Below are 57,671 nucleotides of genomic sequence, written 5' to 3' on the forward strand. Positions count from 1 at the left end.
GAGTGCCCACACAGATTGTCTGATAAATTGTTAAAGAGCAGTGCCGCTTCGTTTTCGCTGCGGCGCGGGGTGTGCATGTTACGCTTTCCCGCTTCAGAGTCAAGCATTTATTTTCGCTTATCTCTGCTAACCCGGCGGCGTGTATGCCGTTGTTCCGTGTCAGTGGAGGCGCATTATAGGGGGTAATTCTGAAGCTGCAAGGATAAAGTGAAAATTATTTACTGACTGCTCACTTTCCAGGCAATTTGCATCCCAGACCTCAATTCTGGCCTGGTTTTTAAACAAAAACGAGCCGCAAGCGGCCCGTTTTTGCGTTTTGTGACTTACTGCACTGCCACAATTTTGTCGTCGTTGGCTTCCAGACGGATAACTTTGCCCGGAATCAGCTCCCCGGAGAGTATCTGCTGCGCCAGTGGGTTTTCGATCTGTTGCTGGATTGCGCGTTTCAGCGGACGCGCCCCATAAACCGGATCGTACCCATTTGCACTCAAGAGCTTCAGCGCATCATCGGAGATGTGAATTTCATATCCACGCTCTTCCAGACGTTTATACAGACGCTGCAGCTGAATCTGCGCAATCGACGCAATATGTTTCTCACCCAGAGGATGGAACACTACCACTTCATCAATACGGTTAATGAACTCTGGACGGAAGCTATGGCTTACCACGCCCATCACCAGATCCTTCATATGGCCGTAGTCCAGTTCACCGAAACGTTCCTGAATCAAATCGGAACCCAGGTTCGAGGTCATGATCACTACCGTGTTACGGAAGTCGACCGTTCTCCCCTGGCCGTCAGTCAGCCGTCCATCGTCAAGAACCTGCAGCAGAATGTTGAACACATCCGGATGCGCTTTTTCCACTTCATCCAGCAGGATGACGGAATAAGGACGACGGCGCACCGCTTCTGTCAGGTAGCCACCTTCTTCATAACCCACATATCCTGGAGGCGCACCGACCAGTCGCGAAACGGAGTGTTTCTCCATAAACTCGGACATATCGATACGGACCATCGCGTCATCGCTGTCAAACATGAAGTTAGCCAGCGCCTTACACAGTTCGGTTTTACCGACACCCGTAGGCCCCAGGAACAGGAACGAACCGATCGGACGATTAGGGTCAGACAACCCTGCACGGCTACGGCGAATCGCATTAGAGACCGCTTCAACCGCCTCGTTCTGACCAATCACGCGCTGATGCAGATCCTGCTCCATGCGCAGCAGTTTGTCGCGTTCGCTTTCCATCATGCGCGCAACCGGAATACCGGTCCAGCGAGCCAGCACTTCAGCGATCTCCTCATCCGTTACTTTGTTTCGTAACAGACGCATCGTTTTGCCTTCCGACTGTGTGGCGATCTCAAGCTGTTTCTCAAGCTCAGGAATTTTGCCGTACTGCAGTTCAGACATTCGCGCCAGGTCACCCACACGACGCGCTTGCTCGATGGCAATTTTCGCCTGTTCCAGTTCAGCTTTAATTGTCTGAGTACCCGAGAGTGAAGCTTTCTCCGCTTTCCACTCTTCTTCCAGCTCAGAGTACTGACGCTCTTTATCGTCCAGTTCTTCGTTGAGCATATCCAGCCGTTTCTTACTGGCTTCATCAGACTCTTTCTTCAGTGCCTGCTGTTCCAGTTTGAGCTGGATGATGCGACGGTCGAGCCTGTCCAGCTCTTCCGGTTTCGAGTCAATCTGCATACGAATGCTCGAGGCCGCTTCATCAATAAGGTCGATTGCTTTATCGGGCAACTGACGGTCAGCGATATAACGATGCGAAAGCGTGGCCGCTGCAACAATCGCCGGGTCAGTAATCTGCACATGGTGGTGCAGTTCATAACGTTCTTTCAGCCCACGCAAGATCGCGATGGTATCTTCAACGCTTGGCTCAGCAACAAACACTTTCTGGAAACGACGTTCCAGCGCAGCATCTTTTTCGATGTACTGACGATACTCATCCAGTGTGGTAGCCCCTACGCAGTGAAGCTCCCCACGAGCCAGGGCTGGTTTCAGCATGTTACCGGCATCCATCGCGCCGTCCGCTTTACCCGCGCCGACCATGGTGTGCAGTTCGTCAATAAACAGAATGACGTTGCCTTCCTGTTTCGCCAGGTCGTTAAGCACGCCTTTCAGACGCTCTTCGAACTCACCGCGGTATTTCGCCCCGGCCACCAGCGCACCCATGTCGAGCGCCAGTACACGACGACCTTTCAGCCCTTCCGGCACTTCACCGTTCACAATGCGCTGCGCCAGACCTTCGACGATGGCGGTTTTACCGACCCCCGGCTCACCAATCAGCACCGGGTTGTTTTTGGTACGACGCTGCAGTACCTGGATAGTACGGCGAATCTCTTCATCACGGCCGATCACCGGGTCAAGCTTGCCCTGCTCGGCACGCTCGGTCAGGTCGACCGTAAATTTTTTCAAAGCCTGACGTTGGTCTTCGGCTCCCTGATCGTTCACGCTTTCACCTCCGCGCATTTTCTCAATCGCCTGAGTCACATTGGCGGTGGTTGCGCCGGCAGATTTCAGCAGGTCGGTCAAGGTACCGCGTGATTCAAGCGCCGCCAGAACGAAAAGTTCTGACGAAATAAAGTTGTCCCCACGTTTTTGCGCCAGCTTGTCGCAAAGATTCAGCACACGCACCAGATCCTGAGACGGCTGAACGTCGCCACCGGTACCTTCTACCTGGGGTAAACGGCTCAGAGCCTGATCGATGGCGGTGCGTAACTGGCCAGCATTAATGCCGGCAGACGTTAATAACGGACGTACCGATCCCCCTTCCTGATTCAACAAGGCGCTCATTAAATGAAGAGGTTCGATGAATTGGTTGTCGTGCCCCAGTGCAAGGGACTGGGCATCGGCGAGAGCAAGCTGGAATTTATTAGTAAGACGATCCAGACGCATAACTCCTCCCATAACAGGTCAAATTTGCTACTGGAGATTAAATGAGGTCATCCCTCAATTATTCAAGGTTAATGACCTGAATTATGTGAAAAGAAAACGGCACGTTCCGGATCGTCTTGATTCTTTAGGTTATATCAGCCAAATAAAACTTGCCATACGACCTGTCGTCTTGTCGCGGCGATAAGAGAAAAAATCACCCTTTTCGGTGAAGGTACAGCGATCGCCGCCGAAGATCTGCGTCACGCCGACATTATTCAGGCGCTGGCGGGCCAACAGGTAAATATCGGCCAAATATTTTTCACCGGCAGGAAGGAAAGCATCCGCGGCCTGCAGATCTTTCTCCATAAAGGCTTCTCGGACCTCGGGTCCCACTTCAAACGCACGAGGACCAATGGCCGGGCCGAGCCAGGCCATGATATTCGTAGGGTCATCTTTAAAGCAGGCGACGGTCTCTTCGAGCACACCTTCACACAGACCACGCCAGCCCGCATGCGCTGCTGCCACCTCGGTACCGGCACGGTTACAGAACAGAACCGGCAGGCAATCGGCAGTCATTACCGCACATACCGTTCCCGGGGTATCACTGTAAGACGCATCGGCCCGTTTAGACGCATAGGGTTCGCCCGTTAACGGCAGTACCGTTTTACCGTGAACCTGTTCCAGCCAGACCGGTTTCGACGGTAAATTCCCGGCAGCAAACAGGCGTTTGCGGTTTTCTTCAACGTGCTCCAGGTTGTCACCACAGTGTGCGCCGAGATTCAAAGATTCCCACGCGCCCTGGCTCACACCCCCGATACGGGTTGAACTGCAGGCAGCCACGCCCTCAGGCAGTGGCCACTCCGGGACAATCAGTTTGGTCATAACCAGTCCACTTGATCTTTATGTTCTTCAAAATCAACGCGCATGGCGTCAATAAGGTCGACCATATCCTGTGGGATCGGCGCGTGCCATTCCATCTGAATACCGGTGATAGGATGGTAAAGACGCAGCATCGTTGCGTGCAGCGCCTGGCGATCAAACTTACGCAGTACGCTAATGAACTCATCCGATGCACCTTTTGGCGGACGCGGACGACCACCGTAGACCTGATCGCCCACCAGCGGATGGGTAATGTGCGCCATATGAACACGGATCTGGTGAGTACGACCGGTTTCCAGACGCAGACGCAGACGCGTATGAATGCGGAAATGTTCCATAATGCGGTAGTGCGTCACCGCTGGCTTACCCATCGGATGCACCGACATATGGGTACGTTTGGTTGGGTGACGGCTGATAGGTTCTTCCACCGTACCGCCAGCGGTCATATGACCAATGGCCACCGCTTCATATTCGCGGGTGATTTCACGCAGCTGCAGAGATTCCACCAGACGTGTCTGAGCTGGAACGGTCTTTGCCACCACCATCAGACCCGTGGTGTCTTTATCCAGACGGTGAACGATGCCGGCGCGCGGAACATCCACGATAGGCGGGTAATAATGGAGAAGTGCGTTAAGCACTGTGCCATCAGGGTTCCCCGCGCCCGGATGAACAACCAGGTCACGTGGCTTGTTGATCACCAGGATGTCATCATCTTCATAGACGATGTTCAGCGGGATATCCTGCGGCTCGAAGCGGATATCCTCTTCGATTTCAGCATTGATGGCGACGGCTTCCCCACCTAACACTTTCTCTTTTGGTTTGTCCCAGATCTTGCCGTTTACCAGCACGCGCTGGTCAAGGATCCATTCTTTTATGCGTGAACGCGAATAATCAGGGAACAATTCGGCCAAAGCCTGATCTAAGCGTTGACCGAGCTGATTTTCGGAGACTGTTGCGGTGAGTTCTACTCGTTGTGCCATAAACTGCTTCTTCGTTTAACGTTGGGTTTTACGGCTTTGCCGTTTAATATAGTGTGCTATTGTAGCTGGTCTTAATCGGGAGCAGGAACAGAGTTTCTCCCGGACAAACATTTGAGGAAAGTCAAAACGTCATGACGCGCATGAAATATCTGGTGGCAGCGGCCACGTTGAGCCTGGCTTTGGTGGGCTGCTCCGGTTCAAATGAACAGGTCCCTGACAATCCGCCGAATGAAATCTATGCGACTGCACAACAAAAGTTGCAGGACGGTAACTGGAAACAGGCGATAACGCAACTGGAAGCGTTGGATAATCGCTATCCATTTGGTCCGTATTCGCAGCAGGTACAGTTAGATCTCATCTATGCCTACTATAAAAATGCCGATCTGCCGCTGGCTCAGGCAACCATCGATCGTTTCATGCGTCTGAACCCGACTCATCCTAACATCGATTACGTCATGTACATGCGCGGTCTTACCAACATGGCGCTGGACGACAGTGCCCTGCAAGGTTTCTTCGGTGTGGATCGTTCTGACCGTGACCCGCAGCATGCGCGTGATGCTTTCAACGACTTCTCCAAACTGGTGCGCGGCTACCCGAACAGCCAGTACGTCACTGACGCGACCAAACGTCTGGTGTTCCTGAAAGATCGTCTGGCGAAATACGAATACTCCGTTGCGGAATACTATACCCGCCGTGGCGCATGGGTTGCCGTGGTTAATCGTGTAGAAGGTATGCTGCGTGATTATCCGGATACACAGGCAACGCGTGATGGCCTGAAGCTGATGGAAAATGCTTACCGTCAGATGCAGATGACCGCACAGGCTGACAAAGTGGCAAAAATCATCGCCGCGAACAGCAGCAACACCTGATATTGCCTCAATGCGAAACGGCAGCCTTCGGGCTGCCGTTTTTTTATGCGTTCAGAGATCAGCTGAAGCGGTTTAGCCTCAACACATCCTATCAACTATGACCGCAAATTGGGCCTTCCACAAGGTAAATATCACCTCTTCCTGCCCTGCCTCACAAAAAACATTCCCTGACAAAAACCGACAAAATAACGTGATCTAAATCACACATTTTGACATTAGGACAGGTATGCTGGAATCACCAAGACGGAAAGACAAGAGGTAAAATTTATGACAATGAACATTACCAGTAAACAAATGGAAATTACTCCGGCAATCCGCCAACACGTCGCAGACCGTCTCGCCAAACTGGATAAATGGCAAACACATTTGATTAACCCACATATCATCCTGTCCAAGGAGCCGCAAGGTTTCATCGCTGACGCAACTATCAATACTCCAAACGGCCATCTGGTCGCCAGCGCAAAACATGAGGATATGTACACCGCTATTAACGATTTGATCAACAAGCTGGAACGGCAGCTCAATAAAGTGCAACACAAAGGTGAAGCCCGTCGCGCCGCAACGTCGGTGAAAGACGCCAGCTTCGCGGAAGAAGTTGAAGAAGAGTAATCCTTTAAATTGAGTTTACCGCCAACGCGCCTTCGGGCGCGTTTTTTATTGACAGCGTGAAAACAGTACGGGTACTTTAACGGTATCAACGACAGGATGATTTCATGAAACACACACCGTTTTTCTTCGCATTCTTTTTTACCTTCCCCTGATTGGGAGGCGTTTCGTCGTGTGATAAAGAATGCGAAGACGAACAACAAGGCCTCCCACACCGGGAGGCCTTTTTTATTAATAACGATAAACGAGACAGGCAACACTATGACACCGGAAAACCCGTTACTGGATCTGCGAGTGAAAATCAGCGCACTGGACGAAAAATTACTGGCCCTGCTGGCAGAACGTCGCACACTCGCCATCGAAGTGGGAAAAGCCAAGCTGGACTCCCATCGGCCGGTGCGTGATATTGACCGTGAACGCGACCTGCTGGAACGCCTGATTCAGCTTGGCAAAGCGCACCACCTCGACGCCCATTACATCACCCGTTTGTTCCAGCTCATCATCGAAGACTCCGTTCTGACCCAGCAAGCGCTACTCCAGCAGCATCTGAATAAAACGAACCCGCACTCTGCACGTGTCGCCTTCCTCGGCCCTAAAGGCTCTTACTCTCACCTTGCCGCGCGCCAGTACGCAGCACGTCATTTCGAAGAGTTTATTGAAAGCGGCTGCGCAAAATTTGCTGATATTTTCAATCAGGTCGAAACCGGACAGGCGGATTACGCCGTCGTACCGATTGAAAACACCAGCTCTGGTGCCATTAACGACGTGTACGATCTTCTGCAGCACACTACGCTGTCGCTGGTTGGCGAGATGACCATCCCTATCGATCACTGCGTACTGGTCTCTGGCTCAACCGACCTGAGCCAAATCGAGACGGTGTACAGTCACCCACAACCGTTCCAGCAGTGCAGTCAATTCCTCAACCGTTATCCGAACTGGAAAATTGAGTACACCGAAAGCACTTCTGCGGCGATGGAAAAAGTGATGCAGGCCAATTCCCCGGCGGTGGCCGCGCTTGGCAGCGAGGCGGGCGGAGCGCTGTATGGCCTGCAGGTACTGGAACGCAACCTGGCGAACCAGACGCAAAATATCACCCGCTTCGTGGTACTGGCCCGTAAAGCCATCAATGTCTCTGAGCAGGTTCCGGCTAAAACGACGCTGCTGATGGCGACCGGGCAGCAGGCGGGTGCGCTGGTTGAGGCCCTGCTGGTACTGCGTAACCACAACCTGATCATGACGAAGCTGGAATCTCGCCCGATTCATGGTAATCCGTGGGAAGAGATGTTTTATCTGGATATCCAGGCCAACCTGGAATCTGCATCCATGCAGAAAGCCCTGCGTGAACTGGGAGAAATCACCCGCTCAATGAAAGTGCTGGGCTGCTATCCGAGCGAAAACGTCGTGCCGGTTGACCCGGCTTAACGTTCGATAAAGCGGCTTTTCTTCATCCCTGCCACGCTGACGGGCAGGGTGAAGATGGCGCCGGAGAGCGGATACTGTGCCACTTCATCCGCATCCATATTTTCCCGCGTGGTCGTGATAAACAGGGTTTTCATATCCTCGCCGCCAAAGCAGACCATCGTCGGACAACGAACCGGCATGCGATGCTCTTCCAGTTGTTCCCCCTGCGGTGAAAAGCGCGCGATACGCCAGCCATCAAACATTGCGCTCCAGTAGCAGCCTTCTTCATCCATCGCAGCACCGTCGGGTATGCCCTCCCCCTCTTTAAAGCGGCGGAATATCTCGCGTTTCCCCGGCTCACCTTGCTCATCAAGCGGCGTGCGGTAGATAACGCCATTTGGCGTGTCAGAGGTGAACATCCACTGTTTGTCCGGGCTGAATGCCAGACCGTTGTGCCCGTGAATATCACACTGGATCACTTTCGGCGTCAGGTCATTATCGATACGCATCAGCATGGCGCCGTTGTAATCCCCCGGCCCCCAGAAGGTTCCCGCATAGAACCGTCCATGATGATCGGTACCGCCATCATTAAAACGCGCCAGTTGCGGGTTAGAGGGGTTATCACACACCTTGCGCTGAAGCAGGCCGTGCTTGTCAGCAAGCCAGATGCCATTGCGCATCGCGACGATAAAGCCGCCACGCTCACGCAGAGCGAAACAGCCTACTTCTTCATGGAAAGAGAGTACCGTGTGTTCCGCGGTAGGCAGATGATAACGGTGGATCTCCCCCTCCAGAATATCTGCCCAGTAGAGCGCATGCTCTTCGGCACTCCATGTCGGACATTCGGGCAGATGCCCGGTGTAATTCAACAGCGGCTGCGGTTCGGCCATAACAGTTCCCCAAAATGAAAAAAGCCAGCATTGCTGGCTTTTAGTATATACATCATCGCATTACTGGCGACTGTCATTTGCCTGACGCAAAAGCGTGCGGCTCTCACTCTGAAAACGTTGCGCATAATCGCCAAACCAGTGCTCGACTTTACGGAAGCTGTCGATAAACGCCTGTTTATCGCCATGCTCCAGCAAGGTGATCGCTTCACCAAACCGCTGGTAATAACGTTTGATAAGCGCCAGGTTGTTCTCAGAGGACATAATAATGTCGGCGTAAAGCTGTGGATCCTGAGCGAACAAACGCCCGACCATCGCCAGCTCCAGGCGATAGATCGGTGAAGAGAGCGCCAGCAGCTGTTCAAGCTGCACATTCTCTTCCGCCAGATGCAAACCGTAGGCAAAGGTCGCAAAGTGGCGCAGCGCCTGAATGAACGCCATGTTCTGATCGTGCTCTACCGCGCTGATCCGGTGCAACCTGGCACCCCATACCTGAATCTGTTCCAGGAACCACTGATAGGCCTCCGGCTGACGACCATCGCAGTACACCACAACCTGCTTCGCCAGGCTGCCACTGTCCGGACCAAACATCGGGTGCAGGCCAAGCACCGGGCCAGTATGCGCCGCCAGCATCGCCTGCAGGGGGCCATTTTTGACCGATGCAAGGTCAACCAGGATGCAATCTTTCGGCAACGGTGGAAGCTTGCCGATGATCTGCTCCGTCACGTGGATAGGCACGCTGACGATAACCATCCCCGCATCGGCCATCAGCGCTGGCGCGTGTTCCCAGTCCTCTTTTTCCAGAATGCGAACCTGATAACCAGAAAGCGTCAGCATTTTTTCAAACAGACGCCCCATCTGGCCCGCACCACCCACAATAACCACCGGGCGCAGGGACGGACAGAGGGTTTTGAAGCCCTTATCGTTTTCGCTGGAATAGGATTCCCGCATTACGCGACGCAAGACATCTTCAATCAGATCCGGCGAGACGCCCAGCGCCTGGGCCTCTTTGCGCCGCGAGGCCAGCATGGATGCCTCACGCTCCGGGACGTAAATCGGCAGGCCGTATTTGCTTTTTACCTCACCCACTTCGGCAACCAGAGCCATACGGCGCGCCAGCAGGTCCAGCAACGCCTTATCCACTTCATCAATTTGATCGCGTAACGCGGTCAATTCAGCAACCATAACTACCCTCTTAAGCCAGACGCGTCGCCAGCTGGCCGCTTAAATCTTTATGGATCTCACGCAGCAGCGCGTCGGTGGTTTCCCAGCTGATGCAGGCATCCGTGACGGATACGCCGTGCTTCATTGCGCTGCGCGGTTGTTCAGATGACTGATTGCCTTCATGAATATTGCTCTCAATCATCAGACCGATAATAGAACGGTTGCCATCTTTTATCTGTGCCACCACAGATTCCGCAACCGCAGGCTGACGACGGTAATCTTTATTCGAATTACCATGACTGCAATCTACCATCAGTGCCGGGCGCAGTCCCGCCTGCTCCATCTCTTTTTCACACTGTGCCACATCTGCCGGGCTGTAGTTCGGTGCTTTACCACCGCGCAGGATCACGTGACCATCCGGGTTACCCTGCGTTTGCAGAAGGCAAACCTGCCCCGCCTGGTTAATGCCAACAAAACGGTGCGGCATTGCCGCGGCACGCATGGCGTTAATTGCGGTGGCCAGGCTGCCATCGGTACCGTTTTTAAAACCAACCGGCATCGACAGACCAGACGCCATCTCGCGGTGGGTTTGTGATTCTGTGGTGCGTGCCCCAATGGCAGACCAGCTAAACAGGTCGCCCAGGTACTGCGGGCTGTTCGGATCCAGCGCTTCAGTGGCCAGCGGCAGCCCCATGCTGACCAGCTCCACCAGCAGACGACGCGCAATTTTCAGCCCTGCTTCCACATCAAACGAGCCATCCATGTGCGGATCGTTAATCAACCCTTTCCAGCCAACGGTGGTACGTGGCTTCTCAAAATAGACGCGCATTACCAGATAGAGGCTATCGCTGACCTCCTCCGCTAATGTTTTAAATCGACGAGCGTACTCAATGGCGGCTTCAGGATCGTGAATAGAACAAGGACCACATACCACCAGCAGGCGCGGATCGCGGCCAGCGATAATGTCTGAAATGGTCTGACGCGAGTGCTCAATTTGAGCCTCCTGCGCGACGCTCAGTGGGAATTCCGCTTTCAGTTGATCCGGAGTAATCAAAATCTGTTCGTCAGTGATGTGTACGTTGTTCAGCGCGTCTTTTTGCATGATTGCGATCCTGTAAAGCTCGTTTGCGATAGTTGTTTTCCTCGAAGAGGTGAAACAACGATACCATAACAAGTAAAGATTTCAATCCAAAATACGTACACTTTTCTTTACGAATGCCAATTTATTGCAAAAATCAGCAGCCAGAGCCGTAAACTTTAAATTACACCACTTACTTTCCGTTACCAGGCTATGCTGAAGAAAAAAGGAGAATGGCTATGCGTTCAATTGCTCTGGTGCTGTTGTCGCTCATTTTATCGGGTTGCCAAATCAATCCTTATACCTTCCACCCGGACTGGACCAGCCCCAGCTGGTTTGATGCAGGTAAAGAAGACGCCATGAATGGTCTGCCGGTTAAAGATAACCAGACGCTGGCCGATAATTTTAATGATCCGCATGTTGATCGTAGTGAATATCTCCGGGGATATGCAGACGGACAGAAGAAAGTGTGTGAAGAAGGTTTTCTCCACGCCTGGGGATTAGCGGGCAAATCTTTTCCTGCCAGCTGCGATACTGCTGAAAATGCAGCAAAACTGCACGAGTCATGGCAAAAAGGCATGGATGAAAGCATGCGCTCCAGCAGACTTAATTAAGCCTCTTTTTATTCACCGGAATATAACAAAGTGTAGGATTTAGCTTAGGTCGAGGCAGGGAAAATTCTGACATAATGACGGCTTTGGTAAACAATGGTATTCTGCCCACAACTCTTAAGGACATCTATTTCCGGAGCGAAGTGGCGGATTCTGGTGAGAAATTTATTCTTGATCTCTTTTTTCCGACTCACTCTGGTGCTAATGCTGTTCCTTATGGTGGGCCCAGCAGCGGCAGGCACGTTCACCGAAACCGATAAATCGGTACGTTCGATCGTTTCAGGTATTGTGAGCTACACCCGATGGCCGTCACTTTCCGGCCAGCCAAAACTCTGTGTTTATGCTTCTTCTCACTACACGCATGCACTCACCAGCAAGGACGGGCAAAGCGAATTACCTTATACCCCCGTTATTGTGCGTAACGATCAGGAAGCCCTGTCCGCGACGTGTGATGCTATTTATTTCGGGGCGGAATCCCCCGTAAAACAACGTGAATTAATAAGTCAGTATCAGGGCAGAGCATTGCTATTAATCTCAGAGCAAAATCCGGAATGTATTATTGGCAGCGCCTTTTGCCTGATAATTGATCGCAACCATGTCCGGTTTTCCGTCAATCTGGATGCGCTGACTCGCAGTGGCGTGAGAGTCAATCCGGATGTATTAATGCTCGCACGGAATAAGCAGCATGGATAAAGATTTCACTTCAGCGCCACGTCCGACGTTTAAAAGAACACTCAGACGAATCAGCATGATAAGCGTCATCATCACGATGACATTAATATGGCTGCTCCTCTGTTTTGCCTCCGTCGTGACATTAAAGCAATACGCACAAAAGAATCTCGAATTAACCGGCGCCACCATGAGCCACAGCCTTGAAGCCTCCCTGGTGTTCAACGATTCAGTGGCAGCCAATGAAACGCTTGCCGCCCTTGGCAAACAGGGCCAGTTTGCCGTGGCTGAAGTCCTCAACGTGCACAAAAAACGCTTTGCGTACTGGTCGTGGAACCCGGCGGATAACAACGACACTCTGGGCGCACTGGTCAGCCGCTGGCTTTTCCCCGAGCCGATTTCCCAGCCCGTATTCCATAACGGCTCAACGATTGGCGAAATACGCCTTACCGCGCGTGACAGCCTGATAAGCCACTTCATCTGGATGTCGTTTGCCGTTCTCACCGGCTGTATTCTGTTTGCGACGGTGGTCGCACTGACCATTACGCAATCCTTGCATCACGGCATGGTTACAGCGCTGAAAAACATTACTGACGTCGTTCATGACGTACGCACTAACCGTAACTTCTCCCGACGGGTGAAAGACGGGCGCATTGAAGAATTTCACCAGTTTGGCGAGGACTTCAACAGCCTTCTGGATGAAATGGAGGAGTGGCAGCTTAAACTGCAGGCGAAAAACGCCCAGCTATTACGCACCGCCATGCACGACCCGCTGACGGGTCTTGCCAACCGTGCGGCGTTTCGTAACAGCATCGCGGCATTAATGAATGACCCCTCAGCAAAAACAAACTCGGCCCTGCTCTTCCTCGACGGTGATAATTTTAAGTTTATTAATGACACCTGGGGACACGCGGCAGGAGACTGTGTGCTGATTGAAGTCGCCAGAAGAATGGTCGAGTTCGGTGATAAGCGCCATCAGTCATACCGCCTTGGCGGCGACGAGTTTGCCATGGTGCTGTACGGCGTCCATTCAGAGCCTGAGGTTCAACATCTTTGTGCTGCCTTATCGCAGCAGTTTATCCGCCCGTTCGAATTGCATAACGGGCAAAAAGCATCAATGTCACTCAGTATTGGCTTTGCTCTGGCGTGGGAAAATGGTTCTGTGGAAGCATTACTGGAGAAAGCCGACCGCAATATGTACCTGGTTAAAAACCAGCGTACAAAAACGATAAATTAGAAGGGAAACGATATGTTAAAGCGATACTTCGCGCCGTTGTTATTAGCCTCAGTCGTGCTGGCAGGTTGCCAGTCACCGCCGCAAGGCAAGTTCACTCCTGAGCAAATTGCGGCGATGAAGTCTTACGGTTTTAACGAACTGAACGGCGACTGGTCTCTTGGCCTGTCAGATACCATCCTGTTTGATAAAAATGACGCCAGGCTGCGTGCGGAAAGTGAAACGCAGATCAAGACCATGGCCTCTCGCCTCGCGGCAACCGGCCTGAACCACGCGCGTATGGACGGTCACACGGACAACTACGGCGAAGAGCGCTACAACGAAGCGCTGTCATTGAAACGTGCAAATGCGGTAGCCGACGCCTGGGCGAAGGGAGCCAATATCCCGCGCAGCAACCTCACCACGCAGGGGTTAGGCAAAAAATACCCTGTTGCGAGCAACAGTACTGCAAAAGGGCGCGCTGAAAACCGCCGGGTTGCGGTGGTGATCAGCACGCCATAAGGTTATTTAACCGATGATTCTGCGAGCGACACGCCTCTTGCCGCTCGCCAGCGCAGCCAGTCGACCAGCACAAACAGGGCCAGACTCACACCCATCACCGGCATCGCCAGCCCCAGCAGGACACTCACTATCGCCGTGACGGCTCTTCCCCATCCCGATAGCGCCAGCCAGCTCTGACAGAGCGTCTGAACCGGGTTCACGGCCGATTGCGCCGGACGACGCATCCACCACATCCGGTATCCCCAGACGATCAGCACGCACAGGGCAATACCGAACGCGATCAGCAACAGCTGATTGGCCAGCCCAAACAAGATCCCCATGTGGAAATCCACGCCCCAGCGGGTCAGTTTTGCCATTAAGGGGAAATCTTCAAACCGGGTTCTGTCCAGAATGTGCATGGCGTGCGGATCGACCGACACCGCGTCGACCTGAGTCGGCCAGCTGCGATCGATTTCCGTCACGGTCCAGGCCTGTTCAGCCGTTTTCGCCGGGCGGATTTCGAGCTTGCTGGCATCTATACCCGCCGTGCGGGCGGCATGCAGGACGTCATCAAAAAGCGTCGGATCCATCACCATCGCGGGCATCATCATCCCGCTATGATGCCCCCGGTGCTCAGCGTGCTCGTCCATGATGGCAGGCACACCGGAGAGCGTAGTATTGACCTGCGGCGTAAGCCAGTTCATCCGGGCACGCAGTGTATCCACGTTACCGCCCGCCCACTGAGACCACGTCAGGCCTGTCGCTGAGAACAATAACATTCCCCCCAGCAACACCCAGCCCAGTGCCACATGCACACGACGGCGGTTCTGGAAACGGTTGTTCATCCGACGTTTTGGTCGGGTGTAAAACCACAGGGCGATTCCCCCCAGCGCGGCAACCCACATCCAGGAGGCGGCCAGCTCGCTATAGAGCCGCCCGACATCGCCAAGCATCAACGAGGTGTGCAGATAATCGATGGTCTGGCGCAACGGCAGAATGCCACTCGTGCCGTACACCGTCATATCGCCCCGCACCTCAAGGCTCACGGGATCCACAAAGATAGCGCGGTTCTCCGACGGGCCAAGCGCCGGGTCAGCGAACATCACGCGGGTAGTATCACCGTCAACCAGCCCCGGACGAACGGCATGCAGGCGCAGATCTGAACCCACGGCGTTTTCCGCCACGGCAATCTGCTCGGCCAGAGGCCGTGCCTCTCCCACCGAATCCGTGTGCAACGCGTGCCGGTAGAGCGTGTTTTCCAGCTGCGGCGTCGCCACATACAGCGTACCGGTCAGCGCGGCGAAGAAGATAAACGGGCCAACAAACAGCCCGACATAGAAATGGAGTCGACGCAGCAGGTTTCCCCATGCCGCGCGCGGAGTGCAGGTAGTCATACTTTTCCTTTTTAAGGCAAAAAGTTATCGATTTTTTTTAAAGGGAAAAAGCAGACTGCCGCGGCGGCGCGCGGGTATCAGGAAAGAGCCAGTGGAAAAAGTGCCAGTGGCTGACCGGCGGTTGCGGCGGTGTAACGCGACTCCTTTGCAGTACCACACTGAGCAGTACAATCAGCGCCAGCATCACGCCCGGTACATGCGCTAACAGTACACAGTAGCCACACGCTTCCGCATGGTCTACGGGCATCGAGTGCGGCATATCGCCATGGTGTTCATCCATCGACATCATGCTCATGTCATGATGCATTCCCGGCATGGCGCTCATGGGATCTTTTTGCAGCGAGATGGAGATAAGCGGCGCAACCACGATCAGCAGGATCGCAAACAGCGCGGTCAAAGCCGCTGCGCGTTTCCAGTTATGCCGATGCAGTACGTTATCCACTTTCCCTCCCGTTAAGAGGCCAGCATTGTAAATGATTTATGACGAAAGGGTTAATGCGAGAGGTGCGATGGAATAAAAAAGGGCCAGCCTTTCGGCCAGCCCTTTTTAACAGGATGTCGCTTAAGCGAATCTTAGTTCAGACGCTCTTTAATACGAGCAGACTTACCAGTACGCTCACGCAGGTAGTACAGTTTAGCTTTACGTACAGCACCACGACGTTTAACAGCAATGCTGTCAACTACCGGAGAGTGAGTCTGGAAGACACGCTCAACGCCTTCGCCGTTGGAAATTTTACGAACAGTGAATGCAGAGTGCAGACCGCGGTTACGAATAGCGATAACCACGCCCTCGAATGCCTGCAGACGTTTTTTGGAACCTTCAACAACCCATACTTTCACTTCCACGGTGTCACCTGGACGGAAGGAAGGTACGTCCTGCTTCATCTGCTCTTGTTCAAGTTGCTTAATAATGTTGCTCATAATTTAATCTCTTATCCTGGGTAAACTGATATTCGGGAGCGTATTACGCATTCCCATCATGTTCATGCTGCTGTTGCGCGTGTTCTTTTTTGAACTCGGCCAGCAACTTTGCTTGCTCTTCAGTCAGAGCCAGGTTTTCCAGAAGTTCAGGTCTTCTAAGCCAGGTTCGGCCCAGCGACTGCTTCAAACGCCAGCGACGTATCTCAGCATGGTTTCCTGACAGTAACACCGCCGGTACTTCCATCCCTTCTAACACTTCAGGACGAGTATAGTGTGGACAGTCCAGCAACCCATCAGCAAAGGAATCTTCCGTTGCCGAAGCTTCATGGCCCAGTACACCCGGAATGAACCGGGCAACGGAGTCAATCAGCGTCATCGCTGGTAACTCACCACCGCTGAGTACGTAATCGCCGATAGACCATTCTTCGTCAATCTCGGTTTGAATTACGCGCTCATCTATTCCTTCGTAGCGACCACAGACCAGAATCAATTTTTGATTCGTCGCCAGTTCGCTGACGCCCGCTTGATCAAGCTTGCGTCCCTGAGGTGACAGATAAATCACCTTCGCGCCTTCACCTGCCGCGGCTTTTGCTGTATGAATGGCGTCCCGTAAGGGTTGCACCATCATTAACATCCCCGGTCCGCCGCCGTAAGGACGATCGTCCACGGTACGGTGCCGGTCATGCGTAAAGTCACGAGGACTCCAGCTCTGGATGTTCAGCAGGCCATTCTTTACTGCCCGGCCAGTTACCCCGTAATCGGTAATCGCGCGGAACATTTCAGGAAACAGGCTAATTATGCCAATCCACATAGCGCCGTCTTTTACCGTTTATCCGGAGAATTTAAAAACCAGGATCCCAATCTACTTCAATCGTTTGAGTAGCGAGATCGACTTTCTTGATAACCTGTCCATCGAGGAACGGAACCAACCGCTCCTTGATGCCAAATGCATCTTTCAGGTTTGCCCTAATGACGAGAACGTCATTTGACCCGGTTTCCATCATGTCGATGACTTTCCCCAGGCTATAACCTTCAGTGGTGACCACCTGGCAACCCATAAGGTCTTTCCAGTAGTAGTCGCCCTCTTCCAGCTGCGGCAACTGCGACGAATCCACGATAATTTCACAATTAGTCAGTGCATTCGCGGCATCACGATCGTCAATGCCTTTCAGCTTGATGATGATGTCCTGATTGTGGTGACGCCAGCTTTCCAGCTCGACCTCTTCCCACTTACCGGCTTTCTGGATAAACCAGGGCTGGTAATTAAAAATGCTATCAGCGTCTTCAGTGGAGGAAAACACTCTGAGCCAACCACGAATACCGTAGCAAGAACCCATTTTGCCCAATACAATCGGTTCAACAGGTGCTTTATTGCTCATCATGACCACCGTGACAGATTAAGCTGCTTTGTTTGCTGCTTTGATCAGCGTAGCAACGCGATCGGAAACAGTAGCGCCCTGGCCAACCCAGTGAGCGATACGATCCAGATCCAGACGGGTTTCTTCTTCAGAACCAGAAGCGATCGGGTTGAAGAAACCAACGCGCTCAATGAAGCGACCGTTGCGTGCATTACGGCTGTCAGTAACAACAACCTGGTAGAACGGACGCTTTTTAGCGCCGTGACGTGCTAAACGAATAGTTACCATAACATCCTCTTGTGTGAATAAAACAACCGGGCCCCATCGAGGAACGGAGCCCGGGTGTCATATTAAAAGCCCGAAAATTTTACTGATTTCTGGGGAAAATGCAATCAGCAGTTAAAACTCTGCTGCAAAACACGGCCAGGGTGTGCTTTTCGGGCACACCCCGGCATTAAAATGGCCAACAGCCAGGCGATTAACGGCCAGGGAATCCTGGCGGCATCATGCCCTTCATGCCACGCATCATCTTCGCCATGCCGCCTTTCTTCATTTTCTTCATCATGCGCTGCATGTCGTCGAACTGTTTCAGAAGGCGGTTTACGTCCTGCACCTGCATGCCGCAACCGGCTGCGATACGGCGTTTGCGGGACCCTTTGATGATGTCCGGGTTAGCACGTTCCTTGAGGGTCATCGAGTTGATGATCGCCTCCATACGCACCAGCACCTTGTCATCCATCTGCGCTTTTACGTTGTCAGGGATCTGGCCCATGCCCGGCAGTTTGCCCATCAGGCTTGCCATGCCGCCCATGTTTTTCATCTGACGCAGCTGCTCAAGGAAATCGGTCAGGTCAAAGCCGTCGCCTTTTTTCAGCTTGCTGGCCAGCTTCTCAGCCTGGGCGCGGTCAACCTTGCTCTCGATATCTTCGATAAGCGACAGCACGTCGCCCATGCCGAGGATACGGGAGGCGATACGGTCTGGGTGGAATGGCTCCAGCGCTTCGGTTTTCTCACCCACACCGAGGAATTTAATCGGCTTGCCGGTGATATGACGAATCGAAAGCGCCGCACCGCCGCGGGCGTCACCGTCCACTTTGGTCAGCACTACGCCGGTTAACGGCAGCGCTTCGTTAAACGCTTTCGCGGTGTTCGCCGCATCCTGACCGGTCATGGCGTCAACAACAAACAGGGTCTCTACCGGATTGATAGCGGCATGCACCTGTTTGATCTCATCCATCATCGCTTCGTCAACGTGCAGACGACCGGCGGTATCCACCAGCAGCACGTCGTAGAATTTCAGCTTCGCCTCTTTCAGCGCCGCGTTAACGATGTCGACAGGCTTCTGGGCAACGTCAGACGGGAAGAAATCCACGCTGACCTGCTGCGCCAGGGTTTCCAGCTGTTTAATCGCCGCCGGGCGATAGACGTCCGCAGAAACGACCAGCACTTTTTTCTTGTGCTTTTCACGCAGGAATTTACCCAGCTTACCCACACTGGTGGTTTTACCCGCACCCTGCAGGCCCGCCATCAGCACGACGGCCGGTGGCTGTGCCGCCAGGTTAAGCACCTGGTTCTCTTCGCCCATCGCCGAAACCAGTTCGTTACGGACGATTTTGACGAACTCCTGACCCGGGGTCAGGCTCTTGTTAACTTCATGACCAACCGCCTTCTCTTTAACGCGGTTGATAAAATCACGAACAACCGGCAACGCGACGTCTGCTTCCAGCAGCGCCATGCGCACTTCGCGCAGCGTTTCCTTGATGTTGTCTTCGGTAAGGCGTCCGCGGCCGCTGATGTTGCGCAGCGTGCGCGACAAACGATCGGTTAAATTATCAAACATTGTCTCTCGCCTGAGTAGAAACGTTGGGTCGCTGGCAGCGACACATACACAGAATTTTGCCGGAGTATAACATGAAGGCGGCTTTGTTGTTATGCAACGGTTGGAGCAGGCGTCACGTAACGTTATACTGCTTCTCTTTCTTATTAAGACAACTGTCGATGCCTATATGCCTGTTTTCGCACTGATCGCCCTTGTTGCCTACTCCGTCAGCCTCGCGCTGATCATTCCTGGACTGCTGCAAAAAAACAGCGGCTGGCGACGCATGGCTATTCTTTCGGCGGTGATCGCACTGATAAGCCATGCGTTCGCGCTGGAATCGCGCATTATCCCCGGCGATGGCAGCGTACAGAACCTGAGCGTGCTCAACGTCGGCTCGCTGGTCAGCCTGATGATTTGTACGGTGATGACCATTGTCGCCTCTAAAAACCGTGGCTGGCTGCTACTGCCGATTGTGTATGCCTTCGCGCTAATCAACCTGGCCCTGGCCACGTTTATGCCCAATGAGTTTATTACGCATCTGGAAGCGACGCCGGGAATGCTGGTGCATATCGGCCTGTCACTCTTCGCTTATGCAACGCTCATTATCGCCGCGCTCTATGCCATGCAGCTCGCCTGGATTGACTACCAGCTGAAAAACAAAAAGCTGGCCTTTAACCATGAGATGCCGCCGCTGATGGTGATTGAGCGTAAGATGTTCCACATCACGCAGGTCGGTGTCGTGCTGCTGACGTTAACGCTGTGCACGGGCCTGTTTTATATGAAAAACCTGTTCAGCGTGGAGAATATCGATAAAGCGGTCCTCTCCATCATCGCGTGGTTTGTCTATATTGTCCTGTTATGGGGCCATTATCATGAAGGCTGGCGCGGTCGTCGCGTGGTCTGGTTCAACGTCGCGGGCGCGGGCATTCTCACCCTTGCCTATTTTGGCAGCCGCTTCATACAGCAATTTGCTGGCTAAGTAACAAAGGAGTTCCCCCTGGAACACATCTCTACCACCACGCTGATCATTACGCTGATCGTCATGGTGGTCATCTCCGCCTATTTCTCCGGCTCGGAAACCGGCATGATGACCTTAAACCGCTACCGGTTACGTCATCGTGCTAAGCAGGGTAACCGTGCCGCCCGTCGCGTCGAAAAACTGCTGCGTCAACCGGATCGTCTGATCAGTCTGGTACTCATCGGTAACAACCTCGTCAACATTCTTGCCTCTGCACTCGGTACCATCGTCGGGATGCGCCTGTACGGCAACGCCGGCGTCGCCATTGCCACCGGCGTGCTGACCTTTGTGGTGCTGGTGTTTGCAGAAGTGCTGCCTAAAACCATCGCCGCGCTCTACCCGGAAAAAGTGGCCTACCCCAGCAGCTTCCTGCTGGCACCGCTGCTGATCCTGATGATGCCGCTGGTCTGGTTACTGAACATGGTGACGCGTGTTCTGATGCGGATGATCGGTATCAAAGCAGACGTCACCATCAGCAGCGCGCTCAGCAAAGAAGAGCTGCGCACCATCGTGCATGAATCGCGCTCGCAGATCTCCCGGCGTAATCAGGACATGCTGCTGTCGGTACTGGATCTGGAAAAGGTCAGCGTTAACGACATCATGGTGCCGCGTAACGAGATCGTCGGCATTGATATCAATGACGACTGGAAAGCCATCGTCCGCCAGCTGACCCACTCCCCGCACGGTCGTATCGTGCTGTACCGCGACTCTCTGGACGATGCCATCAGCATGCTGCGCGTGCGCGAAGCTTATCGTCTGATGACCGAGAAAAAAGAGTTCACCAAAGAGGTGATGCTCCGCGCCGCCGACGAAATTTATTACGTGCCGGAAGGAACGCCGCTCAGCACCCAACTGGTGAAGTTCCAGCGTAACAAGAAGAAGGTCGGCCTGGTGGTCAATGAGTACGGCGATATTCAGGGCCTGGTGACGGTTGAAGATATTCTGGAAGAGATTGTCGGGGACTTTACCACCTCAATGTCCCCTTCCCTTGCGGAAGAAGTCACCCCGCAAAACGACGGCTCGGTGCTGATCGACGGTAGCGCGAACATTCGCGAGCTCAATAAAGCCTTTAACTGGCATTTACCGGAAGATGAAGCGCGCACCATAAACGGGATGATTCTGGAAGCACTGGAAGAGATCCCGGCGGCGGGCACGCGGGTGCGCATTGAGCAATACGATATTGATATCCTGGACGTGCAGGACAATATGATTAAGCAGGTGAAAGTCCTGCCGGTAAAACCGATTCGGGAAAGTATTGCTGAGTAGAGAGTAGGCCGGGTACGGCGCAAGCCGCCACCCGGCACTACAGATGGCAAATTACGCTTTCGCTTTCGCCACGGTAACCATTGCAGCACGAATGGTACGACCGTTCAGGGTATAACCTTTCTGCATCACGCCAAGCACTTTACCGGCTTCAACGTCTTCTGATTCCACCATCGCAATCGCCTGGTGCACGTTTGGATCCAGCGGAACGTTGGTATCGCCAACCACTTCCACGCCAAACTTACGTACCACATCCAGCATGGATTTCAGCGTCAGTTCGATACCTTCGATCATCGCGGTGTTGTCCGGGTTAGCTTTATCAGCCACTTCCAGTGCGCGATCCAGGCTATCAATCACCGGCAGCAGTTCGTTGATGAATTTCTCCAGCGCAAATTTATGCGCCTTCTCAACGTCCTGCTCGGTACGACGGCGCAGGTTTTCCATTTCCGCCTTGATGCGCAGAACACTGTCGCGTTCGCGATTCTGTGCTTCTACCAGCTGAGCTTCCAGATTCGCAATTTTTTCATCGCGCGGGTCCACCTGCTCAGCAGATGCGTCCGGCTCTACAGCCTCAACATCATCGTGCTGTTCCGTGATAATTTCTTCAGGGGCTTGCCCCTCAGGCGTTTTCTGTTCTTTACTACTCATGAATTTCTCCGCGTTTTTCTGCATTCATATCGCTAACTTCGCTTATTATGGGGATCAGTTTCCGGGATTCAAGGGAACAAGACAGATTGTCATCATTCATCAGGCACAAGGACCTCCAGAAAATGAATAATCATTTCAGGTGTATTGGGATCGTCGGGCATCCGCGTCACCCTACCGCATTGACGACACATGAAATGTTGTATCGCTGGCTGTGTAGCAAAGGCTATGAAGTGATGGTCGAGCAGCAGATTGCTCAGGAGCTGCAGCTGAAGAGCGTCAAAACCGGCACGCTGGCGGAAATTGGCCAGCAGGCGGATCTCGCCGTGGTGGTCGGTGGCGACGGCAATATGCTCGGCGCGGCCCGAACGCTCGCACGTTATGACATCAAGGTCATTGGTATCAACCGCGGCAATCTCGGCTTTCTGACCGACCTCGATCCGGACAACGCCCAGCAGCAGCTGGCCGACGTGCTGGAAGGTCATTATATCAGCGAAAAACGCTTTTTGCTGGAAGCGCAGGTGTGTCAGCAGGACTGCCAGAAGCGCATCAGCACCGCGATTAATGAAGTGGTGCTCCACCCCGGCAAAGTGGCGCACATGATTGAGTTCGAAGTCTATATCGACGAAATCTTCGCCTTCTCGCAGCGTTCTGACGGGCTGATTATCTCCACGCCGACAGGGTCGACTGCCTACTCGCTCTCTGCGGGTGGCCCGATCCTCACCCCTTCACTGGATGCCATCACCCTGGTACCGATGTTCCCGCACACGCTCTCGGCGCGTCCGCTGGTGATCAACAGCAGCAGCACCATTCGTCTGCGTTTCTCGCACCGCCGTAACGATCTGGAGATCAGCTGCGACAGCCAGATTGCGCTGCCTATTCAGGAAGGTGAAGATGTTCTCATTCGTCGGTGTGATTACCACCTGAATCTTATTCATCCGAAAGATTACAGCTATTTCAATACATTAAGCTCGAAGCTTGGCTGGTCAAAAAAATTGTTCTGATTTTGCATCCAGTACTTTACTGTATATAAAACCAGTTTATACTGTATGAAAACACAGTCATGGTTTTTCATACAGGAAAACAATTATGCTGGCACAACTGACCATCAGCAACTTTGCCATAGTTCGTGAGCTTGAGATCGATTTCCACAGCGGCATGACGGCGATCACCGGGGAAACCGGTGCGGGTAAATCCATTGCCATAGATGCCCTCGGCTTGTGCCTCGGCGGCCGTGCAGAAGGTGACATGGTGCGCATGGGCGCAAACCGTGCCGATCTCTGCGCTCGCTTCTCCCTGAAAGATACCCCTGCCGCCCTGCGCTGGCTCGAAGAGAACCAGCTGGAAGACGGACGTGAGTGTTTACTTCGTCGCGTTATCAGCAGCGATGGTCGTTCCCGCGGCTTTATCAACGGCACTGCAGTCCCGCTTTCCCAGCTTCGCGAGCTCGGCCAGTTACTCATTCAGATCCACGGCCAGCACGCGCACCAGCAACTCATTAAACCGGAGCAGCAGAAAGCGCTGCTTGATGGCTATACTGGTGAGTACGCACTTACTCAGCGCATGGCGGAGCACTATCGCCAGTGGCATCAAAGCTGCCGTGAGCTTGCCCAGCACCAGCAGCAAAGCCAGGAGCGTGCCGCCCGCGCTGAGCTTCTGGAATACCAGCTTAAAGAACTCAACGAATTTAGCCCGCAGGCGGGTGAATTTGAGCTTATCGACGAAGAGTACAAGCGCCTGGCTAACAGCGGTCACCTGCTCTCAACCAGCCAGAATGCCCTTAACATGCTGGCTGACGGTGAAGACGTGAACCTGCAGAGCCAGCTGTATAATGTTCGTCAGCTCATCACCGAGCTGGCCGGCATGGACAGCAAACTCTCTGGCGTACTGGATATGCTGGAAGAGGCCGCGATTCAGATTTCAGAAGCCAGTGACGAACTGCGCCACTACTGTGAACGTCTGGATCTCGACCCGAACCGTCTGTTTGAACTGGAGCAACGCATCTCCCGTCAGATCTCGCTGGCGCGTAAGCACCACGTTACGCCAGAGGAGCTGCCTGGCTACTATCAGTCTCTGGTTGATGAACAACAGCAGCTTGACGATCAGGCTGACTCGCTGGAAACCCTGTCACTGGCGGTGAACCTGCACCATGAACAGGCGCTGACGACGGCGAAACAGCTGCATGAGATCCGTCAACATTACGCCCAGGAACTGAGCCAGCACATCACCGACAGCATGCACACGCTGGCGATGCCGCACGGCGTATTCACCATCGATGTCCGTTTCGAAGAGAACCATCTGACGGCGGAAGGTGCGGACCGTATCGAATTCCGCGTCACCACCAACCCGGGGCAGCCGTTGCAGCCCATCTCTAAAGTGGCTTCCGGCGGTGAACTGTCGCGTATCGCGCTGGCGATTCAGGTGATTACCGCACGTAAAATGGAAACCCCGGCGCTGATTTTCGATGAAGTGGATGTGGGGATCAGCGGCCCAACAGCGGCAGTCGTCGGCAAACTGTTGCGCCAGTTGGGTGAATCAACGCAGGTCATGTGTGTTACCCACCTGCCGCAGGTGGCCGGGTGTGGCCATCATCACTTTATCGTCAGCAAAGAAACTGACGGTGAAATGACGGAAACGCACATGAAGCCACTGGATAAACGCGCACGTCTGCAGGAGCTGGCACGCCTGCTGGGCGGCAGTGAAGTCACGCGAAATACGCTCGCGAACGCGAAAGAACTGCTGGCGGCATAAACTTTTTCGGGATCTCAGGGTCATAGAGAACAACAAAAACGCCGCCAGACCGGTTTCAAAGTGGGGCAAGGTCTATTATCATCGGCATATAACATATGAGCCGCGTTCTGCTCGGGCCCGAAAAGGAATCAAATCACTATGCGTTGTAAAATGCTGACCGCTGCCGCAGCGGTTCTTCTGATGTTGACCGCAGGCTGTTCCACTCTGGAGAAAGTGGTTTACCGTCCTGATATCAACCAGGGGAACTACCTTACCCCTAACGATGTGTCCAAAATCCGTGTGGGGATGACACAACAGCAGGTCGCTTATGCACTTGGAACCCCAATGATGTCCGATCCGTTCGGCACAAACACCTGGTTCTATGTATTCCGTCAGCAGCCGGGCCATGAAGACGCGTCCCAGCAGACCCTGACGCTGACCTTCAGCAGCGCCGGTGTGTTGACCAACATCGACAACAAGCCTGCCCTGACCAAATAATCAGGTGTCAGAGATGCAAAAAGGTGCTCAATGAGCACCTTTTTTGTTTTCCTTCATCCCCCTCGCCCCTTTGAGATCAGGCTTAAGGTGAAGAGCGAACTACTTACCCGATTTCTCCGCACGCTGACGACGCAGCTCTTTCGGGTCGGCAATCAGCGGGCGATAAATTTCGACCCTGTCACCCTCATTCACCACATCAGCCAGTTTGACCGGACGGCTGTAAATGCCGACTTTATTTTTCGCCAGGTCGATGTCACGACGAAGCTCAAGGATGCCAGAAGCGCGAATAGCCGCCTCAACGGTCGCACCTTCGTCCAGCATCACACGCTGCAGATATTGCTTCTCCGGCAGCGCATACACCACCTCGACAGCTATCTTATGCGACACTGTAAACCTCTTTGGCGCGGGTCGTGAACGCCTGAACCATATTCGAGGCCAGCTCTTTAAAGATGCGGCCAAACGCCAGCTCAATCAGTTTATTGGTAAACTCAAAGTCCAGCTGGAACTCGATGCGACAGGCATCAGCGCTGAGGGGGGTAAACTTCCAGCCACCCATCAGGGTTTTAAACGGACCATCTACCAGATGCATCAAAATACTCTGATTGCTCGTCAGCGTATTGCGGGTGGTGAACGTCTTGCTGATCCCCGCTTTGGAGACATCGACCGCCGCCGTCATCTGCGTCGGGCCAGACTCCAGCACGCGGCTCCCGGTACATCCCGGAATAAATTCTGGATAAGACTGAACGTCGTTCACTAACTGATACATTTGTTCCGCGCTGTATGGAACAAGCGCAGTACGGCTAATCTGAGGCATAGCATTTCCCATGGTCACACAACCGACAAATAATAACATTTATCACCTGTTAAAAAAACGCTAAGCCTCATCTCGTGCTAATATAGCGCGTTAGACCTCACAGGACGCAATGAGGTGACTTTTTGAAATCAGATTACCGATGGCTTTACGATACTTATGACGAAGAAAAAAGCACATAAACCAGGCTCGGCGACCATTGCGCTCAACAAGCGTGCTCGCCACGAGTATTTTATTGAAGAAGAATTCGAAGCTGGCCTTGCATTGCAGGGCTGGGAAGTAAAATCGCTGCGTGCCGGGAAAGCCAACATCGGTGATAGCTATGTGATCCTGAAAGATGGCGAAGCCTTCCTGTTCGGTGCCAACTTCACGCCGCTGACCGTCGCCTCGTCACACTACGTGTGTGACCCAACGCGTACCCGTAAGCTGCTGTTGAACAAGCGCGAACTGGAGTCCCTTTATGGGCGCATTAACCGTGAAGGCTTCACCGTGGTTGCCCTGTCGCTGTACTGGAAAAATGCCTGGTGCAAAGTGAAAGTTGGCGTCGCGAAGGGTAAAAAACAGCACGACAAACGTACCGATCTGAAAGAGCGCGAATGGCAGCTCGACAAAGCACGTATTATGAAAAACGCAGGACGTTGATTCTGCGCACTTATTGTACTATTCAATAAGTTAGCGTTCCGGGCTGGTATCCAGGATCTAAAATCTGGTATACTCAGTTCAACACTATTGGGGCTGATTCTGGATTCGACGGGATTTGCGAAACCCAAGGTGCATGCCGAGGGGCGGTTTGCCTCGTAAAAAGCCGCAAAAAAATAGTCGCAAACGACGAAAACTACGCTTTAGCAGCTTAATAACCTGCTCTGAGCCCTCTCTCCCTAGCTTCCGCTCTTAAGACGGGGATTCAAGAGAGGTCAAACCCAAAAGAGATCGCGTGGAAGCCCTGCCTGGGGTTGAAGCGTTAAAACTAATCAGGCTAGTACGTTAGTAGCGTGTTTGTTCGCAGCTGGCGTGCGAATGTAAAGACAAACTAAGCATGTAGTACCGAGGATGTAGAAATTTCGGACGCGGGTTCAACTCCCGCCAGCTCCACCAATATTCTCCATCGGTGATTACCAGAGTCATCCGATGAAGTCTTAAGAGCCCGCACGGTGCAAGCCCTGCGGGCTTTTTTGTGCCCTCAATTTGTCCCGCGAAGTCTGATGCCAACTAATTAAATCCGAACCTTTTAGGCACCTTGTTAGGCACCTCATAAAGCTTTATTGTTTTTGAGGTGCCTAAAACTATGGAAACCCGGCAATGGCAAGACAAACCAAACCTCTATCCGTTAAAGAAATCGAATCAGCCAAACCCAAAGAAGCGGACTACGTTCTCTATGATGGTGATGGCCTTGAGCTACTCATCAAATCCAGCGGGAGTAAAATCTGGCAGTTTCGCTATATTCGCCCTGTCACCAAGAAGCGCGCGAAGAAGAGCATCGGCCCCTACCCATCAATTACCCTTGCCGATGCCAGAAACTACCGGGCAGAGTCTCGCTCACTCCTCGCGAAACAAATCGATCCACAGGAGCATCGGCAAGAACAACTTCGCAGTTCGCTGGAAGCCAAAACCAATACTTTCCAGCTCGTGGCTGAACGTTGGTGGAATGTGAAGAAGGCCAGTGTGACCGAGGACTACGCAGAAGATATCTGGCGCTCTCTTGAAAGAGATGTTTTTCCTGCAATTGGCGACGTCAGCATTACAGATATTAAAGCTCATACACTGGTTCAGGCCGTCCAACCGGTTCAGGCCAGAGGGGCATTGGAAACCGTTCGTCGCCTGTGCCAACGCATTAATGAGGTCATGATCTATGCCCAAAACACAGGGCTAATTGATGCTGTTCCCAGCGTTAATATCGGTAAAGCATTCGAGAAACCGCAGAAGAAAAATATGCCCAGCATTCGACCGGATCAGCTACCACAACTAATGCAGACAATGCGAACAGCCAGCATTAGCCTTTCCACACGCTGCCTGTTCATGTGGCAACTTCTTACTATTACCCGCCCTGCCGAAGCGGCTGAAGCTCTCTGGGAAGAGGTAGACATAGAAGCACGAGAATGGAAGATTCCTGCAGCACGCATGAAAATGAACCGCGACCATACTGTTCCATTGTCAGATGGAGCAATTGCGATACTGGAGGTGATGAAGCCGTTAAGTGGAAATCGAGAATTTATCTTTCCCAGTCGCATTAAGCCTACCCAGCCGATGAACAGCCAGACAGTGAATGCTGCACTCAAGCGTGCTGGCTTAGGAGGCGTGCTCGTATCACACGGTTTACGTTCTATCGCTAGTACGGCACTCAATGAGGAAGGATTTCTGCCTGATGTCATTGAAGCAGCACTGGCTCATGTAGACAAAAATGAGGTACGTCGCGCTTATAACCGCAGTGATTACCTTGAGCAACGGCGACCGATGATGCAATGGTGGGCTGATTTTGTTATGGCTGCTGATCGCGGAAGTATGATTGAGGGAGGTATGAGGGGAGAGCGTTTAGCGGGATGACGGATAATTAATGACAGTTCCCACTTTAGTAGTGGGCCAGATGAAAATTTATATTTCAAGCGAAAGCTAATAGTTTTAGAAATCAAGCTAATTAGCATAATATCTCTTAACTGAAGGGATATGGAGCCGCAGAAATAAATGAAGACACGGCAGTATGCGCAAAAATCTATCTTCGATCTGGAAGCAATCTTCGAACAGTCCCGCAACAATGTTAGTGAACTTGAACAGCTATTGAGCGAGCTGACCTTTCGCAACACTGCCAGGGCGCGGACGCTGACGTCTAAAATCGAGCAATCTCTAACTGCACTTAGCGACCGCAGCGAGGTCGCCATGTCGGCTTCCAACCCATCAACATGTAATCCCGATTCGGCGTCCATACAATTTTCTCAAGCTGTGCCCCACAGTGCACCTGCAGCTGTAGAGCAACTGCAACCGAAGGCTATCCCAGACACTGTCATGCGAGAGCAATTCGACAAAGGCCAATTTGATCTAGGTCCACTCCCGTCTTTCTTTCCGTCAGATAAGGCGAATGATGCGCGAGCAATACTGGCAGCATGGACAGCCCTCGAAGCACTGTCGCCTCAATGTTATAAACGCCCAGAGGATATGGCAACCGGCGACCGCTCCAGGGTTGCTCTATTGGAGCGAGGTGTTCCATGGGGACCAAATGCCCGCAGCAAGCCCAGTTATAAGCTTTATTTCGAGGTCGTCCTCGGCTCCATCGCTCTCGACAAGGCGACGGACGAGCTGGTCAAGGTTTTTGGCGAGGATGAGGAGCGTTCACGCCCGGACGGTAAGAAAGCGGCCATCGGCTCGATCCTGATCGACAAAGAAGGCTATGTGCTTGAGGAAAAAGGCGTTGCCGTTTCCAGTTTTGCCTGGGCACTCAAGCCGGCTCTCGATCTGAAGCTTGGAAGCTTAGGGAATTGGCCAAATGTTGAGCCGCGCATTATCGAGCATCTGGATCGAATAGTTCGCCGCCACAACGAGGATGGAGAACCCATACCGATCGATCTGAATGTTGTTCATAACGCTTATAAATGGCTTGTATCGCAGTTCAGTGTACCTGAGCATTTGGTTGAGCCGCCCACATTCGCGATTAAGGTGTTTCATCATTTCAAGGCCAAGGCGCTGCCTGAACCTTCGTTACTGAATTCCTTCTATCTTGAAGATCTCGGTGAAGCAACCAAATTGCTCGAGACGGGCAAAGCCGGAGCCGGTTTGCGCCGCTACATGGGAATTGGCAGGCCTGAACAGAAAATCGACGTGCTATCGCCCATTTCCGCAGTTGAGCCATTCGTCGCACCCTCGCTCATGCCGCAGGCTCGTTGGCCTTCGAAAGGCGGCCATCCACTGGTGCTGCTTCAACAGGCTGCCGTGAATGCGGCGCGTGCTGAGCTGAATGATGCTCCAGGTATCATCGGCGTCAATGGGCCTCCGGGAACCGGAAAGACCACTCTTCTGCGAGATATTGTCGTTGGGTGCATTCTTGATCGGGCCACGGCGATGTGCGGCTTCAATAAACCGCAGGATGCCTTTTCCACAACAGGCGAGAAGCTGGCATTCGGCTCCAATGCATTCCTGCACTTCTACAAGTTACATGCATCCTTAAAGGGCCATGAGATCGTTGTAGCGTCCTCCAATAACAAAGCGGTCGAGAACGTCAGTAAAGAGCTTCCTCTCAAGGAAGCCAATGGTCGTCATGAACAAATCGCCTATTTCCGGTCCATCAGCGACCTGATTGCGAACCCCAAACGCGTCGGCTATTTCGAAGCCGAGGCCGAGGCCGAGGGGGACGTCCCCTCCGCCCCAGTCGAAACCTGGGGGCTGATCGCCGCTGCTCTAGGCAAGAGCAGCAACCGAGGCGCGTTCCAGCAAGGTTTCTGGTGGAATGAAGACGGTGGTTTCCTTACCTACCTGAAAGCAGCTCGCGGCATAAATGTCATGCGTGAGATCAAGGACGAACGAACAGGCGAAATCATCGATCGCTTAATGCCCAGCGTGGTTGTCAATGAGCGGCCCAGCACCAACGAAGCGGATGCTGCTGCGGCCTGGCTGAAAGCGCGAACCGCATTTCTTAAACTCAAGGAAACGGTAGACGCCGAAATCGCCAGCATCGAAGAGATGCGACGGGATATCCAGGCGCTCAAGGGAGCGATCACCGAACTTCAAAGGGCTGAACAGCGTCGACCGAGTCTGAATGAAGCCGTCGAAGTGGCACACCAGATTGCTGAATCCTGCCAACGGGAGCATGAGAAGGCAAAATCGCAGATCGAGCAGGATAAGATCATGCTCGACAGCCATCTTGCTGGCCGTCCAGGTTTCTTCTCCCGTTTGTTCGCGACTGCGGCCTGGAAGTCGTGGAGATCGACACTGCAGATGCTCTCGGCGACCTTGCAGCAATCAGTCTTACGGGCGCTGGAGACAGACGGTGCCCTGGAGCTTGCAAGGGCTGAGTGGAGCAATACTGAGTCCCAGTTACAGCAACTCGACCAGGAAATTTCCAGCAAGTGTCAGGCTGTCTCGAAATTGAAAGCAACCGAGGCAGAGGCACGAAACCGCATGGGAGACAGGGTCGTTGATGAGAGATTCTTCGAGCGCGAGCACGAGGCTATCCACCTGACTGCGCCATGGCTTCCCGATGAGGTTCATCGCCTGCGGGAGGATCTATTCGCCGCTGCCCTGACTGTGCATAAAACGTTCATCGATGCTTCGGCCAGCCGCTTGCAACACAACCTTGGGCTATTGATGTCGGGCATGGTGGCTGGTGCCTTCCTGTCTTCCGCTCACCGTGAACTTCTCCCCGATCTTTGGTCGAGCCTTTTCATGGTTGTGCCTACCGTGTCCACGACATTCGCCTCTGTTCGGACGATGTTCGGGGATCTGCCACCAGAGAGCATTGGCTGGCTTCTTGTAGATGAAGCGGGCCAGGCCGTTCCTCAGGCAGCAGTTGGAGCTATCATGCGGGCAAAGCGCTCCATCGTGGTAGGTGACCCGTTGCAAATCCCACCTGTAGTTTCACTTCCTGAAAAGCTGAACGCCGAAATCTGCAAGTTCTTTGACATTGACCAAGTCGAATGGTCTGCCCCCGCAGCATCTACGCAGACCCTTGCTGATCAGGCATCACGCTTCAAATCCACCTTCGTCATGGACGTAGGTGATCGAGAAGTCGGGCTGCCACTCCTCGTTCACAGGCGTTGTCAGAACCCAATGTTCGATGTTTCTAACTCCATCGCCTATGCCGGGCAGATGGTCCATGCTGTCGGGCCTAAAAGACCTGGATCTATCGGCTCGGCATTGGGGAGATCTCGCTGGGTGGATATCAATGGCGATGCTGAGACGAAGTGGTGTCCCGATGAGGGCGAAGCGGTTGTACGAATGCTAAAAGAGCTGGCAGCATCGGGCATTACAAATCCAGACGTATTTATCATTACACCATTCAAGATCGTAGAGCAGAACATGCGTCGGCGTCTCGACAGAGAAACCGACCTGCTGCGAACGTTCGGCGTAAAGTTGGATGAGTGGTGCCGTGATCGTGTAGGCACGATCCACACGTTCCAGGGCCGAGAGGCGGACACGGTCATCCTGTTGCTGGGTGCGCCGAAAGCGAGTCAGCAAAAGGCGCGTCAGTGGGCGGCAAGCCCGCCAAACATAATCAATGTAGCCGTCTCACGCGCCAAGCAAAACCTGTATGTGGTCGGCTCGGTTGCTGCATGGGCAGGGGCGGGAACTAGTCTGCAGGTCCTGCATCGGCAATTGGCGCAATCAGGATGACAATCTCCGAGGTGGCCCTCATTGTTGAGGGCTCATCGCGAACAATCTGCAACCTACGTCAGTATCGGACCGGTCGCTACATGTCAAACACTGACATTGCTCACATAATAGTCTAGTAGTCATTACCCACCGCCCATCCTAGCTTGATAATTCTTACAGCTTCCCTTATATCCATACTGAGGAATAACCTCTGACAAGGCCAAGGAGCACGATTGTGGGACTTAAACCTGGTCCAAAACCAATTGCAAAATCAACAGGAAAACCCGATCAACGCAGACGTGATAATAAGGATACACCCGGTAATACCCCAGGACTGAAACCAAGCAAATCAACTGGGAAGTAATCCTTCAAGGGTATGGAGAATTCATCTATACCCTTATCTCATCAAATCTGTCTGCTTTAGCCCGTTTAGTGCCAGATACAGTCATTCGAACTTTGGGGGTTACACTTTTAAGTGATTTAGGGTATGTGCTTATTGATGAATCCCTAAACTGAGGTTATTCAAAATCATAGTGTTCGAAAACGACTTGGTTGCAAAATTTGACGGCATTTCCACAGTAGTTCCAATAAACTTATCACATACATAAAGCAGGCATAAAAACGGCCATAATCAGCTAATTCTATAGGTTTTTGGTCGGTTCGGGATGGTTTGAACATCTGCCTCGCTGGATTACTAATAGTTGTATGCACTGTAAGTGTTTACTTAATATAATTTACTTGAAAACAGTGACATTACACCTTAATATGTGAGTGAGATTACAATGAGAACATTCATGTAATTATTTAAAGTGACTTTAAATAATACGTTTACTGATATTCCATTCCTAGTGAGAAACTTAAACTTGTAACCAGTGGTAATGAAAATGGCGAAGGAAAAAGAGAGTGGGTTGGGTAAGGGATGTAATAATGAGTTTGATGACAAAGACAAGTGGAATTTGTTTTTCTATGGCGCTGGCTTTGTTATATTCCTTTCGTTAGTTTTATATTTATGGGAATTTAACTCTGGGCTATCTAATAACCATACGAAATGGGGTGAGTTTGGTTCGTATTTTGGTGGCATTACCGGCCCTTTAATTAGTGTTATGGCTTTTATCGGGTTATTAAAATCCATTAGTTTAACAAAAAGTCAGTTTGAAATTCAAAGTCAGGAGAGCACTTTTTTCAACCTTCTTAATTTCCATACAAACAAAGTTGATAAAATATATTCAGAGCGCTCCGATAAAGCTGATGCATTTAAATATTTATGCGAGGAATATGGAGGAAAATATAATCATTACTGCATTAGCGTAGCATTAAATAGCATAGTAGACAAGCCGGATGAATTACCAGATTTCACGTATTTTAATTTTCTAAAAAAATTATTCGGACTACATGACACCATTACCAACGAAGAAGTAAAAATAACGCTTTTACAATATTTAAGTAGATTTGAAAGTAAACAGCTAGTTTTGAATGACATAACATTAAAACGCCAAGTTATATCTGAGGATTTAAATCCCGTATTGGTTGAAACTGGACGCACTATAATAAGAAAAATGAGTTGCAAGGAAAGGGTTGAGATTTTAAGAAAAGCATTTGATATATTTTATGATGAGTATGGGCATATATCTGGATCATATATCAGAAACATTTATTATATTCTCTCTCACTCAAATGAATCTAATAATGGAAGTAAGTATGCAAAGATTTTTAGGGCTCAACTATCTCGCCATGAACTCGCTTTAATTTACTTTAATATATCAAGTTCTTATTGTAACCCTGATTTTATTAATTTGATTGAAAAATTTGATATATTAAATGGATTGTACATAAGTGACTTATGTTACAACCCATCGACTGAAATGTATAAAGATGATTTGGGGTATATATTTTCAAGTGCAAAAAAAATAATGCAGAATTCATAGTTTAAAGATGTGAAGAACATGAACACTCTCCCTAAAACTGAAATCATTTTTATGATAATCAATGAGTTGCACTAGGAAGTTAATGGGAATTTTTGATAGTTTTAAACATGATAATTTCTCGTTTATCATAATGTTATTCGATTTTTTACCATGTAATGCTCCGCAACATGGGTTGGGTTGAAACGGCTGGCATGATCATTAAAGGTATGGAAGGCGCGACCATCGAAAATATGTAATCCACATTCTGGATTGTGTGAGAACAGGAACGAGAGTTTCCCGTTTTTTATTATAAGACTTCGAACTGCTATAAAAATCCTGTGGTCGTTTTTGGGGTATAGGGAGTGGCATGCCAGGTTTGCATAATTTCGCCCATAGCTTGCTGGTAAACGCTCGTCAATGGTTAGGTCCGTCCCGTGCCAGAAGCGGACAAAACTTGCTCAATGCAGTATTAATGAGTTAATATATGAACAATTTGCGAATAGGAAGTATGGACTTTGTCAGATTATTTTCTCAATTTGAGTAAAACCTATTAAGAGCCAGTAATGGACCGCAAAATCTGTCACTCAAATCAATAGCGCAATTCCGGGCTAGTTTCTGCTGCAACTGTGGCCAGCATTAGAAAATCGAGGAAAATATGAGCTTCCCTAAATATAACCAGACTAATTCTCAAGAAAGATTGGGTGTAAATGCTGTTGCTGAAGCCATAGCAAAAATTGGCCAGATTTGGCGTGAAACTCCAATGGCTGACGTTGGAGTTGATGGCCAGATTGAGTATGTTAATCCCGAGGGCTTTGCTACAGGAAGGATGATAGCTGTTCAGATAAAGTCAGGGCCATCCTTTTTTAAGGAAAGCTACGGAGATTGGGTCTTCTATCCAGAAGAGAAACACCGTTTTTACTGGGAAAGATTTCCGCTACCTGTACTGATAATTATTCACAACCCTGATACAAATTTAAGTTATTGGCAAGATGTTCGCCGCGCATTAAGAGCTGCCAAACCAACTGATGCAAAGGGTATTACTATACCTAAATCAAATATCTTGCAATCTTCCAGTGCTAAAACCCTCTTTGAAGGGTTTGCGGTCGGAGATCAAGACATTATGTCGGTCGAAGATGTTCTTGACTATTTGATTAAAACTGAGAGTAACAATGCTTCATTTCCTGTCTCATATTTCAATCTTTTCTGCACAGGCCTAACTAATGTCTGCCGATCTTTATATTTTGGCATGGATGTTCCACTAACCGTGGCAGAGATTGAATTGTGTAATCAAAATTCTCCTTTTGGTGTCGGAGTGGGGGCCTCAGAGGATAATTTTCTGTTTGAGTATATAAAATTCATTGTACACCAGCATATAGCTGATGTTGATTTCTCTGACTGTATGATAGACAGATATGAACATGATAGACAACCATCTTTTATGGCACCACTGACCTCAAGAGGTAAAAAATTAGTACGACTCATCCATGAAATAGAATGTAGATTAAAGTCGGATGGAAAAATAAAAGATACTGGGACTTTACGCGCTGCACAAGCGGGTTTTGTGCGGTTGCAATTTACCCCAAATGAGATACAGAGAGTCGAACTTACTAATCTAATTCAACAGGAATATCTAAAAAGTACCTGACAAGCGTGTGTTATCGGACTGGCTTTCTGCCGCGCGCCAACCCAGCCGCAAATGCGAGCGTTAGGTTCGTTCTTCGCTCAAGGCAGACCTTATGATCTTGATTTTTCGAAGATCCGAGCCAAGAGCAAACATTGATATCATCAATCGGCCTCAATCTTAGGGGGAACATCTCCCCCTTATTACGTAAACAGTTTACTGAAGATGTTCTTTCAGCCAAGTACACGCGCCTTCAATGTCATACGCTTTTTCCCCAAATCCTTTCGCAAGCAGGGATTCAGGTAAATACTCGTCATATTTATCCAAGTACTTTTCTGGTACATCTTTGGCAAGATCAAATGCAGATGGTAAGCCTGACAACAGCATTTCTTTAAGCGCGTGTTGTACGCCAGCTACACTTGAATCGTCGATCTCTATAACGCCAGCCAATGAATTAGCTTTAAAACCACAGCGTATGAGCAAGGCTGTAATCGTATTGACAACTTTATCCCCCATCCAGGGTATTACGTAACAGTGTTGTCCACTCGTAATAAAACACTCATTTTGAAGTTTAAAACGCTGAAAGTTACTACAGCCTTCCGCAAATAGGTTTTTGGCGGCAGTATCGGCATAATCTACTTTCTTGCTACCTATTGCTATGCGGTAATCACCTTCCCTATAGATAGCGAGCATTTCCTGACGAACGGCATCATGAACAGACATTCCTCCACCACTAAATTGTGGTGGCTGACCGCCTTTGGTCGCCTCTACGTAGATAACTTTTTTCTCTGTCTCAATCTCTGTCACTTTCCAGCGCCGCCCACCGAAGATGATGTGTTGGTCTGGTAGCAGTGGGGAATCTACAGGCACTGTTCCAAGGGTTCTGTTTCCAGTGACAATGCGGAACTCTTCTGGTGTATTGAACACAGCATAAAAAGTGTAATGGTTAGTCAGTTTCTCCCCTTCTGCCCCAACAACCATTTCGCCGCTAGCAAGTTGAGTGAGCAGGCCACATGTTCCCATATGTTTAAGCAGACTTTTAAAATCGTTCAAATCTACATTTCTAAATGGCCCTGTCTGGCATAGTTGTGCCCAGAGCTGATCGGCACGAACTCCGCCCCATTGTGCGATAATCGCAAGGATCTGGTGTAGCAGCGTGGAGTAATGCATCTGTTGAACATCAGCTGGTTCAAACCATTGTTTAGAGATCATCAATCTGATCATTGCCATCGACTGGACCAGTTGCAGCCGTAGGTGGTCAACAATGCTGCTATTAACAGTAAGCTCATTTTCTGTAATTAGCATTCTGAGTACTGATGGGGAATCGCGTCGCCCAGAACGCCCCATACGCTGGCGCAAACTGGAAACAGAATGCGGAGGCGTAACTTGGATAACCGACTTAACCTTACCGATATCAATTCCCAACTCAAGCGTCATTGTACAAACAGCTGTTGTGGGCAAATTTCCTTTCTGAAGACGAGATTCAAGCGCCTCACGTAATTCCTTGGCAAGGGAACCATGGTGGGGGAAAAATTCATTCGGAACAATTTGTTCCTCACACATGTCGCTCAGCGTTGCCGCAATGCTTTCAGTGCGCTTTCGGCTGTTTGCAAAGACCAAATGAGAATCGCCACGGCAAAGTCTAAAAATGTCAGCGCAAACGTCATGTTCAGCTGAACTCTGAAGTTCTTCCTCTTTTTGGATCACTCGCTCCAGGTACCCTTTGACCTGTACCTGAAGAGTGGTCGTGCTATTACTATCTGTAACAGTTACGCAGGGGAGTCGTTTGTCCGGGCGCAACATTTCGGGCACTTTCTCCAGTTCCCCCAGCGTGGCACTCAACGCTACGCGGGGAATTGGATTTACCTGGCGTCCTAGCACATGGTCAATTCTATTGAGCAGAGAAAGCAGCTGTACACCACGCTCTGAGCCAATAAAAGCATGAAACTCATCAATAACGATGTATGCGACTGAAGAAAACGCCTGTTTGAGCCAGCCCATTGAATTTATGAGCAATGACTCAAGTGACTCAGGTGTAATCAGTAAAATACCAGCAGGGTTCGTCCGAGCCTTCTTCTTTTTACTTTGTGGTATATCCCCATGCCAGGGAGTCACTGGCATTTCCAATGCATCTCCAAGGCTCCCAAGACGACGGTACTGATCGTTAATCAATGCCTTCAACGGACTGATATAGACGATGCCAAATCCATTCGTGAGATCTGCAACTGCCGAACAGGCAGGAAGAAAGAAAGCCTCTGTTTTACCCGCTGCTGTACCTGCACTGATTAGCACGTCTCGATCACGGGCTAAAATTACCGGGATAGAACTCTCCTGCAAGGGCCTTAATGTAGACCACCCCTGCTTGTAAACCCACTTACGGACGCGGGGATCGAGGCTATCGTAGGCACTGCTCATAGTTTGAAGTTCGCCAGTCCGTCGTCGTCATCGCTTTCCTCCTTAGTGGCGTCATCCATATCGCTGGGCCTGTCCTCTTCAATCGCCACACCCTCGATTAGTGCTTGCCAGTTCATCGTTCTGTTTTGTTCCAGCACGGCCAGCATGTCCAGGAAACCTTTTATGGTATTACGGGGGGTACGGAAGTAAGCGTCTCCAATGGTTTTACTACAGTGATGCAGGAATCCAGTCAGTGCCTCATCTGGTACCAGATAATTCTCTGGATCTCCACCTGCATAAACATGACGAAGATTTCTCAGCAAAATATACAGTTCCTCAGGGGTGAGGCTGGCAAGATGCAAAGTGGGGGATGAGTAGTCAATCACTCCTGCTTTTTGCGCGAACCGGTTTTCCGCCAGACGCGACTGGAGCGCCTCATAGCTGTAAAGACCTTTACGCGGATCGAAAAGAAACTCTGGCGTACCCCCGAGGATAAAACCAATGTTCTCGGCTGAGCCTTGCAGGCAGTCATTCAGGATCCGCAAAATCTGTTCGTAGTTCGCTGTTCTTGCTTGCGTATTATTCAGCTTAAAGAGGTTCACCATTTCGTCGAGGCTGACCAAAAGACCGGCATAGCCTGCCTGGCGGACAAAAAGGCTCATCAGCTTCAAAGAATCATAGAATGAAGCGTCTGAGATAATAGTCCGAACGTCTAGATCGTTACGGGCATCAGTTTTGGTGGTGTACTCTCCCCGCAACCAGCGAATAGCATTGAATTTTAGCGTTTCGTTATCCTGCTCATGCCCGCGCCAGAATGCATCAATGACCTTCGCAAAGTCATATCCACCCACCATATCTGACAGAGCTGCCAGGCGTTTATGAATAACTGATGAAACCTCGGAGCCGTCCGTGTCCGCTTCCTTTCTTGCCTCCGTAACGAATCTTTCAACAACGCTAAGTAACGCATTACCATCCGGCTTGTTTCTGGTGGACATGTTTTTCATAAGCTCAGAATAGAGATTACGAGCCTGACCTCCCGATGAGTGAATGCGTCTGTCAGGAGAAAGGTCTGCACTGACAGACACCAGCTTCTTCTCTAGCGCAATAGAGCGCACAACACTCAGAAAGAACGTTTTACCAGAACCATATTCACCGATGATAAGTCTGAAGCTTGAACCACCGTCAGCAATCCTCTCAATATCTTGATGGAGAGCGGTGATCTCATTCACGCGGCCAACCTGGATATGCTGAATGCCTATCCTTGGCGTTACACCTGACTTAAGTGACTGAATAATAGCGTCACGTTCTTTCACTCTTATACGTGTTACAGACATTCACTATCCCTCTAATTCTTTGGCAATTTCCAGGTCAACCCAGATATCATCATCGGCATCGTCCAGTACCGGAGCATCAACCACCGCATAGGACCAGTCATTAATCACCTCAAGCGCACCGCCGAGCATCAAATTCAAATTTCCGCACAATTCTGTCGCCTCTTTCCGGGACCACTGTTCTTTCTCCAGCAAACTGTGATAAAGCTGGCTATGTGCGGAGTCTAGCCCCCCCGCCTCCGTTAATGAGGCTGGAGCGCTTTCTGGCTCTTCCGGTTCTTCTTCGGTGAAAATTGTGTTCAGCAATTTACGAACATCATCCGTGGCAGATTCGTGGCGGGCAAGTACATTAGCATCCAGTGTGAACCCTACTGCTGGCTGATCAGTTGGTACAGACGAGACGAGATCATGTTCAGTTGCGGAATGCTGATGGATATTGCTCGAGACAGATGAGGGATCCAGCCCCAAACTTGAATAAATCTTCTCAAGCTGTTTGATTTCGGCAGGCGCTATTGTCCCATCCGAACAGGCAACACTAACGATAACTTTGCCCACAGCAGCTTTTTCCGCGGCCCCCATCAACTCAATCCTGCTTTTCATTCCTGTCATATTGGCTGGGGTATGAAGTTGCCACGTTAAATACGCATGTAGAGAGCATTTTTCATCATCGGTGAAGCCAGTATTGTTGTTGATGGCATTCTCAAGCACTTTCTGTTCAGCTTGATCAAGAAAATCGTCAATCAAGGCGACCATCGCCCCTAATCTGAGCGTCATTACTGCTGAGATAAATTCAGGAGAAGGTGAGAAGCGTCCACCTTCGGCGGCAGGGAATAGAACAAGTGTCCCATCAACATCCGCCTTCACATGGTGATAATACGGGTCAGGTGCCAGACCGTAACCCATCTTCAGAGCAAAGGCCTGCATCAAATCGGCCTCTTTTTTATTGATCTTATTGGGGCAACTGGCATTCATATGTGCCCAAAAGTCAGCAACTGAGACTAACCCCTCCTTGACGAGGATCGCCTCATCAGCCCAGCGTTTGAATGAGCTTAATATTTTTTCTGCGCTTTCATTAACGATCTCTGAAGGGAGCAACATAATTGCAGCCGTATCATTGACTGACGTACCTTTCCTACCAAGGTAGCGACTATAAGCATCAAGTTCATCCGTACATATGTCGGCAAGAGCCATAATTTTCTGGACAGGGCTCTTCAACGCACTTGGATCAGGCAGGTCGGGAACAGGAAGTCGAACACCTCGCAAACTAGGACTTGCTGGTGTGTAATCTAACCTTAGGCGCGTTTTATTCGCCTTAACGACCATCCCTTCACCATATTTGAGGGTGTAACGCCGTTTGAAAAGCGCAGCAAACTCTTTAGCACAGCGGCGAGCCGGGGTACGCAGCGAATACTCGGTGTGGTTTATTACCCAATTCAACGCCAGTTCAGCTGATACAGGAACTCCTTCATGTACAGTTTTTGCCAGAGCCAGCTTAAATTGCATGCTGTTGCTGAAACCTGAATTGCTATCGAGCTCAGTGGCTAAGCCCATGTTCGGGCGCAGAATAGACATGGCTTCGAGTAATTGGGCCGAATATCCACGGAATGAGCGGTTCTCAATGAATACCGATCTTAACCGAGCGACTTCATTGAACAGATTACGGAACTCAGCATCAGGGAGTTTTGGGTCAGTGGAATCTACGAGCGCTTTTCTTTCCAGTCCGTAGAGGTAGATAAAAACATAGCCGATAGGACACGATGGATCAGACCTATCGCTGGCGAGCCAACTGACATACGCACCGCGTGCTTCTGGGGAAAGAGAGGAAAAACTGGGCCAGTATCCTAATGAACTGTCCTCGTAAAGATAAGAAGTAGGTTTTATCTTACATGTGTCATCAATTAATGATGCCTCACTTCCATCGTCATAATAGCCGCCTGATTCCTGACCGGAGGGCTTCATACGTTGCCCCACGTAAATGTGACCACCAGTGATTGTCACACCAGCTACAGTTATCATTTCACCCGGAAGGACCCATCGAGCTAATACACCATCTGATTTTGATTTTTTCTGATGATGATTGGTGGTTACTCGGAATTCTACACCCCGGCCACTGCTCAGTGTAAAGGTTGCTAGGTTGTCATCTTCACTTTCATCTTTTCGCATGACCGCCTCCTTTTTCTCGATGTCAGCAATCCATTCTTTAGGTGGCGCGTTGACAGTTTTGGAAACAGGAGACTGGGTAGATTTATGCTTTTTCTTTTTGAAAAACAACAAATAAACAACATAAATCGCCGCTAAAAATATCCATAACTCCATGAGCATAAACCTTAAAAATGACTTCTCATAGACACCAAAAATGGCGAGGGAGAGTAAGGCAAGTGGAATAATCTCAAAATAATACTTCTAAATTGCGAAGGTTAAAACTAAATCGCATAAAAAAATAAGTTATTGATTCAAATAACAAAAATAATAAGGTAGGTGTGTTTTACCATCAATGAATTTTTAAGATGTACGAATGCCTGTTTGGTCATCCTCCTCAGAAGAATGTTGCACTGCTGTTACGCTATCATACGAGCAACTATAGTGGGCATGAAGACCTGACTGCTGCATAATGAAATTTGCCGATTCACTGAAGGTGTCGAAAATCTGTTCAATCGGGAAGGCTTTAAGGGCTATATCATCTCGAATAATGACTTTTCGCAAGTAGTTGACATTTCTTGCCACCCTTTCATTTTCATTCAGATAATGAACCTGGGAATTTAAAAAATGATTCAGCGTGGTTTTACTTGTTTCCCTTCAGACCCAAGCCATCAGCCCCAAAACGCCTCCTCTCACAATTCAACGTAGCTTGTTGCTAATTTTGCCGGTTAGCAAGCACAATTGGGTTGACGTCCCAGTTTTCTGGGGCCCCTTAGGAGATCATAAGGTTCTGATGAACAATGCCGATAATGTTTAGATAAGATGAATCTGATGTTTCCGCGTCACTCTCACAGGGACAAACTGCGTTGAATGTCGAAAACCTTTGAGACCCGTTGTGCCAAGCAAATTAACGCCAAACGACAATGACCAAGGCAGGGATGCGCTACAGCGTCCGACTGTGTAAAGGAGAATACATGGCAAGCATTGTTTCGGAGTACCAACGCTTTCTCGATTGTTTAACGCAGCAGGACGTTCCTGATGATGTTCGGCGACTTGCGTATCTGATCTTCGATCATATCCAACCTCTCGCTGAAGTCGGCTCGACTCGCCGGGCGCGTTCAGTTCGTCTTGCCCCCCTAGCCCTAAGACATCTAATTAATCAGCCCATCGCTTACGAAGGCAATTCTGACACCCCTGAAGCAGGTTCAGCTCTGGGCAGATTGCATCAGCTTGAGGTTGGTCCATTCCGTGGATTCATGCGGCAGGAGATATTTGACCTCTCCCACGATATCACTCTCATTTACGGTGCAAACGGTACAGGTAAAAGCAGCTTCTTTGAGGCTCTCGAAGTGTCAATGCTGGGCACTATCAGTGAAGCGCAGTTAAAGCGGGTGGAGCAAAGGCTTTATTGCAATAACGCTCGTCTCAAGCACCACGATGCGCCAGTGCTTCTTGCCGGTGAGGCTCAGAACTTACGGCCCGTCCAGCCTGATGAATCAGAGTATCGTTTTTGTTTCATTGAGAAGAACCGGCTTGATGACTTTGCCCGTATTGCTGCAAGAACCCCCAGCGATCAGCGACAGCTAATCGCAACGTTGTTTGGTGTAGATCAGTTCAGTGAATTTGTCCGTGGGTTTAACCCATCACTCGATCAAGATCTGATGCTTTCCGGACCAATGGCAGCTCAGTTGGTCGAACGGAGAAAGCAGGTAGCAGCTTCAGAGCAGGTAATTGCAGCACATCCGCAGAAAATAGCTTTGATTGAATTGCAGGAAAATGCGCTTGCGCAGCGCATATCCCCCGAAGCGACCTATCAGGCATGCGTTGAATGGCTGGAAGGTACACAACTTCAGCAGGGACGTCTGCCATATATTCAATCTCAACTTGATGCTGTCCCACCACTGGTTTATGGGATTACGCAATCCCGACTGGAAGCGCTTCTCGCTGAAGCATACCGTCTACATGGGAGTTGGCAAGAGACCTCAAGGGAACTTGCATCACGAGCGACCGAGGTATCGTATGCAAAACTGTATGAAGCAGTGCAGGCCTTAGCTGTCGGAGCAACCACCTGCCCTGCTTGTGGTACAAATCTTGATACCGTAGCAGAGGATCCTTTTATACGAGCGCGTACGGGACTTGAAGCCCTGGCGCAGTTGGCACAGATTCAGTTGCGGGAGCAAACATTACGAACAGAGCTGAACGAGTCTCTCCAGCTACTGTTGGAGGAAATACGTCGCACCGTAACGGCAGCAATCGCCGCATGCCCGGAAACCCTTCATGCTGCAGTACTGCCGGAATTACCCCAGACATCAGTTGGAGCGTGGCTTGAGTGCTGGGTTGAAGGAGAGAAACAGCCCTGGAACACACTCCTGTGCATTGCCAAAGAGATTGAGCATATCGATAAACAGTCCCTCGCAGTACATAATCAACGTGGTGCGTTGACCGAGGAGCGGGACCGTCTGATTCAGTATCGGTTCGAAATTGAAAGACTACGTACGCAGCGCACAGCCGCCAACTTTGAACTAGCTGCAGCTCAATCTAATCTGACCCAGTTCAATGACAATAATCGAGATCTGCTCCAAGCCATTGCTGAAGAAGAAACTGTCATAAAGTTAAATCAACGAATTAAGGTAGCTTACGACGGATTCCTACCGGAAATCCAAAGATACATGGCCGCACTACCTGGCATATTGCTTCAGGGATTGGGTGAACAGGCTCGGGATCTGTATAACGCTTTTAACCGAAGCGATGCACCTAGCGATCTGCTGCATGCACTTCATCTGCCAGTTGCTGAAAATGGCAAAATTGAAGTCGAATTCGCCGGTGAACCAGGCATTCGTTACGATGCGCTAATCATTTTCAGTGAGGGACACATCAAATGTCTTGGCCTCGCAATTCTGTTGGCCAAAAATATTGTCCAAGGATGCCCGGTGGTTATCTTTGATGATGTGGTTAATGCGATTGATGATGAGCATCGAGACGGTATATGGCGTACCTTCTTTGAAGATGGGCTACTGGACGACAAACAGGTCATCTTGACTTCCCATGCCGAAGAATTCCTCATCCGAATTCAACAGGAGTTAGGTGCAGCAAGGGCAGGAGCCATTAAGCGCTACAAATTCCTACCACACGATGGTGAACACGAACTGCGAGTAGACAGCAATCCACCGAGTAAGAATTACGTTCTGCTTGCGCAGCAGGCTCTAGATGGGGATGAAAAGCGTGAAGCTCTTCGTCAGTCACGTCCCGCCCTGGAAAGCCTTACAGACAGCCTTTGGTCTTGGATGGGCAGACGCGGTGACGGACGCATTGATATTAAACTCAGTGGACCACGTTCGCCTTGGGAATTGAATAATAAATGCTCTAAATTGAAATCGGCCGTCAATCGCATTGCAGGGCAGCATCCCGGGGCCCCGGCTGCAGTTGCTGCATTAGAAAGATTACTCGGAGTTAACGGCTCCAGCATTGAATGGGGATATCTGAACAGCGGCGTGCACGATTCACAGCGAGACCACGAATTCGACCGCTCCACAGTAAGAACAATAGTGGAGTCGATTGTGTCGCTTGATGCAGCCCTTAGCGCCATGAGAAATCAGTAAGTGATACACAGTGAAACTGGTGCCGGGTGGTGTCGCAATCAGCCTCCCTAAACGTAGCTTTAGCCGTTCAGATGCTTGCTGGCTTTCTCGATGAGTTGAATCGGGTTAGCCCCACGGTTCAACTGGAAGCTAGCGAGCAACTTACTTATGAATAACATCAGCAATGGCATTGTATCAATGATATTTTTTTACCAAATAAAAAGAAACAGATATGAAATAGCTGCAATACTACTCATGATAAGCATTGGACTGCTTAATTTGGGGTGGCTGAGTTTAAAGAAAATCCCTGAAACTCCGCCAGGATATTATGAAAATATCGTCATCGAACACCTGCAATTATTCACGAACCTGCGCAACGAGTATCATAATCAGCAACATGAAATGAAGAATGAAATGCTATCCAAAGAGCATGCGTCTATAGAAGTAGCTAGAATTGCATTAAAATTAAACATATCTGAATCCCGATATCTGGATTTTTGGGTAGCAGAGAGACCGATTATTATTGGTATGTTGAAACCTTTTGAAGAGTCAAAATATAGAAGCTGGTATGTACACCTTCCTCAAGAAACTCGAAAACTGGTTAACAACATAGCAGATAATCTACACGAGGTTTACCCCAAACTTGCGAAGTGTAATCAAAATGCGGCTAAGGATTATATGGCATTAGTTTCGGGACTGGAGGCACCGTCATCTCGCGATAAAGTATCTGCTGCTTTGGTTGCGCAAACCCGAGTAATAATGCGCAATATTTCTCAAGATCAGCATTCTCCATCAGAGATTTGTGATAGTGCAATGGTGTCATATTTTTCTTCGATTCAACTGTTATCGAGAACATATAATGAACTTGCAGATTCTTATCAAGAGCAACTAGAAGCGAATGAATTATTACGTAAAATAGTCAGCACGACATTATCCTTTCTTTTATTTTTAGTTTGCTATAAGTGTCGTGAAAACTTGATAAAAAAGGCAGCAAAATCACTGGGGGGATAATTTTTCCTAATCTATTGAAGTTACTGTTATAAGAGTAAGGATTTTTAGGGCTAATTAGGCATAAGATCGATTTTTAAATGGAATTTTATCAAGGTAAGCTTGTTAAAAATTTGTTTTTCAGAACTATACAAAAGAGATAAGAACAGTCTGGTAAGGTGGGCAAAAAAAAACCAATATTCCGGAGCTCTTCTTCGTACAGATTAATATTTTTAATTAAGCGACACACCACTTATTTTTGAAATATAAAAACTTCCTCTAAAGGTAATAATCTTTCACATCGCCAAATGAATACTATACCTGCCACCTATGCTTTATGGATAATTACATTCGTTAGTTCCTGTACTACAGAACCTCAAAGCCATATCGTAATAATTATTATTATCAAGAAACCAAGGGGTGATACCCCCCTGATTCAATAAAAGAAAACAATAATACTTAACTTGAGAGTAACGTTCTTTTTTTACAGATTTATATCGGAGATAAAGGCTCCGAGCTGATACACTAAAACCATACTCCAAATACTTCAATCTTATTTTTTCTGAAATAGTCCGACTATTATTTTCCTCATAATAAATGGCCATCTCAGGTTCTTCATCATGTTCGCATGCAATATCAAATGCCCCCAGCGTTCCCAGCCAACTGCCTTGGGTTCCGCTAAACATACGTTTATGAAGATAATATTTATTTATATTCCCAAGAAAAACCTCTACATCATTAATCGAAATATCGCCTTTACATTGAAAACTCACAAAAGATTGCCTCCCCTCCCCCATAAACCAGTCATCCACTAACCTTTTATAGTAATCAGAAATATTCTTTTGCTCCAAGGCAGACATTCTTGGGTCAGGAGATGGTAACGCAATCGTATTGTTGTTTTTTAGCGATAACATTACCGCTACCGCTCGTTGAAGTATCTTAAACTCGAAAAGCAAACATGCTCTGAGAAACAACAACGACACCCCTGACTCATTTTTTTTCGCATATGCGTCAATATTTAGAGAATATTTCCCACATGAGATAATACCAAGACTTACCAGCTCCCGATAAAACGCAAGAGGGGTCTCTGTATATTCCAATGCATAGCAGCATTCGACAAGACGATATCTAATGAGATAGGGTGTTGCTGATAATTCTAGATCTTGATCATTTACCAACTCTTCAATAGCTCTATCAATGAACTCACCCTGCACACCATTGTTCTCCGCAGCAGCGTATAACATTGTAAGACTAAAATTCCTCGCCGTTTGAGTACTCTTGTCATAAATAGTCCCTTCTTCAAAAAGCGTATTTGTATCGGACTGTTCAGAATACTCAGCAATGGCTGAAGAAAGTTTGCCATCTACAGATAGATAAATTTCCAGTGCCCCCAGCAGATAGTGCTTAGCTATCACAGCCTGTTTTCCCGTCATTCCAACTTCTCGCAGCATATTGTTGATTTTGAGGATAATGCGGGGATACCACTCTGCAATGGGATCTTTACATACCTCACTCATCACAACCTGAGTGAAGTGAAGGGTATCGATCACATCAAAAGCTGCTTTTTGGATAGGTGTTGTCGCTGGCATTTTTAGTGTCAAAAAAAGGAGCCCATAACTTGAAATTTTAGACACTAAAGAACTTCATTACAATCCCCTCCGTACACAAAAAACACCGGTGTTAGGTAAGAAAACAAAATATTAACTATTTAAAACAATGAGGTGACGTAATGACCTGTATTACCCCATCGGTAAAAATTCTGCGCATCAGCGCACTTGTGAAAAAAATTGGAATCAGCCGCTCAACAATCTATGACTGGCTAAATCCGAAGTCGCCACGCTATGACGTAACATTCCCTAAACAGCGCCGCCTGGGTATGCACTCTGTTGGCTGGATGGAATCTGAAATCGATAAATGGCTGGAGGAATGCTGCCCGCAGGTTTGAGGTCTGATTCATATCCCTGTATCAGTTGTGACCAAATGGCATCACAACTGATACCGACAACTTTCTTTTATTTTCTTCTCTATGGAAACCACACAATGCAAAAGCATGATAATTTTCCTGTTGATCAGCTTCCTCCAGTTATTAGAAACACAATTTATGAAGTACACCAGATAACACAGGCACCTATACCTCTGATTGGTGCATCCGTTTTAGGCGCTATTTCCCTTGTTTGCCAAAGTCAGATTGATGTCATCCGTCCAGGAAATATTCGCGGGCCAGTCTCTCTTTTTCTGCTGACGCTGGCAGGCTCTGGCGAGCGTAAAACCACTGTCGATAATCTGTTGATGGAACCATTGAGACGTTTTGAAGAACAGCTGAACGAAGATTATTTGGAAAAATATAGTGACTATTTGATAGAACTAAATGCGGTAAAAACAGAGATCAAAGCCCTGAATACTGAGCTGAGGGCACAAGTTAGGCATAAAGAAGACACACTGGAGATAAAAAAAGCGCTCAACGCCGCGCATAAATCGCTCCCGGAGCCCCCTGTAAAATACAAAATGACATTCAATGACGCAACGCCAGCCGCAATTAAAGAATTTCTGTGTAAAGAGCGCTGGAAATCGGTGGGTATTATGTCAGACGAGGCAGGAGCGATATTCAACGGCCACACTCTGAACGATCTACCTTTTATCAATAAAATGTGGGATGGCGGAAAATTTACCGTTGATCGCAAAAATGAGCCCGAGGCCACCATCCACGATGCCCGAATGACGCTGTCGCTGATGGTTCAACCGGAGGTGTTCACCGCCTATCTGGAACGGCGGGGAGAACAGGCTAAGGGTGTGGGTTTCTTTGCCCGCAGCCTGATTTGTTTGCCGACATCTACACAGGGCACCCGTCTGATCGAATCACCGGTTATCTCACGGGAACATCTGCCAGTATTCCATCGCCGCCTGATGGACATCGCTACTGAAAGTCTTGCCCATAACGGGCAAAGTCGCAAAGGTCTGACATTTTCTCCGGAAGCTGAAAATCTATGGATTGAATTTCATAATGACATAGAGAGCAGGATAGGTAGCGACGGTAATCTGGTCAGCGTCAGAGATTATGCATCTAAAGTTGCGGAAAACGTGGCCCGTGTTGCCGCGTTACTCCATCACTTTTGTGGTTTTGATAACAATATATCTACCGAAGTTGTTGACGCTGCAATCGCCATCATCAACTGGTACGGTAACCAATACACAGATCTTTTTGTTCATCCTGATGAATATCAGTCCTTTGAAAGGGATTTAAATGAGCTTTTTGCATGGATACAAAATGAATGCCGTAAGTCATATAGGTATATGTTTAGAAAAAACCGTATTTTACAATTAGGGCCAAACCGCCTAAGAAACAAGGAAAGAGTAGATGAGTTACTCTCCGTACTAGTCGAACAGGAAAAGATTATCCTATTTCAGATTGGGAAAACTTGGTTCATCCGTGAGAACCTAGCTGGTTCACTCATGGTTGCTTCACCGAACAGCTCTGTCTGGAGAAGCTAGCGTTGGCTGTGAGATGTCGTCTGCAGTGAAGCCCGGCAGGATCACGCTCTCTCCTGCCTTATCGGAATTTTATAGATAAGACTAATATTCAGTTAATTACCAAACATATAGTAAAAAAACTCAAATAAGAAAAATACAGACACATATCACCTTAACGACAACCAACAGAGGTTGTCGTTAAGGAGGTTATCTGGATATCAATATACTACGTCAACTGTTTGATGAGATGTACGGCCTAGCCGTTGAAGGCACCGCTATTACTGACTCAGCAAACGAGCTGGCAGAGAACTACTTGGCTTCTTCTGAGAGCGCATTTAAAGCCGCAGAATCCCTAGTGGCCTGTGAATCTCTTAAAGCTTGTGGCTCGGGTTTTGTCTGTAGCCTTACTGGTGGTGCACTATTGCCGCTGGCAGTGACTGCTGATGTCTGTTCTTCGCTGTTTATTCAGATGCGCCTGTGTGTAGCCGTGGCGGTTACTGGCGGGCATTCCACTGCTGATCCGCGAGTAAGGTTACTATGCTGGGGGGCGATTGCCGGTGATGTCTGTGCGGATATTGCCTGTGGCATTCTCACTCGCCTGATGAACCAGGCATTAACCCTACCGGAAGCGGAAGGCGCGTTGCTGACTGCGGTGCGCAGTGAGTTGCTGATGAAAGGCGGAGGCATGTTACCGAAAGAAGGTCTGCTGGTTCCGTTAGTGGGCGGGGTAATAAACGGCGGTGCTGCCTGGCTGGTGACCCGCCTGATTGGGCAACTCGCCATTCGTCTGTTTCTTTCACCACCAAGTCCACCCTACACAGCATAATCTTCCGTATTTCATTTTCGGACATCACCTGTCCGCCTCTCTTAGAGTAACACACTGATTTTTCTGATGCTTCGGCCACGTCCTTGCAGTCGGGTTTGTTATCGTTTTGTCCTGACGATACAGACCTTAATGGAGGGGACATGGCCGTTTATCGCGAAGATACTGACCTGCGATTCCTGGGGGGTTGCGAGAATGAGGACCTGGATTTACTGGTCAGCCTCATTACCCATGACCCACGGGATAAAACCCTGCGCTGGACGGAAACGCTGTCCGGCAGCGACAACTACAAACGTTTTTACCCGGCGCACCGTAATTACTGGCAGGAGATTGCCGCTGAAATCCAGACCTTTGGTGCCAGCAGTATTGCCAGTGTGTTCAGGGGTGGAAAAGGCGTGTTGTACCGGGAGGTGTTATGCGATGTCTGTGAGCATACGAGTGTGAAATACCGGAAGGAGGAAACAACCGAGGCCATTGAGCTTTCCCTGCTGCTGGCGTTACTTGAAAAAAGTCTCAGTGAGATGTCAGTCGAAGAGTTGCAGGAGTTTGCTGACAGTATGGGCACTGAGCTGACCGTACCGACAGCACCGCTGATTTTAATGGCCATACGGACTGCCGTCCGGGCCTCGGGCTTTGCAGCCTATCGCCTATCAGTAGTGATGCTCAGTACGCTGGCACGAGTGGTACTTGGGCGTTCTCTGCCGATGGTGGCCTATCTGACACTGAGCCGCTCCATCGCCGTCCTGGCGGGACCGGTTGGTATAGCACTGAGCACTGGCTGGCTGGTTGTTGATATGGCAGGCCCAGCCCGACGTGTCACGGTTCCGGCCTGCCTGCTGGTCGCCTGTCTACGTCAAAAGTATCTGCACCACTCGCAGTAACCAAACGGAAATCCTTCACTATGTCTGCGGAAGAAAAAAAACACGATCGCATGGCATCACGGCTGGCGATCATCATCAGTCGCCTGCTGATGGGGGAACAATTATCGGTACAGGCGTTGTCTCTGGAGTTTCAGATCTCTGAACGCACCCTTCGTCGAGACTTTCGAGAGCGTCTGAGTTGTCTGGAACTGACATACCGACAGGGAAACTGGTCACTGGCCCAGCCGCTTTCCGGCATTCACACCAACAGAGCGATCCTTCACTTTGCCCGTGCCACCAGCATAGAGCAGTTGTTTCCGGCAATGGATAACAAGCTGATAGCGGTGCTGACCGACAGTAGCATCCCGTCGCCCTATATCGTCTGGCTTTCGCCTCCAGGGCGTAAACCGACACCCTTTGGTGGTTTCTGGCGCATTACACAGGCGATCCTCGACCGTACTTTACTGGACTTGACCGTGGATACAGAACAGTACCGCTGGTTCGCCCCCTATCGTCTGATTTATTTCGAAAACAGCTGGTATCTGCTGGGCGAATACCAGCAGCAGGCTTATGTCTTTCGACTAGAAAGCATCGCAGATGTCTGTCTGACGAAAAGGCAATTTCTGCGCAGGCGGCAAATTGATGCGCTGACCACCGATCCACATTTTATTCGTTCTTTACCCCACTTTCAGTACTTGCGAAAGGTACTGGCTGATACTGCAACAGAAGGAAAACCATGAAAAAAATAACACTTTTACTGATGCTTCTAGCCTCCACACAGGCTGATGCAACTGTAAACCAGTGGACCAGAACCTGGGTTCAGGGTGTCACGGAATACCGCATACAGGGGAAAGATGGCGCTGAACTGCTGCTGACCTGTTCACCGGATGACAATGCGTTCGTGCAGTACTCCGCGCCTGATGGCAAAACGCTCACCAGCGGCAATGATAATGGGCGCAGCGTTCAGGCACAGGTCGACAGTGGCGATACGTTCCTGATTAACGACACGTTTTCTGATGCCGGTGGCAGTAACTTCGAAGCCTTCTGGGATGCTGCCAGAAAATCCCATCGTATCCATATAACGGCGACCGGGCTGCCCTCCGCCACCTTCACCTTCAGCAATGCCGCAAAGATTCTGCCTGAGTTTGATAAGTCAGGATGTCTGACACGCATGTGAGCCTTTATTGCTTCAACAAAAATAAGGAAAAAATAATGAAAACAACAATGAGTGCCCTCGCCGTGGCACTGATGATTTCACCTCTACTGCACGCCGCAGAGGCCCCGCTCAGGATTGGTCTTGAGCAGGTTAAAAATCCGTATTACCCGAATCTACATCAGCAGCGTGTTCATGTTCAGTCGCTGACTGATAACGTCACCATTAAGGATATTGTCATTAACCGAGGTAACTGCCCTATTCAGAAGATGCCCACAGTCTACGCAGGTAGTAAGCCTGTATCACTGGTACCTTCAACATTGCCTTACGGGAAAGAGATTGCCGTCTACATTAAAGGCCCATGCAGTGTGGCGGAGATTAACGTCATCACCAGTCAGGGGGACTGGCTGATGAAGTACTAGTTTCGATTGAACAATATCTGGTCTGACAACTGATTGTCAGACCCTGTTGTGCTATCAGTCGTAATATCAAAGAAATCAGGTATTAATACTGCGTATTAATAGCCATTATAAACCCCTCCCCCGTAAGGTCCCTCCCCTTATGAAGGATTCGCCATACTATATATCTCATTATTTCATTATGTTAGCATCCTACCACTGCTTGTCTGACTGCTTTGTGCCAAGAGCGGACGTTATTAACTGAACGTAGATTTAATTTTAGGCGTAGATCAATAGCCTCTTTTTCCACACAACATAATGCTTAAACCATTTTTAAACGGCAGGTAAATCAAAGTAGAATGCTTGTAAACGCTCAGTTACGCGGTGCGTGACAAATCGGTTATGCAACCTCAAAGTGAACGTACTACATTCTGACAGGAAGAATTATGGCTCATATCAGCGCCGTCGTAACCCTACGACCAATTCGATTCGCATTCCTCGTTAAACCTAATGACAGTAAACGGTTACTGGAAATCTTCCAAATAAACACATGCCTTTGGGGCGGTAAATTTAACCCTATCATTCCAATTTTTGGCCATGTGCCTAAATGGTGGGATAGGGATGACTACAAACCTGAGAGCGCTTTGCAGATCGTCAATGGCTATCTTGATGCTTTCGAACCTGATTTCCTTGTAGAAGCTGAAGCAGGGCTGGCTAAAGGGTTTGGCTATGATCCAGACCGAGTACTGCAACTTTCAGCCATGCTAAGGCGATCTGATGAACTGCGGGGTCAAGCTGGGCTTGATGTCTTCGACCTATATAAAGATCTGTATAAGAAACAATTTCAATTCGTGCGTCGACATGAGCACAATATCGTGGAACTCATACCTCGGACGAATGCATTGAAGTCGTTCTGTGCTTGCCTATCTGGCAGCTTCCCTGAGGATGAAGACCTTAAATATTTTGGCCAAGGTTTCTGTGATGCTTTTGATCCCAAACAGGTTGAATTATCCCCAGAAGCTCTAGTAGACCTGTACAAGGATGGATTTAATTCAGCACTACAAATCGGTCACTCGAATATTGAGGTTAATTATCATGACAATGCGGATCCAACGCTCTTTGTCATGGATGCACATGACTCGCGCGATCTTATTGACTTCTGGAACCTTCGCGCTATGCGGAAATATGTCCGACCAATTCCACTCCAATGGATTGATGCGCTTTCCCCATACTGCAGAGAATACATTGAAGATTGCCATCGCCCCGTTCGAGGGAATCAATTTGGCTTAATGACTCATGCTACCGTAATGTTTGCAAGATCTATCCCTACTGCGAATATCGAACAACTTTACGCCGACTATTTGCGGGTTAATCAAGATGAGGCAAATAGGCGTCAAGATTGGTATCCACCGATTTGGCGACCATCATCTGGTTTTACAGTTCGCAGTACTCGACCTACTCTATCCTGTGCAGAAAAAACGTTTGACACACAAATCGAAGGTGACCGAACCGAAGTTCGATTTGATTATCTCCATCCAGAATTCACTGAAAGATATGGTGCCAATGATGCTCGCTGGGTGAACGTAGTGAAATTAAAAAATTGGTCAAATACCAGTCGGGCTGCAACCGTTTATCCTTGTAATTACAGGTCGCCCAAGATGCCACGTTTCCAGTCAATACAGAGAAGCATCTTATCTACAACTGAAGGTTTTGTTGTATTTTGCCGTTTCCATAATATGTCCGATCTCTGGCGTTTGAGTGACGGCACAACGGCGATAAGTGAATGGCTAAAAAACAATGGAGTTGAAAGCCAAATCTCCGATGCAGGACAAGCTACACAGCAAATTATTAATACGCTCGGAGGTTTCAGGGGAATTAGTAGTTTTGCTCATGCAGAGATAGTGAAACTTCTCAATAAAATTTCTCGACGGCCCATTTCACCCTCAATTCAACACCAAGAATTTCAGAACAAAATTAATAATGTGGTGAAGGGTGATATATGGCGAAATAAAAATGCTGAAACTTTAGTTGAGCTTGGTGCTGTTGAGCTTGGCTTGGAGTTAAAGTGTGCAAAATGCTCTACTTGGGGATGGCACGCGCTACGCGAACTGGATCTTGTAGTAGCATGCGGCCTTTGCCTAAATAAGTTTAGCTTTCCAATGATCGATCCAAGTTCGAGTCAATTTTCCCGTTGGGCTTACAGGTTGATAGGCCCCTTTGCACTTCCCGATTATGCTCGTGGGGGATACGCCGCATCCCTAACGCTAAGATTTCTCGCCAACACATTTGGAAATCATGATGCCACGATTACATGGTCAACCGGCCAAATACTGACATTGGCCCCAAAACAATATATTGAAGCTGACCTAATACTCTGGCACCGACGCAAAGTTTTCAATGAGCTGGATCACCACGCAGAACTCGTATTTGGAGAGGCTAAAAGCTTTAGGGGCGAGAATTCCGAAGAGAAAAAAGCTGTTGCTGATGCATTTGAAGTTGAAGATGTAGAAAGAATGAAACAACTTGCTATCCGCTTCCCTGGCGCAATTTTGGTTTTTGCAACCATGAAGCAGGCAGGAGATCTTTCCCCGGCCGAAATTCAGCGAATTACAAAACTCGCGTCTTGGGGGCGTGAATACATCCACGAGCGCCGACAAACAAGGGCTCCTGTAATACTCTTAACTGGTCTAGAGCTGTTCGCACCATATTCGCTTTCTCAAGCCTGGGATGCTGCAGGTGGCCGCCATGCTGAAATGGCAAAGGGACACTTCGGCTATACAGATAATCTTCGCGTTCTGGCCGATATGACACAGCAGTTATACCTTAACATGCCGGCATATAGCGAATGGTTACGAGCAAAGTGGGAAAAAAGAAATCAGCGTCGTCAAGTGCGACAAGCTGCTGCGGTGCCAGCACGAGATGCTGGAGATCATTAATGTAATCCAAGAGTGCGGAAAACCGGATGCTAAATCCTCCGGTTTTCCACATGAACACAATGTCTGCTTCTCGCTCATAGCAGACATTAGCTAGCTGTTGCATCCCCCAACAACAAAGAGTTTTCCCCTGCAACACCAAATCAATGCAGAAAGGCCGCGCTTCTTCACCGGAAGCGCGGCCTTTCTACATTTATGCCATTAATCAAAAAGGAGTTTTATCATGAAATTAGCCAGCCGCTTTGGCCGAGTTAACCAGATTCGCCGCGACCGTCCACTGACAAATGACGAGTTGATGGCCCATGTACCCAGTGTATTTGGTACCAACAAGCACGAATCCCGCTCGGACCGCTACACCTACATTCCAACAATCACACTGCTTGATAGCCTGAAGCAGGAAGGTTTCCAGCCGTTCTTTGCCTGCCAGACCCGAGTGCGCGACCAGAGTAAGCGAGAGCACACCAAACACATGCTGCGCCTGCGCCGTGAAGGCCAGATTACTGGCAAACAAGTACCGGAAATCATTCTGCTTAACAGTCATGACGGCTCCAGCTCATACCAGATGTTGCCGGGGCTATTTCGTGCAGTTTGCCAGAACGGGCTGATTTGCGGTGAGAGTTTTGGTGAGGTACGTGTGCCGCATAAAGGCAACGTGGTGGAGAAAGTCATTGAAGGGGCTTACGAAGTGCTCGGGATTTTTGACCGGGTGGAAGAGAAGCGCGATGCCATGCATTCGCTTTTGTTACCGCCACCAGCACAGCAGGCGATGGCGAAAGCGGCATTAACCTATCGCTTTGGTGAAGAGCATCAGCCGGTGACGGAATCGCAGATCCTTTCCCCGCGCCGCTGGCAGGATGAAAGCAACGATCTGTGGACCACTTACCAGCGCATTCAGGAGAACTTGATAAAAGGCGGACTGTCAGGACGGACGACGAAAGGTCTGCGTGCTCAAACCCGAGCTGTCAAAGGTATCGACGGAGATGTAAAGCTCAATCGCGCTCTGTGGGTGATGGCTGAAAATATGCTTCAACTTGCTTCATAAACGACTTTTACTATTACCTGTAAGGCCCTGTCATGTCAGAGATAAATCTACCTCCTGATCTTCCGGTAACTGAAGCACGCACTATTCGTCGTGCTCTCCGCTTACTGGAAAAATATCAGCGCCAGCCTGGCGAACAATTTAATTCTACTACCTTCACGAAAACCTGGCTGCAACTGCGTCTTGCCCTGCAGGAGCGCGAAGTTTTTCTTGTTTTATATCTCGATAATCATAACCGTCTTCTGGAATGCGAGACGCTCTTTACGGGCACGATTAACCATACCGAAGTCCATCCACGCGAAGTGGTGAAACTGGCACTACGACATAACGCTGCTGCTGTGATTCTGGCCCATAACCATCCATCCGGAGAGACAGAACCGAGTAAGCAGGATCGAAATATCACTCAACATCTGGTGAAAGCGCTGGCAATGGTAGAGGTGCGGGTGCTGGACCATCTTATTGTTGGCATCGATGTGCTTTCTTTTGCTGAACGTGGCTGGCTATGAGGCTAACCATGAAAATCATCGATAAAAAAGCCGCGATGGCGATTCAGCGACA

The 57,671-nt window shown here is 49.7% G+C and carries 51 protein-coding genes, 1 other RNA gene and 1 other annotated feature (1 of these 53 running past the window's edge); of the genes, 32 read left to right on the forward strand and 20 right to left on the reverse strand.

Annotated features, from left to right (window positions below):
• Positions 1-323: 323 nt before the first annotated feature.
• From clpB to rluD, 3 genes are all read right to left on the reverse strand, one after another.
• Positions 324-2,897, reverse strand: coding sequence for an ATP-dependent chaperone ClpB (gene clpB, locus QMG44_RS17760; RefSeq protein ID WP_032680474.1), 2,574 nt, complete (start codon positions 2,895-2,897; stop codon positions 324-326).
• A gap of 129 nt (positions 2,898-3,026) precedes the next feature.
• Positions 3,027-3,758: a purine nucleoside phosphorylase YfiH gene (gene yfiH / locus QMG44_RS17765; protein WP_232937675.1), complete on the reverse strand. Its 732-nt coding sequence runs from the start codon at positions 3,756-3,758 to the stop codon at positions 3,027-3,029.
• A complete protein-coding gene (gene rluD, locus QMG44_RS17770; RefSeq protein ID WP_014171235.1) occupies positions 3,755-4,735 on the reverse strand; it encodes a 23S rRNA pseudouridine(1911/1915/1917) synthase RluD in 981 nt (326 codons plus the stop codon). Before rluD ends, yfiH begins: the two co-directional genes overlap by 4 nt.
• A 131-nt stretch (positions 4,736-4,866) precedes the next feature.
• On the opposite strand from rluD, the gene bamD reads away from it, so the two are divergent.
• The 4 genes from bamD (at position 4,867) to pheA (ending at position 7,632) form a co-directional block, all read left to right on the forward strand.
• Positions 4,867-5,604: an outer membrane protein assembly factor BamD gene (gene bamD, locus QMG44_RS17775; RefSeq protein WP_013098339.1), complete on the forward strand. Its 738-nt coding sequence runs from the start codon at positions 4,867-4,869 to the stop codon at positions 5,602-5,604.
• Positions 5,605-5,871: 267 nt separating this feature from the next.
• Positions 5,872-6,213, forward strand: coding sequence for a ribosome-associated translation inhibitor RaiA (raiA, locus tag QMG44_RS17780; protein ID WP_003863162.1), 342 nt, complete (start codon positions 5,872-5,874; stop codon positions 6,211-6,213).
• Positions 6,214-6,316: 103 nt separating this feature from the next.
• Positions 6,317-6,442: a sequence feature (Phe leader region), on the forward strand.
• Positions 6,318-6,365: a pheA operon leader peptide PheL gene (gene pheL, locus QMG44_RS17785; RefSeq protein ID WP_001386991.1), complete on the forward strand. Its 48-nt coding sequence runs from the start codon at positions 6,318-6,320 to the stop codon at positions 6,363-6,365. It overlaps the preceding feature by 48 nt.
• Before the next feature lie 29 nt (positions 6,443-6,471).
• Complete coding sequence (gene pheA, locus QMG44_RS17790; protein ID WP_063156742.1) at positions 6,472-7,632, forward strand: bifunctional chorismate mutase/prephenate dehydratase; 1,161 nt, start codon at positions 6,472-6,474, stop codon at positions 7,630-7,632.
• Here the strand turns inward: pheA and QMG44_RS17795 are convergent.
• Genes QMG44_RS17795 through aroF form a run of 3 tightly spaced genes read right to left on the reverse strand, consistent with a single transcriptional unit; the run spans position 7,629 to position 10,764 of the window.
• Positions 7,629-8,501: an SMP-30/gluconolactonase/LRE family protein gene (locus QMG44_RS17795; protein ID WP_014171237.1), complete on the reverse strand. Its 873-nt coding sequence runs from the start codon at positions 8,499-8,501 to the stop codon at positions 7,629-7,631. The two genes, pheA and QMG44_RS17795, sit on opposite strands and share 4 nt — an antisense overlap.
• Positions 8,502-8,561: 60 nt before the next feature.
• Complete coding sequence (gene tyrA, locus QMG44_RS17800) at positions 8,562-9,683, reverse strand: bifunctional chorismate mutase/prephenate dehydrogenase (protein ID WP_014171239.1); 1,122 nt, start codon at positions 9,681-9,683, stop codon at positions 8,562-8,564.
• A 10-nt stretch (positions 9,684-9,693) separates the two neighbouring features.
• Entirely contained in the window at positions 9,694-10,764 is a 1,071-nt protein-coding gene (gene aroF / locus QMG44_RS17805; RefSeq protein WP_025203434.1) for a 3-deoxy-7-phosphoheptulonate synthase AroF, read from the reverse strand.
• A gap of 215 nt (positions 10,765-10,979) precedes the next feature.
• On the opposite strand from aroF, the gene QMG44_RS17810 reads away from it, so the two are divergent.
• From QMG44_RS17810 to QMG44_RS17825, 4 genes are all read left to right on the forward strand, one after another.
• Positions 10,980-11,354 (forward strand): DUF2799 domain-containing protein, encoded by a 375-nt coding sequence (locus QMG44_RS17810; protein ID WP_020883919.1) that lies wholly within the window; start codon positions 10,980-10,982, stop codon positions 11,352-11,354.
• A gap of 201 nt (positions 11,355-11,555) precedes the next feature.
• Positions 11,556-12,044 (forward strand): YfiR family protein, encoded by a 489-nt coding sequence (locus QMG44_RS17815; protein WP_074147062.1) that lies wholly within the window; start codon positions 11,556-11,558, stop codon positions 12,042-12,044.
• On the forward strand, positions 12,037-13,257 hold the full coding sequence (dgcN, locus tag QMG44_RS17820; RefSeq protein WP_086532204.1) for a diguanylate cyclase DgcN: 1,221 nt from the start codon (positions 12,037-12,039) through the stop codon (positions 13,255-13,257). Before QMG44_RS17815 ends, dgcN begins: the two co-directional genes overlap by 8 nt.
• A gap of 12 nt (positions 13,258-13,269) precedes the next feature.
• On the forward strand, positions 13,270-13,755 hold the full coding sequence (locus QMG44_RS17825; RefSeq protein ID WP_014171244.1) for an OmpA family protein: 486 nt from the start codon (positions 13,270-13,272) through the stop codon (positions 13,753-13,755).
• A gap of 2 nt (positions 13,756-13,757) precedes the next feature.
• On the opposite strand, the gene QMG44_RS17830 is transcribed toward QMG44_RS17825, so the two are convergent.
• From QMG44_RS17830 to ffh, 7 genes are all read right to left on the reverse strand, one after another.
• Positions 13,758-15,128, reverse strand: a complete 1,371-nt coding sequence (locus QMG44_RS17830) for a PepSY domain-containing protein (RefSeq protein ID WP_086532203.1) — start codon at positions 15,126-15,128, stop codon at positions 13,758-13,760.
• 37 nt (positions 15,129-15,165) lie between these two features.
• The gene (locus tag QMG44_RS17835; RefSeq protein ID WP_281853212.1) at positions 15,166-15,570 is read right to left on the reverse strand and encodes a DUF2946 domain-containing protein; all 405 of its coding nucleotides are present in this window, start codon (positions 15,568-15,570) and stop codon (positions 15,166-15,168) included.
• Between the two features lie 131 nt (positions 15,571-15,701).
• A complete protein-coding gene (rplS, locus tag QMG44_RS17840) occupies positions 15,702-16,049 on the reverse strand; it encodes a 50S ribosomal protein L19 (RefSeq protein ID WP_002914145.1) in 348 nt (115 codons plus the stop codon).
• A 43-nt stretch (positions 16,050-16,092) separates the two neighbouring features.
• Entirely contained in the window at positions 16,093-16,860 is a 768-nt protein-coding gene (gene trmD, locus QMG44_RS17845) for a tRNA (guanosine(37)-N1)-methyltransferase TrmD (protein ID WP_014171247.1), read from the reverse strand.
• Between the two features lie 31 nt (positions 16,861-16,891).
• Positions 16,892-17,431, reverse strand: coding sequence for a ribosome maturation factor RimM (rimM, locus tag QMG44_RS17850; RefSeq protein WP_032670210.1), 540 nt, complete (start codon positions 17,429-17,431; stop codon positions 16,892-16,894).
• A gap of 15 nt (positions 17,432-17,446) precedes the next feature.
• Positions 17,447-17,695: a 30S ribosomal protein S16 gene (gene rpsP / locus QMG44_RS17855; protein ID WP_014171249.1), complete on the reverse strand. Its 249-nt coding sequence runs from the start codon at positions 17,693-17,695 to the stop codon at positions 17,447-17,449.
• 190 nt (positions 17,696-17,885) lie between these two features.
• Positions 17,886-19,247, reverse strand: a complete 1,362-nt coding sequence (gene ffh / locus QMG44_RS17860; RefSeq protein WP_014171250.1) for a signal recognition particle protein — start codon at positions 19,245-19,247, stop codon at positions 17,886-17,888.
• Between the two features lie 166 nt (positions 19,248-19,413).
• Here ffh and QMG44_RS17865 point away from each other — a divergent pair, with 166 nt between their 5' ends.
• Both QMG44_RS17865 and QMG44_RS17870 read left to right on the forward strand, forming a co-directional pair.
• Positions 19,414-20,205: an inner membrane protein YpjD gene (locus tag QMG44_RS17865; RefSeq protein WP_003863130.1), complete on the forward strand. Its 792-nt coding sequence runs from the start codon at positions 19,414-19,416 to the stop codon at positions 20,203-20,205.
• Positions 20,206-20,223: 18 nt separating this feature from the next.
• On the forward strand, positions 20,224-21,510 hold the full coding sequence (locus QMG44_RS17870) for an HlyC/CorC family transporter (RefSeq protein ID WP_032670206.1): 1,287 nt from the start codon (positions 20,224-20,226) through the stop codon (positions 21,508-21,510).
• A 51-nt stretch (positions 21,511-21,561) separates the two neighbouring features.
• Here the strand turns inward: QMG44_RS17870 and grpE are convergent, their stop codons facing one another.
• Entirely contained in the window at positions 21,562-22,155 is a 594-nt protein-coding gene (gene grpE / locus QMG44_RS17875) for a nucleotide exchange factor GrpE (RefSeq protein WP_020883911.1), read from the reverse strand.
• A 122-nt stretch (positions 22,156-22,277) separates the two neighbouring features.
• Here grpE and nadK point away from each other — a divergent pair, with 122 nt between their 5' ends.
• The 3 genes from nadK to bamE all read left to right on the forward strand — a co-directional run bounded on the left by nadK (position 22,278) and on the right by bamE (position 25,380).
• Positions 22,278-23,156, forward strand: a complete 879-nt coding sequence (gene nadK, locus QMG44_RS17880) for an NAD(+) kinase (protein ID WP_020883909.1) — start codon at positions 22,278-22,280, stop codon at positions 23,154-23,156.
• 85 nt (positions 23,157-23,241) lie between these two features.
• A complete protein-coding gene (gene recN / locus QMG44_RS17885) occupies positions 23,242-24,903 on the forward strand; it encodes a DNA repair protein RecN (RefSeq protein ID WP_086532202.1) in 1,662 nt (553 codons plus the stop codon).
• Between the two features lie 138 nt (positions 24,904-25,041).
• A complete protein-coding gene (bamE, locus tag QMG44_RS17890; protein ID WP_014171256.1) occupies positions 25,042-25,380 on the forward strand; it encodes an outer membrane protein assembly factor BamE in 339 nt (112 codons plus the stop codon).
• Between the two features lie 99 nt (positions 25,381-25,479).
• Here the strand turns inward: bamE and QMG44_RS17895 are convergent, their stop codons facing one another.
• A complete protein-coding gene (locus QMG44_RS17895) occupies positions 25,480-25,767 on the reverse strand; it encodes an RnfH family protein (RefSeq protein ID WP_020883907.1) in 288 nt (95 codons plus the stop codon).
• Positions 25,757-26,194, reverse strand: coding sequence for a type II toxin-antitoxin system RatA family toxin (locus QMG44_RS17900; RefSeq protein WP_024908332.1), 438 nt, complete (start codon positions 26,192-26,194; stop codon positions 25,757-25,759). Before QMG44_RS17900 ends, QMG44_RS17895 begins: the two co-directional genes overlap by 11 nt.
• A gap of 156 nt (positions 26,195-26,350) precedes the next feature.
• On the opposite strand from QMG44_RS17900, the gene smpB reads away from it, so the two are divergent.
• From smpB to QMG44_RS17930, 6 genes are all read left to right on the forward strand, one after another.
• Positions 26,351-26,833 (forward strand): SsrA-binding protein SmpB, encoded by a 483-nt coding sequence (gene smpB / locus QMG44_RS17905; protein WP_008502505.1) that lies wholly within the window; start codon positions 26,351-26,353, stop codon positions 26,831-26,833.
• 89 nt (positions 26,834-26,922) lie between these two features.
• Positions 26,923-27,286, forward strand: a transfer-messenger RNA (tmRNA) gene (gene ssrA / locus QMG44_RS17910).
• Positions 27,287-27,490: 204 nt separating this feature from the next.
• Positions 27,491-28,732 carry an integrase gene (locus tag QMG44_RS17915; RefSeq protein WP_207167777.1) on the forward strand — a complete coding sequence of 414 codons (1,242 nt, stop codon included), beginning with the start codon at positions 27,491-27,493 and terminating at the stop codon, positions 28,730-28,732.
• Between the two features lie 138 nt (positions 28,733-28,870).
• Entirely contained in the window at positions 28,871-32,506 is a 3,636-nt protein-coding gene (locus QMG44_RS17920; RefSeq protein ID WP_281853213.1) for an ATP-binding protein, read from the forward strand.
• 863 nt (positions 32,507-33,369) lie between these two features.
• Positions 33,370-34,410 carry a putative phage abortive infection protein gene (locus QMG44_RS17925; protein WP_281853214.1) on the forward strand — a complete coding sequence of 347 codons (1,041 nt, stop codon included), beginning with the start codon at positions 33,370-33,372 and terminating at the stop codon, positions 34,408-34,410.
• A 634-nt stretch (positions 34,411-35,044) separates the two neighbouring features.
• Entirely contained in the window at positions 35,045-36,034 is a 990-nt protein-coding gene (locus QMG44_RS17930; protein ID WP_088582985.1) for a DUF4365 domain-containing protein, read from the forward strand.
• Positions 36,035-36,226: 192 nt separating this feature from the next.
• Here the strand turns inward: QMG44_RS17930 and QMG44_RS17935 are convergent, their stop codons facing one another.
• The 3 genes from QMG44_RS17935 to QMG44_RS17945 are packed head-to-tail and all read right to left on the reverse strand — an operon-like array spanning position 36,227 to position 42,051.
• A complete protein-coding gene (locus QMG44_RS17935) occupies positions 36,227-38,425 on the reverse strand; it encodes a DEAD/DEAH box helicase (RefSeq protein ID WP_281853215.1) in 2,199 nt (732 codons plus the stop codon).
• The gene (locus QMG44_RS17940; protein WP_265002803.1) at positions 38,422-39,738 is read right to left on the reverse strand and encodes an ATP-binding protein; all 1,317 of its coding nucleotides are present in this window, start codon (positions 39,736-39,738) and stop codon (positions 38,422-38,424) included. Before QMG44_RS17940 ends, QMG44_RS17935 begins: the two co-directional genes overlap by 4 nt.
• Positions 39,739-39,741: 3 nt before the next feature.
• On the reverse strand, positions 39,742-42,051 hold the full coding sequence (locus QMG44_RS17945; protein ID WP_265002802.1) for a TerB N-terminal domain-containing protein: 2,310 nt from the start codon (positions 42,049-42,051) through the stop codon (positions 39,742-39,744).
• A 797-nt stretch (positions 42,052-42,848) separates the two neighbouring features.
• Between QMG44_RS17945 and QMG44_RS17950 the strand changes: the two genes are divergently transcribed.
• Both QMG44_RS17950 and QMG44_RS17955 read left to right on the forward strand, forming a co-directional pair.
• Entirely contained in the window at positions 42,849-45,473 is a 2,625-nt protein-coding gene (locus QMG44_RS17950) for an AAA family ATPase (protein ID WP_281853216.1), read from the forward strand.
• A gap of 147 nt (positions 45,474-45,620) precedes the next feature.
• Entirely contained in the window at positions 45,621-46,463 is an 843-nt protein-coding gene (locus QMG44_RS17955; protein ID WP_265002800.1) for a hypothetical protein, read from the forward strand.
• A 311-nt stretch (positions 46,464-46,774) separates the two neighbouring features.
• Here QMG44_RS17955 and QMG44_RS17960 read toward each other — a convergent pair whose 3' ends face one another.
• Positions 46,775-48,073, reverse strand: coding sequence for a hypothetical protein (locus tag QMG44_RS17960; protein WP_265002799.1), 1,299 nt, complete (start codon positions 48,071-48,073; stop codon positions 46,775-46,777).
• Between the two features lie 95 nt (positions 48,074-48,168).
• On the opposite strand from QMG44_RS17960, the gene QMG44_RS17965 reads away from it, so the two are divergent.
• From QMG44_RS17965 to QMG44_RS18015, 11 genes are all read left to right on the forward strand, one after another.
• Positions 48,169-48,384: an AlpA family phage regulatory protein gene (locus QMG44_RS17965; RefSeq protein WP_007678426.1), complete on the forward strand. Its 216-nt coding sequence runs from the start codon at positions 48,169-48,171 to the stop codon at positions 48,382-48,384.
• A gap of 95 nt (positions 48,385-48,479) precedes the next feature.
• Positions 48,480-49,928, forward strand: coding sequence for a YfjI family protein (locus tag QMG44_RS17970; RefSeq protein WP_281853217.1), 1,449 nt, complete (start codon positions 48,480-48,482; stop codon positions 49,926-49,928).
• Between the two features lie 334 nt (positions 49,929-50,262).
• Positions 50,263-50,733: a hypothetical protein gene (locus tag QMG44_RS17975; protein WP_281853218.1), complete on the forward strand. Its 471-nt coding sequence runs from the start codon at positions 50,263-50,265 to the stop codon at positions 50,731-50,733.
• A 140-nt stretch (positions 50,734-50,873) separates the two neighbouring features.
• A complete protein-coding gene (locus QMG44_RS17980) occupies positions 50,874-51,611 on the forward strand; it encodes a DUF3944 domain-containing protein (protein ID WP_265002796.1) in 738 nt (245 codons plus the stop codon).
• Positions 51,612-51,631: 20 nt separating this feature from the next.
• Entirely contained in the window at positions 51,632-52,330 is a 699-nt protein-coding gene (locus tag QMG44_RS17985; RefSeq protein ID WP_281853219.1) for a YafY family protein, read from the forward strand.
• A complete protein-coding gene (locus QMG44_RS17990; protein ID WP_248201956.1) occupies positions 52,327-52,767 on the forward strand; it encodes a hypothetical protein in 441 nt (146 codons plus the stop codon). The genes QMG44_RS17985 and QMG44_RS17990 overlap by 4 nt, the downstream gene beginning before the upstream one ends.
• Positions 52,768-52,802: 35 nt before the next feature.
• A complete protein-coding gene (locus tag QMG44_RS17995; RefSeq protein ID WP_007665145.1) occupies positions 52,803-53,165 on the forward strand; it encodes a hypothetical protein in 363 nt (120 codons plus the stop codon).
• A 422-nt stretch (positions 53,166-53,587) separates the two neighbouring features.
• The gene (locus tag QMG44_RS18000; protein ID WP_281853220.1) at positions 53,588-56,077 is read left to right on the forward strand and encodes a hypothetical protein; all 2,490 of its coding nucleotides are present in this window, start codon (positions 53,588-53,590) and stop codon (positions 56,075-56,077) included.
• 220 nt (positions 56,078-56,297) lie between these two features.
• Positions 56,298-57,116 (forward strand): DUF932 domain-containing protein, encoded by an 819-nt coding sequence (locus QMG44_RS18005; RefSeq protein WP_265002792.1) that lies wholly within the window; start codon positions 56,298-56,300, stop codon positions 57,114-57,116.
• Positions 57,117-57,148: 32 nt separating this feature from the next.
• Positions 57,149-57,619, forward strand: coding sequence for a DNA repair protein RadC (gene radC / locus QMG44_RS18010; protein ID WP_265002791.1), 471 nt, complete (start codon positions 57,149-57,151; stop codon positions 57,617-57,619).
• Between the two features lie 8 nt (positions 57,620-57,627).
• Positions 57,628-57,671, forward strand: partial view of a DUF987 family protein gene (locus QMG44_RS18015; RefSeq protein WP_007665151.1) — the 5' portion only. The gene runs 178 nt beyond the window's last position; 44 of the gene's 222 nt are visible here — the first part of the coding sequence; the start codon lies at positions 57,628-57,630; its stop codon lies beyond the right edge, outside the window.

It is taken from the genome of Enterobacter sp. 200527-13, assembly GCF_027924865.1.
GTDB classification, from domain to species: Bacteria; Pseudomonadota; Gammaproteobacteria; order Enterobacterales; family Enterobacteriaceae; genus Enterobacter; species Enterobacter ludwigii.

Bases quoted from the DNA above. Each gene is read 5' to 3' on its own strand.
- QMG44_RS17965 (WP_007678426.1), top strand. From the start codon at position 48,169: ATGACCTGTATTACCCCATCGGTAAAAATTCTGCGCATCAGCGCACTT.
- QMG44_RS18000 (WP_281853220.1), top strand. From the start codon at position 53,588: ATGGCTCATATCAGCGCCGTCGTAACCCTACGACCAATTCGATTCGCA.
- rluD (WP_014171235.1), bottom strand. From the start codon at position 4,735: ATGGCACAACGAGTAGAACTCACCGCAACAGTCTCCGAAAATCAGCTC.
- aroF (WP_025203434.1), bottom strand. From the start codon at position 10,764: ATGCAAAAAGACGCGCTGAACAACGTACACATCACTGACGAACAGATT.
- QMG44_RS17830 (WP_086532203.1), bottom strand. From the start codon at position 15,128: ATGACTACCTGCACTCCGCGCGCGGCATGGGGAAACCTGCTGCGTCGA.
- QMG44_RS17825 (WP_014171244.1), top strand. From the start codon at position 13,270: ATGTTAAAGCGATACTTCGCGCCGTTGTTATTAGCCTCAGTCGTGCTG.
- clpB (WP_032680474.1), bottom strand. From the start codon at position 2,897: ATGCGTCTGGATCGTCTTACTAATAAATTCCAGCTTGCTCTCGCCGAT.
- QMG44_RS17930 (WP_088582985.1), top strand. From the start codon at position 35,045: ATGAGCTTCCCTAAATATAACCAGACTAATTCTCAAGAAAGATTGGGT.
- ffh (WP_014171250.1), bottom strand. From the start codon at position 19,247: ATGTTTGATAATTTAACCGATCGTTTGTCGCGCACGCTGCGCAACATC.
- QMG44_RS17920 (WP_281853213.1), top strand. From the start codon at position 28,871: ATGAAGACACGGCAGTATGCGCAAAAATCTATCTTCGATCTGGAAGCA.
- QMG44_RS17945 (WP_265002802.1), bottom strand. From the start codon at position 42,051: ATGGAGTTATGGATATTTTTAGCGGCGATTTATGTTGTTTATTTGTTG.
- tyrA (WP_014171239.1), bottom strand. From the start codon at position 9,683: ATGGTTGCTGAATTGACCGCGTTACGCGATCAAATTGATGAAGTGGAT.
- radC (WP_265002791.1), top strand. From the start codon at position 57,149: ATGTCAGAGATAAATCTACCTCCTGATCTTCCGGTAACTGAAGCACGC.
- QMG44_RS17995 (WP_007665145.1), top strand. From the start codon at position 52,803: ATGAAAACAACAATGAGTGCCCTCGCCGTGGCACTGATGATTTCACCT.
- trmD (WP_014171247.1), bottom strand. From the start codon at position 16,860: ATGTGGATTGGCATAATTAGCCTGTTTCCTGAAATGTTCCGCGCGATT.
- QMG44_RS17990 (WP_248201956.1), top strand. From the start codon at position 52,327: ATGAAAAAAATAACACTTTTACTGATGCTTCTAGCCTCCACACAGGCT.
- dgcN (WP_086532204.1), top strand. From the start codon at position 12,037: ATGGATAAAGATTTCACTTCAGCGCCACGTCCGACGTTTAAAAGAACA.
- grpE (WP_020883911.1), bottom strand. From the start codon at position 22,155: ATGAGTAGTAAAGAACAGAAAACGCCTGAGGGGCAAGCCCCTGAAGAA.
- smpB (WP_008502505.1), top strand. From the start codon at position 26,351: ATGACGAAGAAAAAAGCACATAAACCAGGCTCGGCGACCATTGCGCTC.
- rpsP (WP_014171249.1), bottom strand. From the start codon at position 17,695: ATGGTAACTATTCGTTTAGCACGTCACGGCGCTAAAAAGCGTCCGTTC.
- QMG44_RS17815 (WP_074147062.1), top strand. From the start codon at position 11,556: ATGCTGTTCCTTATGGTGGGCCCAGCAGCGGCAGGCACGTTCACCGAA.
- QMG44_RS17935 (WP_281853215.1), bottom strand. From the start codon at position 38,425: ATGAGCAGTGCCTACGATAGCCTCGATCCCCGCGTCCGTAAGTGGGTT.
- rplS (WP_002914145.1), bottom strand. From the start codon at position 16,049: ATGAGCAACATTATTAAGCAACTTGAACAAGAGCAGATGAAGCAGGAC.
- recN (WP_086532202.1), top strand. From the start codon at position 23,242: ATGCTGGCACAACTGACCATCAGCAACTTTGCCATAGTTCGTGAGCTT.
- bamE (WP_014171256.1), top strand. From the start codon at position 25,042: ATGCGTTGTAAAATGCTGACCGCTGCCGCAGCGGTTCTTCTGATGTTG.
- yfiH (WP_232937675.1), bottom strand. From the start codon at position 3,758: ATGACCAAACTGATTGTCCCGGAGTGGCCACTGCCTGAGGGCGTGGCT.
- QMG44_RS17795 (WP_014171237.1), bottom strand. From the start codon at position 8,501: ATGGCCGAACCGCAGCCGCTGTTGAATTACACCGGGCATCTGCCCGAA.
- QMG44_RS17810 (WP_020883919.1), top strand. From the start codon at position 10,980: ATGCGTTCAATTGCTCTGGTGCTGTTGTCGCTCATTTTATCGGGTTGC.
- QMG44_RS17925 (WP_281853214.1), top strand. From the start codon at position 33,370: ATGGCGAAGGAAAAAGAGAGTGGGTTGGGTAAGGGATGTAATAATGAG.
- QMG44_RS17955 (WP_265002800.1), top strand. From the start codon at position 45,621: ATGAATAACATCAGCAATGGCATTGTATCAATGATATTTTTTTACCAA.
- rimM (WP_032670210.1), bottom strand. From the start codon at position 17,431: ATGATGAGCAATAAAGCACCTGTTGAACCGATTGTATTGGGCAAAATG.
- QMG44_RS17980 (WP_265002796.1), top strand. From the start codon at position 50,874: ATGGCCGTTTATCGCGAAGATACTGACCTGCGATTCCTGGGGGGTTGC.
- QMG44_RS17940 (WP_265002803.1), bottom strand. From the start codon at position 39,738: ATGTCTGTAACACGTATAAGAGTGAAAGAACGTGACGCTATTATTCAG.
- QMG44_RS17950 (WP_281853216.1), top strand. From the start codon at position 42,849: ATGGCAAGCATTGTTTCGGAGTACCAACGCTTTCTCGATTGTTTAACG.
- bamD (WP_013098339.1), top strand. From the start codon at position 4,867: ATGACGCGCATGAAATATCTGGTGGCAGCGGCCACGTTGAGCCTGGCT.
- QMG44_RS18005 (WP_265002792.1), top strand. From the start codon at position 56,298: ATGAAATTAGCCAGCCGCTTTGGCCGAGTTAACCAGATTCGCCGCGAC.
- QMG44_RS17900 (WP_024908332.1), bottom strand. From the start codon at position 26,194: ATGCCTCAGATTAGCCGTACTGCGCTTGTTCCATACAGCGCGGAACAA.
- nadK (WP_020883909.1), top strand. From the start codon at position 22,278: ATGAATAATCATTTCAGGTGTATTGGGATCGTCGGGCATCCGCGTCAC.
- raiA (WP_003863162.1), top strand. From the start codon at position 5,872: ATGACAATGAACATTACCAGTAAACAAATGGAAATTACTCCGGCAATC.
- QMG44_RS17985 (WP_281853219.1), top strand. From the start codon at position 51,632: ATGTCTGCGGAAGAAAAAAAACACGATCGCATGGCATCACGGCTGGCG.
- QMG44_RS17865 (WP_003863130.1), top strand. From the start codon at position 19,414: ATGCCTGTTTTCGCACTGATCGCCCTTGTTGCCTACTCCGTCAGCCTC.
- QMG44_RS17915 (WP_207167777.1), top strand. From the start codon at position 27,491: ATGGCAAGACAAACCAAACCTCTATCCGTTAAAGAAATCGAATCAGCC.
- pheA (WP_063156742.1), top strand. From the start codon at position 6,472: ATGACACCGGAAAACCCGTTACTGGATCTGCGAGTGAAAATCAGCGCA.
- QMG44_RS17970 (WP_281853217.1), top strand. From the start codon at position 48,480: ATGCAAAAGCATGATAATTTTCCTGTTGATCAGCTTCCTCCAGTTATT.